At 34.7% G+C, this 57671-nt stretch carries 61 protein-coding genes, 1 pseudogene and 1 riboswitch (1 of these 63 only partly in view); of the genes and pseudogenes, 14 read left to right on the top strand and 48 right to left on the bottom strand.

The genetic code is table 11. From position 1 onward, the window contains the following. The 3 genes from FH036_RS02350 to FH036_RS02340 all read right to left on the bottom strand — a co-directional run. Window positions 1-269, bottom strand: the 5' portion of a protein-coding gene (locus tag FH036_RS02350; protein WP_044792940.1) for a MerR family transcriptional regulator. 553 nt of this gene lie to the left of the window's left edge; the window shows 269 of its 822 coding nt (coding positions 1-269); the start codon lies at window positions 267-269; its stop codon lies beyond the left edge, outside the window. Between the two features lie 112 nt (window positions 270-381). Next, window positions 382-2586 carry a helix-turn-helix domain-containing protein gene (locus tag FH036_RS02345; protein ID WP_138321772.1) on the bottom strand — a complete coding sequence of 735 codons (2205 nt, stop codon included), beginning with the start codon at window positions 2584-2586 and terminating at the stop codon, window positions 382-384. Between the two features lie 129 nt (window positions 2587-2715). Further along, window positions 2716-4074, bottom strand: a complete 1359-nt coding sequence (locus FH036_RS02340) for an MFS transporter (protein WP_138321770.1) — start codon at window positions 4072-4074, stop codon at window positions 2716-2718. A 321-nt stretch (window positions 4075-4395) separates the two neighbouring features. Here FH036_RS02340 and FH036_RS02335 point away from each other — a divergent pair, with 321 nt between their 5' ends. Continuing rightward, window positions 4396-6087, top strand: a complete 1692-nt coding sequence (locus FH036_RS02335; RefSeq protein ID WP_180358373.1) for an amidohydrolase — start codon at window positions 4396-4398, stop codon at window positions 6085-6087. 63 nt (window positions 6088-6150) lie between these two features. Here the strand turns inward: FH036_RS02335 and FH036_RS02330 are convergent, their stop codons facing one another. Both FH036_RS02330 and FH036_RS02325 read right to left on the bottom strand, forming a co-directional pair. Further along, window positions 6151-6822, bottom strand: a complete 672-nt coding sequence (locus FH036_RS02330) for an alpha/beta hydrolase (protein ID WP_139895270.1) — start codon at window positions 6820-6822, stop codon at window positions 6151-6153. After that, window positions 6823-7290, bottom strand: coding sequence for an NUDIX hydrolase (locus FH036_RS02325; RefSeq protein WP_044792947.1), 468 nt, complete (start codon window positions 7288-7290; stop codon window positions 6823-6825). It lies immediately after the preceding gene. A 157-nt stretch (window positions 7291-7447) separates the two neighbouring features. On the opposite strand from FH036_RS02325, the pseudogene FH036_RS02320 reads away from it, so the two are divergent. Next, window positions 7448-7694: pseudogene (locus FH036_RS02320) on the top strand (DUF4240 domain-containing protein); the annotation flags it as partial. 63 nt (window positions 7695-7757) lie between these two features. On the opposite strand, the gene FH036_RS02315 reads toward FH036_RS02320, so the two are convergent. From FH036_RS02315 to FH036_RS02270, 10 genes are all read right to left on the bottom strand, one after another. After that, on the bottom strand, window positions 7758-8189 hold the full coding sequence (locus FH036_RS02315) for an SMI1/KNR4 family protein (protein ID WP_044792948.1): 432 nt from the start codon (window positions 8187-8189) through the stop codon (window positions 7758-7760). 53 nt (window positions 8190-8242) lie between these two features. Continuing rightward, the gene (locus FH036_RS02310) at window positions 8243-9268 is read right to left on the bottom strand and encodes an SDR family oxidoreductase (RefSeq protein ID WP_139895269.1); all 1026 of its coding nucleotides are present in this window, start codon (window positions 9266-9268) and stop codon (window positions 8243-8245) included. A 187-nt stretch (window positions 9269-9455) separates the two neighbouring features. After that, a complete protein-coding gene (locus tag FH036_RS02305) occupies window positions 9456-10121 on the bottom strand; it encodes an ABC transporter ATP-binding protein (RefSeq protein WP_044792950.1) in 666 nt (221 codons plus the stop codon). Continuing rightward, window positions 10121-11386 (bottom strand): ABC transporter permease, encoded by a 1266-nt coding sequence (locus FH036_RS02300; RefSeq protein WP_180358368.1) that lies wholly within the window; start codon window positions 11384-11386, stop codon window positions 10121-10123. Before FH036_RS02300 ends, FH036_RS02305 begins: the two co-directional genes overlap by 1 nt. A 2-nt stretch (window positions 11387-11388) precedes the next feature. After that, window positions 11389-12474 (bottom strand): FtsX-like permease family protein, encoded by a 1086-nt coding sequence (locus FH036_RS02295; RefSeq protein ID WP_139895268.1) that lies wholly within the window; start codon window positions 12472-12474, stop codon window positions 11389-11391. Between the two features lie 65 nt (window positions 12475-12539). Next, window positions 12540-12908: a hypothetical protein gene (locus FH036_RS02290; protein ID WP_044792955.1), complete on the bottom strand. Its 369-nt coding sequence runs from the start codon at window positions 12906-12908 to the stop codon at window positions 12540-12542. Between the two features lie 208 nt (window positions 12909-13116). Continuing rightward, complete coding sequence (locus tag FH036_RS02285) at window positions 13117-14064, bottom strand: serine hydrolase domain-containing protein (protein WP_139895267.1); 948 nt, start codon at window positions 14062-14064, stop codon at window positions 13117-13119. 24 nt (window positions 14065-14088) lie between these two features. Then, a complete protein-coding gene (locus FH036_RS02280) occupies window positions 14089-14979 on the bottom strand; it encodes an AraC family transcriptional regulator (RefSeq protein WP_139895266.1) in 891 nt (296 codons plus the stop codon). A 48-nt stretch (window positions 14980-15027) separates the two neighbouring features. Further along, window positions 15028-15498: a GNAT family N-acetyltransferase gene (locus FH036_RS02275; protein ID WP_139895265.1), complete on the bottom strand. Its 471-nt coding sequence runs from the start codon at window positions 15496-15498 to the stop codon at window positions 15028-15030. Window positions 15499-15515: 17 nt separating this feature from the next. Continuing rightward, window positions 15516-15923 carry a DUF3980 domain-containing protein gene (locus FH036_RS02270; RefSeq protein WP_139895264.1) on the bottom strand — a complete coding sequence of 136 codons (408 nt, stop codon included), beginning with the start codon at window positions 15921-15923 and terminating at the stop codon, window positions 15516-15518. Window positions 15924-16019: 96 nt separating this feature from the next. On the opposite strand from FH036_RS02270, the gene FH036_RS02265 reads away from it, so the two are divergent. After that, entirely contained in the window at window positions 16020-16472 is a 453-nt protein-coding gene (locus FH036_RS02265; protein ID WP_139895263.1) for an NUDIX hydrolase, read from the top strand. Between the two features lie 33 nt (window positions 16473-16505). Here the strand turns inward: FH036_RS02265 and FH036_RS02260 are convergent, their stop codons facing one another. After that, window positions 16506-17417: a DMT family transporter gene (locus FH036_RS02260; protein ID WP_139895262.1), complete on the bottom strand. Its 912-nt coding sequence runs from the start codon at window positions 17415-17417 to the stop codon at window positions 16506-16508. A gap of 124 nt (window positions 17418-17541) precedes the next feature. Here FH036_RS02260 and pdxR point away from each other — a divergent pair, with 124 nt between their 5' ends. Then, complete coding sequence (gene pdxR, locus FH036_RS02255; protein WP_139895261.1) at window positions 17542-18984, top strand: MocR-like pyridoxine biosynthesis transcription factor PdxR; 1443 nt, start codon at window positions 17542-17544, stop codon at window positions 18982-18984. Window positions 18985-19076: 92 nt separating this feature from the next. Here the strand turns inward: pdxR and FH036_RS02250 are convergent, their stop codons facing one another. Beyond that, a complete protein-coding gene (locus FH036_RS02250) occupies window positions 19077-19850 on the bottom strand; it encodes a GNAT family N-acetyltransferase (protein ID WP_139895260.1) in 774 nt (257 codons plus the stop codon). Between the two features lie 163 nt (window positions 19851-20013). Between FH036_RS02250 and FH036_RS02245 the strand changes: the two genes are divergently transcribed. Next, window positions 20014-20454, top strand: a complete 441-nt coding sequence (locus FH036_RS02245) for a YaiI/YqxD family protein (RefSeq protein ID WP_138321752.1) — start codon at window positions 20014-20016, stop codon at window positions 20452-20454. 86 nt (window positions 20455-20540) lie between these two features. On the opposite strand, the gene FH036_RS02240 is transcribed toward FH036_RS02245, so the two are convergent. From FH036_RS02240 to FH036_RS02210, 7 genes are all read right to left on the bottom strand, one after another. Beyond that, a complete protein-coding gene (locus FH036_RS02240) occupies window positions 20541-20855 on the bottom strand; it encodes a DUF3892 domain-containing protein (protein ID WP_138321750.1) in 315 nt (104 codons plus the stop codon). A gap of 79 nt (window positions 20856-20934) precedes the next feature. Next, window positions 20935-21759 (bottom strand): DUF2785 domain-containing protein, encoded by an 825-nt coding sequence (locus FH036_RS02235; protein ID WP_139895259.1) that lies wholly within the window; start codon window positions 21757-21759, stop codon window positions 20935-20937. A gap of 89 nt (window positions 21760-21848) precedes the next feature. Continuing rightward, window positions 21849-22316 (bottom strand): hypothetical protein, encoded by a 468-nt coding sequence (locus FH036_RS02230; protein ID WP_000477567.1) that lies wholly within the window; start codon window positions 22314-22316, stop codon window positions 21849-21851. 27 nt (window positions 22317-22343) lie between these two features. Continuing rightward, window positions 22344-23012: a nucleoside/nucleotide kinase family protein gene (locus FH036_RS02225; RefSeq protein WP_139895258.1), complete on the bottom strand. Its 669-nt coding sequence runs from the start codon at window positions 23010-23012 to the stop codon at window positions 22344-22346. Between the two features lie 183 nt (window positions 23013-23195). After that, window positions 23196-23939, bottom strand: coding sequence for a metallophosphoesterase family protein (locus FH036_RS02220; protein WP_139895257.1), 744 nt, complete (start codon window positions 23937-23939; stop codon window positions 23196-23198). Window positions 23940-23952: 13 nt separating this feature from the next. Then, the gene (locus tag FH036_RS02215) at window positions 23953-24879 is read right to left on the bottom strand and encodes an aminoglycoside phosphotransferase family protein (RefSeq protein WP_139895256.1); all 927 of its coding nucleotides are present in this window, start codon (window positions 24877-24879) and stop codon (window positions 23953-23955) included. Window positions 24880-24893: 14 nt separating this feature from the next. Further along, window positions 24894-25691 carry a VOC family protein gene (locus tag FH036_RS02210; RefSeq protein WP_000943357.1) on the bottom strand — a complete coding sequence of 266 codons (798 nt, stop codon included), beginning with the start codon at window positions 25689-25691 and terminating at the stop codon, window positions 24894-24896. A gap of 206 nt (window positions 25692-25897) precedes the next feature. On the opposite strand from FH036_RS02210, the gene FH036_RS02205 reads away from it, so the two are divergent. Further along, complete coding sequence (locus FH036_RS02205) at window positions 25898-26800, top strand: sulfite exporter TauE/SafE family protein (RefSeq protein ID WP_139895255.1); 903 nt, start codon at window positions 25898-25900, stop codon at window positions 26798-26800. A gap of 39 nt (window positions 26801-26839) precedes the next feature. Here FH036_RS02205 and FH036_RS02200 read toward each other — a convergent pair whose 3' ends face one another. Then, the gene (locus FH036_RS02200) at window positions 26840-27289 is read right to left on the bottom strand and encodes a GNAT family N-acetyltransferase (RefSeq protein ID WP_000764629.1); all 450 of its coding nucleotides are present in this window, start codon (window positions 27287-27289) and stop codon (window positions 26840-26842) included. Between the two features lie 323 nt (window positions 27290-27612). After that, window positions 27613-27805: riboswitch (Lysine riboswitch) on the top strand. Window positions 27806-27917: 112 nt separating this feature from the next. On the opposite strand from FH036_RS02200, the gene FH036_RS02195 reads away from it, so the two are divergent. The 3 genes from FH036_RS02195 to FH036_RS02185 all read left to right on the top strand — a co-directional run bounded on the left by FH036_RS02195 (window position 27918) and on the right by FH036_RS02185 (window position 30759). Beyond that, entirely contained in the window at window positions 27918-29384 is a 1467-nt protein-coding gene (locus FH036_RS02195) for an amino acid permease (RefSeq protein WP_001083411.1), read from the top strand. Between the two features lie 265 nt (window positions 29385-29649). Then, window positions 29650-29955: an iron-sulfur cluster biosynthesis family protein gene (locus tag FH036_RS02190; RefSeq protein WP_044792978.1), complete on the top strand. Its 306-nt coding sequence runs from the start codon at window positions 29650-29652 to the stop codon at window positions 29953-29955. 33 nt (window positions 29956-29988) lie between these two features. Beyond that, complete coding sequence (locus FH036_RS02185) at window positions 29989-30759, top strand: DNA alkylation repair protein (protein ID WP_138321742.1); 771 nt, start codon at window positions 29989-29991, stop codon at window positions 30757-30759. 63 nt (window positions 30760-30822) lie between these two features. On the opposite strand, the gene FH036_RS02180 is transcribed toward FH036_RS02185, so the two are convergent. Further along, window positions 30823-31299 (bottom strand): DUF2716 domain-containing protein, encoded by a 477-nt coding sequence (locus tag FH036_RS02180; RefSeq protein WP_138321739.1) that lies wholly within the window; start codon window positions 31297-31299, stop codon window positions 30823-30825. 197 nt (window positions 31300-31496) lie between these two features. Between FH036_RS02180 and FH036_RS02175 the strand changes: the two genes are divergently transcribed. Then, a complete protein-coding gene (locus FH036_RS02175) occupies window positions 31497-32258 on the top strand; it encodes a class I SAM-dependent methyltransferase (RefSeq protein ID WP_139895254.1) in 762 nt (253 codons plus the stop codon). 84 nt (window positions 32259-32342) lie between these two features. Here the strand turns inward: FH036_RS02175 and FH036_RS02170 are convergent, their stop codons facing one another. The 3 genes from FH036_RS02170 to FH036_RS02160 are packed head-to-tail and all read right to left on the bottom strand — an operon-like array spanning window position 32343 to window position 34284. After that, complete coding sequence (locus FH036_RS02170) at window positions 32343-32528, bottom strand: antitoxin VbhA family protein (protein ID WP_000143190.1); 186 nt, start codon at window positions 32526-32528, stop codon at window positions 32343-32345. 30 nt (window positions 32529-32558) lie between these two features. Continuing rightward, complete coding sequence (locus tag FH036_RS02165) at window positions 32559-33686, bottom strand: hypothetical protein (protein WP_000487032.1); 1128 nt, start codon at window positions 33684-33686, stop codon at window positions 32559-32561. Window positions 33687-33690: 4 nt separating this feature from the next. After that, entirely contained in the window at window positions 33691-34284 is a 594-nt protein-coding gene (locus FH036_RS02160) for an NUDIX hydrolase (protein ID WP_257469501.1), read from the bottom strand. A 181-nt stretch (window positions 34285-34465) separates the two neighbouring features. Between FH036_RS02160 and FH036_RS02155 the strand changes: the two genes are divergently transcribed. Beyond that, window positions 34466-35098, top strand: a complete 633-nt coding sequence (locus FH036_RS02155; RefSeq protein WP_014481705.1) for a CmcI family methyltransferase — start codon at window positions 34466-34468, stop codon at window positions 35096-35098. A 33-nt stretch (window positions 35099-35131) separates the two neighbouring features. Here FH036_RS02155 and lepB (FH036_RS02150) read toward each other — a convergent pair whose 3' ends face one another. Together lepB (FH036_RS02150) and FH036_RS02145 are read right to left on the bottom strand one after the other, a co-directional pair. Beyond that, window positions 35132-35653, bottom strand: a complete 522-nt coding sequence (gene lepB, locus FH036_RS02150; RefSeq protein ID WP_000806877.1) for a signal peptidase I — start codon at window positions 35651-35653, stop codon at window positions 35132-35134. A gap of 81 nt (window positions 35654-35734) precedes the next feature. Continuing rightward, window positions 35735-37888, bottom strand: a complete 2154-nt coding sequence (locus FH036_RS02145) for a peptidoglycan D,D-transpeptidase FtsI family protein (protein ID WP_001249214.1) — start codon at window positions 37886-37888, stop codon at window positions 35735-35737. Between the two features lie 248 nt (window positions 37889-38136). Here FH036_RS02145 and FH036_RS02140 point away from each other — a divergent pair, with 248 nt between their 5' ends. Beyond that, on the top strand, window positions 38137-38715 hold the full coding sequence (locus FH036_RS02140; RefSeq protein WP_139895253.1) for a hypothetical protein: 579 nt from the start codon (window positions 38137-38139) through the stop codon (window positions 38713-38715). Window positions 38716-38761: 46 nt separating this feature from the next. Here FH036_RS02140 and FH036_RS02135 read toward each other — a convergent pair whose 3' ends face one another. From FH036_RS02135 to FH036_RS02075, 13 genes are all read right to left on the bottom strand, one after another. After that, a complete protein-coding gene (locus FH036_RS02135; protein WP_139895252.1) occupies window positions 38762-39490 on the bottom strand; it encodes an NAD-dependent protein deacylase in 729 nt (242 codons plus the stop codon). A 188-nt stretch (window positions 39491-39678) separates the two neighbouring features. Continuing rightward, window positions 39679-40377 (bottom strand): YaaW family protein, encoded by a 699-nt coding sequence (locus FH036_RS02130; RefSeq protein ID WP_139895251.1) that lies wholly within the window; start codon window positions 40375-40377, stop codon window positions 39679-39681. 245 nt (window positions 40378-40622) lie between these two features. Then, entirely contained in the window at window positions 40623-41270 is a 648-nt protein-coding gene (pcp, locus tag FH036_RS02125) for a pyroglutamyl-peptidase I (RefSeq protein ID WP_139895250.1), read from the bottom strand. A 15-nt stretch (window positions 41271-41285) separates the two neighbouring features. Beyond that, on the bottom strand, window positions 41286-42248 hold the full coding sequence (locus FH036_RS02120) for a DUF979 domain-containing protein (protein WP_139895249.1): 963 nt from the start codon (window positions 42246-42248) through the stop codon (window positions 41286-41288). A gap of 1 nt (window position 42249) precedes the next feature. Then, window positions 42250-42945: a DUF969 domain-containing protein gene (locus FH036_RS02115; RefSeq protein WP_000239802.1), complete on the bottom strand. Its 696-nt coding sequence runs from the start codon at window positions 42943-42945 to the stop codon at window positions 42250-42252. A gap of 23 nt (window positions 42946-42968) precedes the next feature. Then, window positions 42969-43730 (bottom strand): 5-oxoprolinase subunit PxpA, encoded by a 762-nt coding sequence (gene pxpA / locus FH036_RS02110; protein ID WP_138321725.1) that lies wholly within the window; start codon window positions 43728-43730, stop codon window positions 42969-42971. 18 nt (window positions 43731-43748) lie between these two features. After that, window positions 43749-44738, bottom strand: a complete 990-nt coding sequence (locus FH036_RS02105; RefSeq protein WP_139895248.1) for a 5-oxoprolinase subunit C family protein — start codon at window positions 44736-44738, stop codon at window positions 43749-43751. After that, window positions 44729-45442 (bottom strand): 5-oxoprolinase subunit PxpB, encoded by a 714-nt coding sequence (pxpB, locus tag FH036_RS02100; protein WP_000672258.1) that lies wholly within the window; start codon window positions 45440-45442, stop codon window positions 44729-44731. The genes FH036_RS02105 and pxpB overlap by 10 nt, the downstream gene beginning before the upstream one ends. A gap of 14 nt (window positions 45443-45456) precedes the next feature. Further along, window positions 45457-46209 carry an IclR family transcriptional regulator gene (locus tag FH036_RS02095; protein WP_044792990.1) on the bottom strand — a complete coding sequence of 251 codons (753 nt, stop codon included), beginning with the start codon at window positions 46207-46209 and terminating at the stop codon, window positions 45457-45459. 258 nt (window positions 46210-46467) lie between these two features. Then, window positions 46468-47019, bottom strand: a complete 552-nt coding sequence (gene lepB / locus FH036_RS02090) for a signal peptidase I (RefSeq protein WP_000662493.1) — start codon at window positions 47017-47019, stop codon at window positions 46468-46470. A 23-nt stretch (window positions 47020-47042) separates the two neighbouring features. Beyond that, window positions 47043-47720, bottom strand: coding sequence for a copper homeostasis protein CutC (locus tag FH036_RS02085; RefSeq protein WP_000895095.1), 678 nt, complete (start codon window positions 47718-47720; stop codon window positions 47043-47045). Between the two features lie 315 nt (window positions 47721-48035). After that, a complete protein-coding gene (gene spoIIP, locus FH036_RS02080; protein ID WP_061531413.1) occupies window positions 48036-49166 on the bottom strand; it encodes a stage II sporulation protein P in 1131 nt (376 codons plus the stop codon). A 202-nt stretch (window positions 49167-49368) separates the two neighbouring features. Further along, on the bottom strand, window positions 49369-50073 hold the full coding sequence (locus FH036_RS02075) for an ArsR/SmtB family transcription factor (RefSeq protein ID WP_139895247.1): 705 nt from the start codon (window positions 50071-50073) through the stop codon (window positions 49369-49371). 69 nt (window positions 50074-50142) lie between these two features. On the opposite strand from FH036_RS02075, the gene FH036_RS02070 reads away from it, so the two are divergent. Next, window positions 50143-50613: a DinB family protein gene (locus FH036_RS02070; protein ID WP_139895246.1), complete on the top strand. Its 471-nt coding sequence runs from the start codon at window positions 50143-50145 to the stop codon at window positions 50611-50613. Window positions 50614-50828: 215 nt separating this feature from the next. Here FH036_RS02070 and FH036_RS02065 read toward each other — a convergent pair whose 3' ends face one another. The 4 genes from FH036_RS02065 to FH036_RS02050 all read right to left on the bottom strand — a co-directional run bounded on the left by FH036_RS02065 (window position 50829) and on the right by FH036_RS02050 (window position 55611). Then, a complete protein-coding gene (locus FH036_RS02065) occupies window positions 50829-51977 on the bottom strand; it encodes an acyl-CoA dehydrogenase family protein (protein ID WP_139895457.1) in 1149 nt (382 codons plus the stop codon). Between the two features lie 152 nt (window positions 51978-52129). Then, window positions 52130-52762 carry a YdcF family protein gene (locus FH036_RS02060; protein WP_000662223.1) on the bottom strand — a complete coding sequence of 211 codons (633 nt, stop codon included), beginning with the start codon at window positions 52760-52762 and terminating at the stop codon, window positions 52130-52132. 330 nt (window positions 52763-53092) lie between these two features. After that, a complete protein-coding gene (locus tag FH036_RS02055) occupies window positions 53093-53680 on the bottom strand; it encodes a GNAT family N-acetyltransferase (RefSeq protein ID WP_000425201.1) in 588 nt (195 codons plus the stop codon). A gap of 602 nt (window positions 53681-54282) precedes the next feature. Continuing rightward, the gene (locus tag FH036_RS02050) at window positions 54283-55611 is read right to left on the bottom strand and encodes a YjiH family protein (protein ID WP_044792996.1); all 1329 of its coding nucleotides are present in this window, start codon (window positions 55609-55611) and stop codon (window positions 54283-54285) included. A gap of 243 nt (window positions 55612-55854) precedes the next feature. On the opposite strand from FH036_RS02050, the gene FH036_RS02045 reads away from it, so the two are divergent. Next, window positions 55855-57669 carry an S-layer homology domain-containing protein gene (locus FH036_RS02045; protein ID WP_000848938.1) on the top strand — a complete coding sequence of 605 codons (1815 nt, stop codon included), beginning with the start codon at window positions 55855-55857 and terminating at the stop codon, window positions 57667-57669. Window positions 57670-57671: the final 2 nt, after the last annotated feature.

Raw genomic sequence — 57671 nt, 5'->3', positions numbered from 1 at the left:
TTCTTTTCAGCTATTTTATCATTACATTTTTTTATGATGTCATCGTATTCTAAACCGTTAAAGACAGATCCTATCTCTTTAACATGAAACCCCATTTGTCTAAAGCTTCTAATTGCTAAAAATACGCCGAAATCCTCATATGTATAAAATCTAAAACCGTTATCTTTGTCTTTTTGAGGTTTTAGAAACCCTTTCTTTTCATAAAAGCGTAAAGCATCTATTGAGACACCAAATTCCTTCCCTACTTCTCCTATTTTATATTTCTTCATGCATATCTCCTTCAAATGTATAATTCCTTTACATACTTATATAGTGTAACAATTTTTGAAAAACAATTATATAAAAATAAAAAGAGAATATCACTGAAGAGATAAAATTCTATTACCGTACAACTTCACCATGCATATCATAAAGCTTTAACGCCATCATTAAATTAAATCTCACTTCAGCATGATTTAAATCAACTGAAATGAGCGATTCTATTTTTTCAAGTCTGTATAAAAGCGAACTTCGATGAATAAAAAGTTCTTCTGCAGCACTTTTTACATTTCCATTGTTTTGTAAAAACACATGTAATGTTTGATATAAATCAATATTCTTCCCCTCTGAATATTCGATTAGCGGTCCAATTTGTTTTTTAATAAATAAGTCTACAGCTGTTGAATGATTTAAGTGATGCAATATGGCATATGACCCTAAATCTTCAAATCGTGCAAACCCTTGCTTGCGAAAGCGGTTATCTAAAACATTTAAAGTTTGTATAGCTTGCTGATAACTAATATAATAGTCTTCCAATTGTTTTGTAACACCGCCAATACCTAATAAAACATGACAACCTATAGGTGATGAGCTTATCCATTTTTCAATATTAAAAAACAACGATTCCCAAAATGGATGAGTGGCCTTTTTCTCATTTTCAATTGGGACAATTAATAGTTGTTCATCATTATGAGTTACTGCCAAAATGCCTGTCCCTAGTTCTGGAAGACGTGTCTTAATTAAGTCCCATACTAGTGACTTTTTCGCCTGTTGTTCGAGTAAGTTCCCTTTTTTTAATTCTTTTTCATCGAGGGATATTGATAATACAGCGATTCTATGTTTTTTGAAAAGATTCCATTGATACAAGTTAGCATATTGCAAAATGTTATCTCGGTCCTCAATTTTTTCAGTTAATAATTTACTAACAAAACTATCTTTCATCTGTTCTTTCGTATCAAGAACAAGCTTTTGTTTTATAAACTGGATGGAACAAATATTTCGTGCTAAATCAACCGTTAATTGATCAAATTCATCCATTCCCCCACTCGATCTTCGCACTGCTAAATATCCTAAAAAATTGCCGCCTCCATTTATAATCCAAAACGAAAAACAATAATTACTATTATCCGGATCATAAATATGGAAAGTATCAGTAATTCGCTGGTCTTTCCGCTCTTCTCTTGCCAAATCAGCTAAATGTTCTGCTAAACGACTATCCTTTTCATCATGAAACGCTATTGGTTGCATAAATCTATCAAAAATAAATACTGTATCTTGAAAAAGACTGCCAAGCATCGTTGTAATACCTTCAAAGTTATTATCTGCAACCGTTTCTTTTAATAAAGCTTGCTGATAATCTAATAGAAAATGAAGACGTTGCTTATGCTCTTTCTCACCATTATATAATCTTGCATTATCTAATATAGTAGCCAAGTGATTCGCAAGCATTTCAAGTGATTTTGCATCTGGCATAGTAAATAAACTTCCACATTTCTTCTCCACATGTAAAACACCAATCGGTTTCATATCAATAACAATTGGAACAGTAATTTGTGCACCACCAGTCGTTTCAAAAAATGGAAAGTGCTCTTTTAATTCATATTTATCCTCCACCATAATTTTGGTTGGTCTTTCCATATCTCCATACGATGGTGGTTGAAAAACAAAACAGTTTTCTGTTTCGTTATACAAGTAAACACAAGCAAAATTTGAATTTGTTTCCATTCCCGCTTTAGATGTTACTTCATACATATGATTTTCTAACGGCACATCTAGCGATAAATTTTTGCTAATCCATCCAAACCCTTCAATCTTTTTCAACTGTAATTCTTTTTGTCTTGCTACTGCTATTGCTACCGCTATATCTTTTCCGAACTCTTCAAATGAGATTTCCATATCTAAAAGCGGCACATGACTTAAAAAGGCAACAATACAAAAACCAAAATGCTGAATATCATCTTTTAAGGGGACAGTAAACCAAGTCTTCACACCAGCACTAGTCAATGTTTCTGTTAGAAGACACACCTCTGGTAAATCCGCCGTTTGATCCGTTATACTTTGGTACTGTAGCTTAGAAGAACATTCATCAGAATGAAGCGGAAACGCTGAAGCTAACGAAACTAAATTACCACTCCACGCTTTTGGCAAAAACTGTCCTCCTTCATTAAAAATGACGGCCACGAAATCACAATGTAATTCTGAACAAAAGGAATGAGTTAAATACTGAAGCGCCTCTTCTTCCGTATCGATTTTAATAAGCTGACGTGATGTATTTCGCAAATGATATTCGATTCTTTTCATTAACCGCTCTCTCTTATTACTAGACATGTCCCATCCCCCATTTCATCTTTTCTATCTATTGTATAAGAAGGATCACATAAAACAAACTAAATATTTAAATTATTCAACAAGTACATAAAAATCCCGAAGAAATGTATCTACGGGATTGATTATTTACTATTTTGCTGTAGTTACGCTGTTATCTCCACTCGTAATCCCTTTTTTCTCTTTATAATACATTCCATGTTCCTCTTTCACAAATAACATTGCTATACCACCAATTACAGCAGCACTCGCAATTGCAGCAAAATTATATTGTGGTAAGAAATGCATAGAAAGTAGTACCCCTACAAATGTCGGAGCTACAACACCTCCAAGACGCCCAAAGGCCATTGTGCTTCCTACTGCTGTTGAGCGCATATTATTAGGATAATATTGAGAAACAAATGCATTGGACATATTTTGAAGTCCAACTGAAGAAGCACCGATTACTGAAATTAACAAAAATCCAACAAACATACTATTTGCAAATCCGATAAGTGATAATGCAATCGCTCCACAGAAAAATAACGGCACAAGTACCTTTTTAAATCCGACTTTATCCACTATTGGACCGAATATGAGTGTTCCAATAATAGCTCCAATTTGCATAACAGCTGTAAAGGAAAGACTTGATTTAAGATCGTATCCTGACTGCATCATCAGACGTGGCAGCCATGTGTTCATAGAGTAAATGAGTACGAAAGCACTAAAACATGAAATCCAAAACATAACTGTACTAACCGCACGCTTTTCCTCAAATAATTTAATAACAGGAGAACCAACTTCTTTAGTTGGCGGTTTAATAAATTCAAATGTCGCATCTCCACTTAATTTTGGATTTACTTTCGCTATTACTTTTTTAGCTTCTTCTATTTTCCCTCTAGCTATAAGAAAACCGACAGACTCAGGAATGCTTTTCATTAAAAACGGGATAAACAATAATGGAATTCCTGCTAACCAAAAAACAGGCTTCCATCCTGCTGTCATTAAAAGTGATCGACTTGTAAGAGCCGCTGCCATTGCCCCAACTGAATATCCGCAAAAAATAAAAGATACGATAGCAGTCCGAACTCGTTTCGGTGAAAATTCTGTTGCAATAGCAATTACATTCGGCATAACTCCGCCAAGCCCAACACCAGCGATAACACGGAAAATCGTAAACATGACAGGATCATTCGCAAAGCCAGATAGAAATGTAAATAGACTAAATAAGATTGTAGTTAATAGGATAATATTTTTACGACCTATTTTATCAGCTAATAAACCGAAGAAAATAGCACCAATTGCTGTTCCTATAACTGTATAACTACCAATTGCCCCTGCTGTAACATCCGATATCCCCCACTCTTTAATAAGCGATGGTACTGCTGCTCCATAAATAACAACATCATATCCATCAAATGCAATTACGATAAATAACCAAAATATTAACCAAATATGCATGGAATGAATACGACTCTCGTCTATTACATTCATTGGGTTAATCGATTTCATCTTAATAGCCTCCTTATATGGGTATTCTCCCTATCTTTTTCTTCAACATTAGTAAACACTTCCAATTATCCCCTTTCTAAGTTTCTAAATATTTTTCTGAATTTTCCGTATTTAAATTGTAATAACTGCTATTAAAAATAGTTATCCGCTTTTTATAGGAAAAAGAAAAGTAATATTCCTACAAATAGCGGACTTTCCTTCATAGGAATTAAAATTCCCACTAGCGAACCTCTATAGTTGAAGTAGAGAAACAAATACAAATCATACAAAATTGGAGTTGATACATTGAAAAAGTTCATTTCTAGTTTCATTTGTCTCACTATGCTGTTTATGTTAGTAGGATTTGATGACCAAGCAAAGAAAGATGCCTCAAAACTAGCCGACACTATTTTTATTAACGGGAATGTCTATACAGTAGAACCACAACAACCTTGGGCAGAAGCGGTAGCCATTAAAAACGGAAAGATTGTGTATGTAGGTAATTCAAAAGGTGCGAAAAAATATAAAAATAAGAATACAAAAGTCATTGATTTAAAGGGAAAGATGTTACTTCCAGGATTTGTTGATAGCCATCTACACGCTTCCGAAACTGTAAATTCTCTTTACTCTGTTGACTTAATAAACGTGAGAACTGTTGATGAATACATTCAGGCAGTAGAAAAATATAGGGAAGAACATACCGATTTAAAGGTTATTCACGGAGCTGGTTGGAGCAATACACTATTCTCATCAACAGGCCCCACAAAAGAATTATTAGATGCTGTTGTAAAAGATATTCCCGTTGCTTTACTTTCAGAGGATTATCATTCCATTTGGGTAAATTCTAAAGCACTTGAAATAGCAGGCATTACAAAAGATACTCCCAATCCAAACAGCGGCGTAATTGAACGTAATGAAAACGGTGAACCGTCCGGTACACTTCGTGATACCGCTACAAATCTTGTATTAGACAAATTACCGAAGTATAATACGGAACAATTTAAAGAAGGCTTAAAAACATTTCAACAGCTAGCGGCGAGTAATGGATATACACAAGTAAATGATGTCATTGTCCCGCAGCAGGATACTGTCATTGAAGCACTAACCACACTTGAAAAAGAACAAGCATTATCTATTAGACATAACATTGCGTTAACGATACAACCAAATGAAGGTCTGGAGCGTATTCCCTATGTAAAAGAGCAACGTGCAAAATTACAAGGTCCACTTGTCAAAATGAATACGATCAAGTTATTTATGGATGGTGTTCTTGAAGGCGGAACTGCCTATTTACATGAGCCTTATAACAACAAGCCAGACTATTATGGCGTTCCAGTTTGGGAGAAAACAGCATTTAAACAAATGGTTCAAACATTAGACAAAGAGAAATTCCAAGTTCATATCCACTCTATCGGTGATGCTGCAACAACGGAAACGTTAAATACATTAGCGTTTGCTCAAGAACAAAATGGAAAACGAGATAGTCGCCATAAAATTACACATCTACAATTAGTAAAAGAAAATGATATAAATCGTTTTAAAGATTTAGGTGTCATCGGTGTTCCGCAGCCATCTTGGTTTCTTAAAGACGGTGAATACTTTTCACAAGCCGTTGATTTACTAGGAGAAGAGCGTGCAAATGAGCAATACCCTATGAAAAGTTTTATGAATAAAGGCGTTGTAATGGCTTCTTCTAGTGACTATCCGATTACACAAGGCCCATACTTCTCCCCGCTAGCCGGTATTCAAATGGGAGTGACTCGTACAAATTTACAAGATACAACTTCACAACACGTTTTGAATCCAAAAGAAAAAGTGAGCGTAGCAGAGATGATCAAGAGCTATACCATAAATGGAGCCTATGCAAATTTCTTAGAGAAAGAAACTGGTTCTATTAAAGTTGGCAAAAAAGCTGATCTCGTTGTATTAGATAAAAACTTATTTAAAATCCCAAAACATGATATTCATAAAACAAAAATCTTACTAACTTTATTAGAAGGGAAAGAAACATTTCGCCAGACAGATTTCCGTTAATTCCAACAAAAAAGAGGTGCAATATGCACCTCTTTTTCATGTATTTGAACAATAGTAATTCCACTAGACTCTAATGCTTCCCACTGTTTCTTCTAGCTTTTTCATTATATTTGCTATCGCTTCAATTGAATTTTTGGTTTCAAATTCTCCAATATTTACAGAATGGTTAGCGTTTTTGACAACTTCAATCTGTAAATTCGTTTTATGTAACCGCTCAATTTGATCTGCATTATATTGGTGATCTTTATCTCCAATTACTAATAGCCCTTCATGATGACTATGTAGGATCGAATCAAATATGGAATCAAACGTTAGTAAAGGTGTAAGTAGTATCACCTTTGACTGTGCAAATTCTTCTCTCTTCATTAAATCATTTGCAATCGGAATTGTTCCAAGTGATTTCCCTAAAAACATCGTATCATTATATTGCTTATCTTTTAATACTTCCTTCATTATAGGATGAATATCATCCATCATTACTTTCGTTATTTCTTCCATTGGTTTATTCATTACTTGGTCGTCATAAGAATAATGAATATGTACTACATCTATTTTATTTTCGAGCATTAACATCGTCGCATAATAAAGTAATGGTTTATCGTAATTGTATCCTGAGCCTGAGAACATAAAGCATACTGTATTAGAACCTTTTTCAATATGTGTATATGGAATTACTTTGCTGTCTATATGAATCTCTTTTTTTGTCCCCTTCACCGTTTTCCCCTCCGCATACATTTATTTTTGTAAAACGATATGTTCTGTGTGAACGAATACATCCTTTACTTTCTCTTTAATAAACGCTGGCTGTAAGTTATATGTATCTAACTCTTCTACCGGTACCCACTTAAAGAAATACGTTCTATCTTCTTCTTCCAAAATATATTCTTCTGCCCCATTTGCAGGTAATTGTTTCAGCTCTACTTCATAGTAAAAACTAATTTCATGAAACTTTCGTTCAGAAAGTGTAAAGAAATTTTCTACTGACCATATTAATCGCCTTATCTCAATAGGAACGGCTAACTCTTCCGCAAGTTCTCTTTTTAACGCTTCTTCACTATTTTCTAGCATTTTCACTCTTCCGCCTGGTACGTACCAAAAATCTTCACCGTCACCTTGCAGAATGAGTATTTTATTATCCTGTTTACAAATTGCTCCGACGCGATAATTAAAACATGTTTCCTCTACTTTAAATGTTAGATCCACACCGATTGCCTCCTATATTTTATTTAAAAATCGCTATAAAACTATTGTGTATGTGCTGTACAAATAAGATTACTAAATTTTTCTATTTCATTCAATTGATTTTGAACATTCTGGTAATTATACTTATCTTTTCATTACAGGTATATATACATATGTTACAATCACAATGCACAGTGGTTGGTTACTGTATTAAGGAAAAGAAACGTATGAAGCATGTATTAATGATCCAGAACGATTAATTTCTGTATTAGAAAATTTGAGTGAGGATGATGTTCCTGAAATCGAAGAACTCACGCTATATTTCGGACAAGAAGTATATAGAGAAGACTAGTGACGAAGAAGGATTAAAAAAGATGTTTCCTAAGTTATGGAAAATGTATTGGGAAGAACCGATAGAGTGTTAGATTAGTTAATTGCCAAAAACGCCTTGTTTCTTTCGTAACAAGGCGTTTTTCATGACACTATGTTTAAATAGTTATCTTCCCGCTTTCCCACCACTTCATAAACGTTTCTAACGAAGGAGCAACCCAAGTTCTACTATCATTCTCATGATTCCATACATATATATCATCCCTTTGAACGATTCCGTTCAAAATGGAATAACCAAACAAATCACCATTTCCGCCATCAGCAATAAATAATAAACAGTCAAAAGGCATATATAAGTCCTTGAAATCAACTATATTTCTCATATTCATATTTTCAGTTTTAATTTTGGAAGCAGACCATATAAAGTCCCCATACTCACCTTCTACACCGTTTGTTTCCTGTAATAATTGATATAAATCATTTGGAAACTCCACCTGCAAATTTTTTTGAACTTCAGTGAGTTCATCCTCTGTAGCTGGATTTTTGAAACTTAAGTTTGGTGAAATACTGCGAATGGTGTTTTTCCACATAGCTTTTCTCCTCCTTATGTGCAATCAAGTATATTCAAAAAGCTCATCTAAATTTATTGATACCACTTTTCTAACAACCTCTTCTCTCTTCCCCCTGAAATACCTGCTTTTAATTCCCATTCATCCGCACTCTTCATCCACTCATACACATCTGTAACTGTATGTTCTAACCTTCTAAAAGTAAGCCCTTCTTTCACAGCACTTTCAATATTAATAGAAAAACCACCTTTCCACGGCTTCGTCTCACCTTCTAATGAAAAAGTTTCAGGAAGCCATAAAGGCATCTCTGTCCAAGGCTGCACTTTATGTTCATTCATAAACGATTCCTCTACCCAAACGAATGCAGCATCACTATTCGTAACCTTTTTACAAGTATTTAATAGCTCTTCCATCGTTAATTCATAATTTGGACCTGTTACATTGAATGTACCTGTTTTATTGTTTTCTGCCATGTTTAATCCCCAGTTTGCGACGTCTTTTATATCAACTATCTGCACTGGACGTTCCTTTCTTCCTGGAACTAAAACTTCTCCTCCCTTTGCTACACGCCCAATCCAGTATGGAAGCCGATCTGTATAATCAAATATCCCTGAAAGAAGTCCTGCTCTTACGTGTAAAACACGCCCCGGCCAATACTTCTCTGCTTCTTTTTCACACAATACTTTCAGCGCACCGTAATACTCATAAGGAGATACTTCACCATTTTCTACAGCCTTTATTTGCTCAGCCGTCGGTTCAGGTTGTAATATATAGTCTTCTTTTATATGATGCGGAATCCAATCTTTATATACGGAAAGGCTTGAGATGAATATATAGTGTTCAATATTATCTTTAATCACTTCTCCAACATTTCTAATGTGATGTGGAGAAAACCCACATGTATCTACGACAACATCCCATTTTCGATTTTCTAAACTTGATACATCACCATTTCTGTCACCGATAAGCTGCTCCACTTCAGGAAAAATTTCTTTATTCGTTCCGCGGTTAAATAATGTAACTTCATGCCCTCTGTTCAAAGCCTTTTCTACAAATGCTCTTCCTAAAAATCGTGTACCACCTAGTATTAGAATTTTCATGGTTCTCCCCCATTCATCATTAAAAACCCTTTCTTTTGTTAAACGATTTTTTGCTACGGAAAGTTACGGGTGGGATGCAGATTTTCACTATATTTTTAGTTCTGTAAAATAAAAAGAAACCATTTTGAAAAGTTAATCATCATGGTTTCTAAAATAATATATAATTATTACCGGTCATTCTTTACCTTTACACAATCTCTCCATCAACTAACTCAATAATTCTATTACACTTATTCGCTACTTCCATATCATGCGTTACAATAATAATTGTTCGTCCTTCTTCATTCAGTTGTAATAGTAAATTCATAATTTCTTCTCCTGTTTTTCTATCTAAATTTCCGGTCGGTTCGTCAGCCAATATTAATTCTGGTTCACCTACTAACGCTCTTGCAATTGCGACGCGCTGCTGTTGTCCACCTGATAGCTCGTCCGGTGTTTTATACATATGTTCTTTTAAACCTACTTTTTCTAAATACAACTTCGCCTTAATTTTTCTTTCCCGTTGCTTTAGCTTTCTATATGTGAGTGGTAGCACTACATTATCCAGTACAGTATGTTCTTTTAACAATGCAAAATATTGAAATATAAATCCAATCATTTCATTTCTTGTTTTATGAACTTTATTTGCTCTAATTTCAGTTAATGATTTTCCATTTAACGTATATTCACCCGCATTTGGTATATCAATTAACCCGATAACATTTAATAGAGTACTTTTCCCTGAACCTGACCGACCCATTACAGCGATGATTTCACCTTTGTTTATCGTTAAATTTATACCATTTAACGCAAACGTTTTATGATTCTTGTTACTATACACCTTTTTAATATCTTTTAGCACAATCAAACTCATTATTCCATCCCTCCTATTAATGTTTTCGGTTCAAGCTTTCTAATAAATAAAAAGACAATTACATTCGAGACAACAATGATCAATAATAAGAATAGGAATACTAAAAACAATATAGGCATATCCAATTTAAAGTCTAATACCGTTGCTTCCTTTAAATCCTTCGACATTTGTAATAGAACCCCATACCTCCATGAAAAGTAAGCTATTGACATTCCTAAGCCAGTTATTGCTACAATAATGTTCTCTAAAACAATTTGAATAAACATACCAAATTTACTTTCGCCAAAAGCTATTTTTATACCAAATTCCCGCTTTCTCATCAAGATAGAAACAATGGTCGTTACTACAATTCCGACGATCGAGAATACAATGAATAAGATTCCTACTATAAGTTGAGGTATTTCCGAATAGCCGTTAAGAGTAACATCTTCATTTATTTCATCACCTAAACTTTTTAAATGAAACGTACCGCCGTTTCCTTTAAGTTGAATTGATTCTTCTAGTTTCTTTACATCTGCACCTTTTTGTAAATATAAAGCTGTACTTTGATGTAGTCTTAAAAACATTGCTTCATATTTTTGAAATCTATCAAATGACATAGGTAGTATCATTGCGTAATCCAACTTCAAATATGTGTTCGTCGTATTATTATTTACGATAAATTTATTTTCTGGCAAAAAGCCTGTAATTGTATATTGATTATTAATTGTATCCCCAACTTGAAAATATTTCTTAAAGTAAGAACCCATTAAAACTTTTGTTTTTTCTTCACTATTTTTTTGAAAGTCATCATGCGAGAAACCTTCTTCAGGTTTTAAAGGTAAACGTAACATTTTATAGTAGTTTTCATCTACAAAAATTGTTTTAATAGTAGGTCTTTCATCGTGAAACGTTTTATGTTTCAAATCAGTAATCATACTGTTTTGAAATGGTCTATTACTTGACTCTATTTCAATAATTCGCTCCTCGTATGTACCATACGAAATCACATCTTTATTTTGATGAATTGTATTATAAACCGCTTGAATTTCCTCTTTATTGAATTGATTGCTTTGTAATCTATCTGTCGTCATTTCAAAAGTAACTAAATATGTTTTATCCACATTTAATACCGAGCTGGATTTATCGTTTAGATGGTGTAAATTATAAAATACATTAATTGAACTTGTTAGAGTTGCTAATCCAAATGTAATTTGTATTAGAAGAAGTACGGAAAATAGAAATCTCTTTTTTAATGCTATGAACGCACTTTTTATTCTCATCATTTTTACTCCTTTAATGCTTTAGCAGGTTCACTTTTAAGCACATATACAAATGGTATGACAGAGAGGATGAAAGGTATAGTAAGTGAAAGAAATACACACATTACAATATGAGTAGACTGTAAACTCATACTATAACTTGTAAACTCTATAATATTTCCACTCAAAATGCTAAAAATCCATTGTATGCATATTGCACAGGCTGATGCAGTGATTGCACATAAAAATAATTGACTAAATATAAAAATAAAAAGATTTATATTACTTGCTCCCAAAGCTTTCCTCAACGACAAACTTTTTTTCTTCGTATAAATCCAATAATAACTTACTATTATACTGGTAATGAAAGCTATACATAAAAGCCTATATGGAAAACTGAGTAACTCTTCTACGGCTTCACTTGAGTTTTTTTCCTTTTCATAGTTCTCTTTTTCACTAATCACTTTGGCATTTATATCTTTATTGTTCTGTTTCATATGCTGTATGAAAGTTTCTATTTCCTTGATAGGGTTTTCATTAGAACGAACAATCATTTGGAATGTATTATCTTTTTGTATCATCTGTTTCACCTCATCTGGCATGTCATTTAGAGAGACGAAAATTTTAATATTATACTCATATCCAGTATTTTCTCCAGCTACGCCTTTAACTGTATATTCCTTATTAAATAATTTTATTGTTGCCATATCCTTATAAATTTTCTTCCCCACTATTACACTATTTTTTTCATCTTGTCCCATCTGAGAACCTTTTAGTAAAGGTGGAGACCAATTTTTATTAAGGAGACCATTCATTATTACGTGGCCGATATCCGGAATAGTAATACGAATATCATTTGTAATAACACTAGCGTTTTTAAAATCAGATTCTATTAACGTCTGAAATTGTTCGAAATCGATTTCCCCCATATTAGTAAGTTGAACTGAATAGTAATAATTAAAATAACCATTTTTACTATCATAAAATTTCTCATCATAATAATCTCGCGTCGACATTGCGATCAGGATTGGCCATATTGTCAATACAAATCCAATAAATAGCATAATGAATATTGTTTTGTTCACCACTATTTCTTTTAATACTAGATTCATATATCCTCCTTATTTAAAAAAACGTGAAAAAGGTATTTATCCTTTTTCACGGTTTTTGTTGATTTTTATTTAATTACCATTTCCTTAGAAGTGTACGCACTATCCCCTACCATTATCCATTCATGACCCGAATAACCTCTGGTCACCGGTCCTTTGGATGCAACGCTAACGTTTATACGATCTGAAGTTTTAGCATCATATAATGCTAACTCTTTAGAAGTCCCATCATCAAAGCTAGCTCTTACAGTCATCTTGTAAAAATGAGGTTCGTTCTTTTTCGCAGTATAGGCAGTTGCCTTAGCTTTTGCTCCACTTCCTGTCCACGTTGCATTATTATCCCAACTAATCGAAGCAAATGAAACGGAAGAAACCATACCTAATAAAGAAGCAGTTAGTCCTGTAACAGCTAAAGTTTTTTGAAGTAAGCTTTTCATATATCCTTAATCTCCCTTTTTAAAATATTCACTTAAATATTTAAGTATTTTTAGGCCTTGTCCTCATTATACTTAAAAAAAAATAAACCTATACCGTTAAAACCTAATATTTACATTTTTTCACACAACTCTTACATTCCCCTGAACTTTTCGTCATAAAACAAAAAGATGGTATGAAACTCCAATTCACACCATCTTTTTACTAAAATTATTTATTTGACCGTATATAAGGAAGAATATATTTCACAATCAATTCCCATCTATCCCGTACATTCGGTATAATTTCAGACGCAATCACCACTACCAATTCCTTCTCTGGAATACAACAAATCATATTCCCACCATCACCCATTGCACAGTATGAAAAGATTCCATCTTCTTCTCGTAACCACCATAAGTAACCATATTGATTTTGGTTCATTTCTGTCGATTCTTTTATCCATGATTTTGATAGTATTTGTTTTCCATTATGATTACCTTCATTCAAATACAGCTGTCCAAACTTAACCATATCTTTAACTGTTAACGCTAGTCCCCAGCCGCCTGCCGAAATACCATTTGGATCATGAACCCATCCTTTTACATCTTTTCCGAATAAGTCATCAAATCCAAACGCTTTCATATTGTAGTTTGGAATTTCTCTCATGCCGAGTGGCTGAAATAGCTGTTCATTCGCAAATTCACGCGCACTTTTTCCTGTTACGCTTGTAATAATTGCTGATAATAAATGAGCTCCTGCAGATGAATATTTAAAAGCCCCAATTTCTCCGCCTTTTCCTATCCTATTTAACGTATACTGTATCCAATCTTGTTGCGTACATAGTTCTTCTAACTGTTCCTGCCAGTCTACGAAAGGATGTGGAGCTGTCATCGTTAGAAGATGGCTTACTGTTACTTCAGATGAATTAACGTTATATTCCGGGAAAAATTCTATTACTCTTTGATCAACGCTGTTTATATAGCCCTTATCTATACATATCCCAATTAGCGCAGAGATTATCGTTTTTGTGACTGACGCTATGTGAAATGCATCATCTGGACCGTGACCGTTATAATATTTTTCAAAAATAACATTACCTTTCTGCACTACTAACATACCATTCATATTTTCATATTCTTCTTTTATAATCTGATCTAACTTTTCAGCAGTTTTCATTATTCCTTCCCCTTTAACCTATAATTAAAAAGGTTCGATAGGTACATATATATCAACTATATGTTTATGTTCGGGATGCTGCTTCGAATCATTTCTATATACTTCAAAAGGATACGAGTCTCTCGGTTTATATCCGCTATTTGGCAGCCACTCACCATATATAAAGTCCCACGCTCCCTTATATTCATCTTGGAATATTTCAAAATGTCCTACTGCATACTTGCCTGAAGGTATTATCATTATTCCTATGTCGTTCGTTTCTATTACGGATTCATCTGGAATTGTTATACATAAACTTGTTCTTAAATGATAGTCCTCAGTAAATTCATGATGATCGTGGTAAATGGTTAATACTTTCGTATCCTCAAATACATGATAGTTTTGCTCAGATGCGTAATGAAATAGTTTCTCTATCATTTCTGGAAAAGCTATAGTTAACTCTTCGTATGTACCTGTATGTCTTATGTATGCGACGTTTATATTATCCGCTGTTACAATTTCAACATTACCTCGAACCTTCTTACATTCATTGTATTGAGTAATTCCCCTTACGTCTTTGCAATTCTTGCTATTATGGTTTCGATATTGAGACGGACTTACACCGTAATAACTTTTAAATGTCCGAGAGAAAACTGCTGAATCTGTGAAACCAAAATGGTAAGCGATATCCGTAATCGTCATATCCGGGCGATATGTAAGTAGATTTGTTGCCCTTTCTAACTTCAAGCGATTCACATACCGAGATAACGGCTCGTCTACTGTTCCTTTAAAAATCCGATGAAAATGAAACTTTGAAAATCCTGCTACATCGGCTAGCTCTTCAATTGAAAGTGAATCATTTATGTGTGATTCTATATAATTTTGTACTTTGTATATGCGCTGTAAATACTCATTTCTATTTTGTTTACTCTCCATACTTCTAGCTCCTCACAACAAAAAGGCTAACTTTGTGCTAGCCTACTTTTACACATGTTTCAAAAATAAAACTCTACTACCGCCATTCCCGTCATAATTTGTATGTACCGATACACCCTCTATCTCATCATCCCCAGCCTCAATTTGAAAGCCAATCTCCTTATGAAACTGTATCGATTTTTTATTAACTGGTGATGTGATTGCTTTCACAACTTTACGGTTATTTGCACGAGCGACATCAAAGAAATAAGAATACAATGTCGATGCGATTCCTCTTCTTCTATACTTCGGATTTACCCCGATAAAATGAACGTACGCTTCCTCTTTATGCGTTTGCGAAAAGAACCCGCATAAGAAACCTAACGTTTCGCCATCTTCTTCAATGATAAAACTCGTTTCTTGAAAGTGAACGAAAAACAATTTTGGCAACATGGCAGCCATGTCTCTCCCGCCCCACCAATCATTTAAAACAGAATGAATCTTTACATAATCTTCCCCTTGGATGTTTCTTACTCGCATACGTTTCTCCCTCTCACTCACTTCATTTTTTCATAAATTTTAATGACTGTTTCTACTAATAGGATGAATACCCATATTCCGCAAAATACAAGAACAGACTGGAATAAAGAACCTAACATAACGATACTTATTAAACCTAATTCTGATCCTGAAATGGACATTTCATCAAATCCTATATTATGTATAAATGGACCGGTTGAAAAAGCCATTAAAATTGATCCTATTAAATAAATTACGCTCATTATTTTTAATATTTTTATAGAAAGATACGAAGTTTGTTCTTGCTCCACTTGTGATAATTCGATTTCCCCGCTCGCAATTCCTTTTTGCAAACAGTCTTCACACAGAAATTCTTCCTTTATTTTTTTACCACCGTGCAACGTACCTGTTATTTCTTTACACCTTGAACATTTTCGATTTATCATGGTGTTACCACTCCAATCTATTAAGATTATACTTATATAATTCTACATTTACCTTAATATCCCTTTTATGTATTTTATAGAGAAAGGTCGTGTTTTATGATTTCAAAACTCACGTTTGGCTGGAAAAAACGTACCGTTCATTATGTATTAAGACCTAGTTGTTATGTGATTATTTTCCATTCGTCTTCTTCAATGATTGCTGTTATCCAAAAAGGAGACCGTTACTTTTTACCTGGTGGCGGTATCGAAGGTAATGAAACTAAAGAAGAATGTGTGCACCGTGAACTACTAGAGGAAATAGGATGGGCGATTGAAATTGATCAATATATCGGTAATGCAATGCGATATTTTTATGCTGAAAAGGAAGATACATATTATTTAAATGATGGGTTCTTTTATATTGCGAACATGGCTCAGAAACAAACTGAAAACTGTGAGGAGGATCATGTTTTACAGTGGATGTCTCCCTTATTTACTGTAGAGCTTCTCCTTCATGATTATCAAAAATGGGCCGTTGAACAAGCCCTTTTATTACGAAAACAAAAATGATCCCCTTCTATATGAAAGAGATCATTTTTACTATTAACTTACTTTTTTCAAATTGAGAGCTGGCTTTTTCATTCCGCCTTTTTTTACAACATATAAACCGATAAAGATGATAAGCCCGCCAACGAGTTGCATCATATTAATTTGCTCTCCAATTGTTACTGCCGCAAAGATAACTGCGAATAGTGGTACAAGATACATATAAACCATTACTTTCGTTGAGCCTATTCTACTAATACCGACATACCACATTGCAAGTCCGAAAATTGTCGCAAAGATGATTGAATATGCTAGTGATCCCCAGCTTGGCGTATCTACTGGCCATGTTAAAGAATTTACGTTGAATAAACAGTATATAACTAGCGGTACAATTCCAATTAAAGTAGACCATGATGTGACTCTCATTGCGGAATATTTTGTAATAAGAGGTTGTGCTAAAATTGGATACCATCCCCACGCAATTGCTGCGACTAATCCAATTATATTTCCGAGCCACGCATACTCGTAAGTAGCTCCTCCTGTATGTCCTGTTAATAAAACGAATGCTGCACCAATAAACGCTACTATTGAACCAATTTGTACTTTCATCGAAAAACGTTCTTGTTTGTGTAATACTGCTAATATCCCTGTAAAAATAGGTGACATCGCAATTAATAATGAGGCGTTCGTTGCTGAAGTATATTTCACAGATAGCATAAACATCGTTTGATACATTGTCGTACCAACGATACCGACTGCTACTAATCGTAACCAATCTTTTCTTTCAATGCGTAATGAGCGTTCCATTAAAAATGTAATAAGTAATAATACCGGTGATGCTACTAAAAATCGTAAACTATTAAATTGAATGGATGACATATATGCCACGCCATACTTTCCAATTGTATAATTCGCTCCCCATACTAATGCTACTGATACTAGGAGCCATTCCATTTGCCATCGTTTCATCCGAATCTCCCCTTCCATATTTAGCATAGTAAAATTGGCTGGATATAACACCGTCCAATTGGCTGTTTTTTTACCCAGCCAATTTGTTATACTGAATGTATATAAGAGTTACGGAGGCGTTTTTATGGAATGGAAGCTAGATAGCGACAGTAAAATCCCTATTTATCAGCAAGTTGTTGACTTTATTGAAAAACGTATTACATATGGAGAACTTCCTCCAGGTAGCTTCCTCCCTTCCGAACGGAAATTAGCTACACAGTTAAATGTAAACCGCAGTACAGTAACGACTGCTTATAATGAACTGCGTGCTATGGGAATTGTAGAAAGTACGACTGGTAAAGGAACACGCGTGAGTACACATATGTGGGGTGTTTCTCCAACATTAACGCCGAACTGGAGAAATTTCGTAGAAGGTGGTACGTTCTTACCAAACTTACCGTTACTTCGCCATATTCGGGCAGAAGTACAACAAAATGAAAATATTATTGATTTTGCAAACGGAGAGCTTGGTTGTAATCTTTATCCTCACGATCAACTACAAACGATTTTACGAGAACAACCGTTAACGCATGCATTAAGTTATGATCATCCGCAAGGGTACCTCCCGCTAAGACAAGCGGTAGTAAAATATATGAAAGAATATTTAAAAGTGGAAGCGACTGAACAATCGATTATGATTACATCTGGTGCACAGCAAGCCTTGCATCTTATCGTACAATGTTTATTAAATCCGGGTGATGCTGTCGCTTTCGAAAGTCCATCACACTGTTATTCCTTACCGTTATTCCAATCAGCAGGTATTCGTATTTTCCCATTACCTGTCGATGAACACGGTATTAATCCGGATGATGTGCAAGAGCTATATAGAAAGCATCGTATTAAAATGATTTTTTTAAATCCAAATTTCCAAAATCCTACAGGAACAATGCTTCATCCAAACCGTAGAAAAAAACTGTTATCACTTTGCGCAGACTTACGAATTGCAATTGTTGAAGATGATCCGTCCAGTTTACTTGCGCTAGAAAAAAAACAACCTTGCCCTACTTTGAAATCTATTGATGAAAACGGAACTGTCATTTATGTACATTCCTTATCTAAAATGATTGCACCAGGTTTACGAGTCGGCTGGCTTGTCGCCCCGCAGTCTGTAGTAGAAAGGTTATCCGACGCAAGACACCAAATGGAATTAGGTATGAGTATTTTCCCACAGTGGCTTATGCAACAATTTTTGGAAACAGTACCATTTCAATCTCATATCGTACCGTTACGAAAACAATTAGCAGAAAAAAGAGACGTTATCGTTCGCGCCTTAAATGAGCAACTTAACGATAAAATCTCTTTTTCAAACCCGACCGGCGGTATATACATATGGGGAAAATTAAAAGAACCGATAAACGAAAAACAACTTATTATGCAAAGTTTAAAACAAGAAATTGCATTTATGCCTGGTAGTATTTTCGGCGCGAAAGATGGTTATATTCGTTTATCTTATGGAAAAGTGGATATTGATCAAATTGAGGAAGGTATTTCTCGTTTGCGAGAAGCTATTTTAATTTGTGGAAAATAAGTAGCATCCTTACATATCGTCAATAGAATTTAATTAATGTTTAACTAAGTACATAAACTAAAAACCATTTTAGTTTATGTACTTGTATTAATTCATTTTTGAATTTCAATAAAATACGTATCATAAGACTCTTTAAAAGTGTAGCCTAGCTTTTTTGCTAGTTCAACAGATTCAGAATTTGCTCCATCCCAACTAGGGTATTTTCCTCTATCTAAACAATCTAATATAAGTGCAGATGCTACAATCTTAGCTAAACCTTTTCTTCTATGTTCAGGATGACTCGCAATTTCAATCTCGATCCCATCATCAAATATACTAAATGATGTTGCAGCAGAAACAACTTGTCCTTCATTTAAAATGGCGTACCCTACGCCCCTATCAATAAAATCATCAATTGAATCAAACTGACTAGTAAAATCTTCTGATAGTGCATGAAATGAAGAAGACTTTGCTATATCTTTATCGATTTTTTTCATTTCATAATCTTGAGGTAATGTAGACAAAATATCCTGTATGTATTCTTTATCTAAATCGCCGGGGTTCTTATTAAACCTAAACCTTTGAAACTTCTCAATTGATCCTTTGTGAACAGTCTCTATACGTTTTTTCCATTCTTCCGAATCAACAATGGCAAGAGTAAAATCAGGTAGATTATATAGTAACTCTTCCGCCTCTTTTGTGTTTGGATTCCCGGCATAAAACACAAAAATCCCTACAGTTATTTGAGCAACAGTTGGATTTTCAGGATTGTCTACCCACGCACTTCCCATATGCCCTTGGAGATAGGAAAGTACAATAGTACTATCGAAATTCCCAAACATCTCAACTAACTTTTTCCTTACATTGTTATCTGCTTTATAAATCATTCGATTCCTTCTTTCTGAAAATTATTATTATTACACCAATTATATATTAGCATATATTTTTAAATATATACAATTTTTGTAAGTTAACATGCGAAATCCTCGTTTGACAAAACCTAAATCTACCATTATTATCAACACGAACCTAGTTATAGGAGTGATAAAGATGAAAATTTACGTTGATGCAGATGCTTGTCCTGTAAAAGATGTAATTATTTTAGAGGCTACGAATGCAGAAATCCCTGTAACCCTCGTTACTAGCTTTTCTCATTATTCTAATGCTCAGCAGCCTAAAGGTGTGGAAACAATTTATGTTGATTCCGGAGCAGATGCTGCAGATTACCGCATTATGCAGTTAGCAAAAAAAGAAGATTTAATCGTAACACAAGATTACGGTCTTGCTTCGCTTGCATTAGCAAAAGGCTGTATCGTTCTACATCATAAAGGCTATAAGTATACGAATGATAACATTGAACAATTGTTACAAACACGATATTTAAGTGCAATGGTTCGAAAAAGTGGTAAGCGTACAAAAGGACCGAAACCATTTACAGCAGAAGATAAAGAGAAATTTAGAGTGCTCTTTAAAAGTATGATCGCACTTTAAAAATGAATTGTCTATTTGCTAGGAAAACTTCGCAACACAAAGAAGAGAATATCCAAATGAACATTCTCTTCTTGAGGTTTACCCGTTTAAAATGAAGGTAAATTATCTAAGTTATTTTCTTTTATTCCATCCGGTTCACTTCGTATAATATCTCTACCATACTTATGAAATACGTCCACATGAGCTAACTTCCCTGATTTCGCTTCACTAAGAGCAGTCATATAATCTAACTCTCTCCCGCTACTTGTTTTAAAAGCTATTAAATCGCCATCATCATTTTTACGAACAGCAACAATTTGTTCTGCTCCTGAATTGACTTCATGGTCTACTTCAAATTGAGCTTGCTCTTCTCCATGATGTAAGTATTCATTATACACTTTTTCAAAGTCTTTATTGTCCATAACCTTCACCTCCAACACTTTTTTTAGTATGGTTGGGAGGTGTTGGTTTTATGTAATTTCCTTTTAGAAAAATGTATTTTTAATACCTACGCAAACCCTTCAAAGTTTCCAATATATCATCTGTAAAGGCTGTACTACCTTCTGTCTCTAAAACTCTGAAATAAAAACTTCTTAAGAAATTTCTAATATTTTGTACTAAAATATCATGCTGCGGATGTCGGATGTCTTCAACCGTTGCTATACTATGTAACCAATTGCTCCACTCTTCTTCTGTTAAAAGATTTTGATTACGTAACGACATAATTGGCGTTACTAATCTCTCATCCTCAAAGTGTATGTATACGTAGTCATGTAAGCGGACCTTCTGACGAACAGCAGCTAATATTGCATATGAAAACTCACGATTTTGTATTGTACGTGCTAAAGCATCGAGCGCATCTGCTGCATGTGCAGTAGAGTGTGCCCAGCCTTTTCCTTCCACGTAACCCCTTACATCTTCTTCTAAATATACATATTCCAGCACTTGTTCTGCCACACTGTACAGTTGCTCTTCCGATAACAGTGGTTCTCTTTCATGAACAGATAAAATAAGTGGCGGAATTAATACGGAGAATGCACGTTTAAATACAGAGTCTGTTCCCTTTTCACCAATTTTATAAAATAAATAATCAGGACTAATCGCTTGTAGCATTAATCCTCGTAATTCCTTTTGTCTAAATACATCATTTGTAATCCATGTGTGAAGCGTACTATAAATTAAATCATCACGTAATTCAGCATCAGGTGATCCGATATAATCTAGCATCCACTGCGCATATGGATATGCATCTACGTCTTTTGGTACAGCATAATTGTTATTTTTAATTTGTAGTAATTCTTCTTTTAGTTCTAGTACTTCTGTCATTTTTTTATCCCCTTTAAATTTCTCTTCCTGAATCATTCCCTATTAGTATCATAAAATTAAATCCATTCTTAATGCAATATAAAATAGAATCAGTAATTATCTTTACTATGTAACAGTTCTTCCAATATTGTTTTCACTTCTTCTTCTAATTCATTAATCGTTCCGCTATAAAGTGTTCCTATATTACTACTTTTTCGATATCCTTTGTAATAGTACCAAAGCAGGATAGTGCAGACTTCCTCTGTTTTTAAAGCATCACATTCAAAATTAATTTCTGAACGATATTCATATTCTAAGCAATTATTAGATGTTAGTTCTTCTAACTCATCGCCATCTATATCCCTTATAATGGACAGCTTCAAATTTAATTTACCCTTCTGCACAAAACGTTCTTCATATATCTTTTGATACTTACTACAAATATCCTCACTTAAATTTTCTAGTTCCATTATTTTTTGTTTTAATTGTTCATTTATCTGTTCGTTTTTTATCTCTAAATATTGTCCGTCCTCTCCCTCATTCCCTTTATTATTTTCTTTTTGAAACCATTTAAACAAATGTTCATCCCTCCTATATACACTGTATTAATCTCTTTTATATACAACTACCGTATCATCAAAATCACTATTCCGAAATACAACATCCGCACACTCTTTCGGATTATGCTCATCTATATATATCTTACAAGCCGCATGATACCTGTTTAAAAACATTTTTTCAGCTTCTTCATAACTTCCAAAAGCCTCAGTCTCGCGCTTTGCACCACGTTTTCTCGCAATCTCAAAATCTGTATCTACAAAGATTTTGTAATCAAATAAATGCTCAACGTCTTTTTTTAATAGAAATGTTCCATCTACTATGAGTACCATATTGGGTTGAGCCATTAACGGCTCATTATGTACAGGAATATCCGTTTTTAAATTATGAGAAATCGTTTCATACTGTAAATTCCCATTAGGTCCTAAAGGTTTTAATAGTCTTTCTTTAAAAGCTGTATAATCGTGTGCATCTTCATAATACCCTCTTGCAGATTCTTTACCTTGTGTATAACGAATCACTTTTGGGTTATGAAAATCGTCAATGCTAGCGCGCGTTACTGGTAACCCTCGTTTTTTTATTTCTTCCGCTACTTCGTTTGCAAATGTTGTTTTTCCTGATGCTGTAATACCGCCTACTCCAACTCTTGTTGGATGCGTTACATTTAACATTAAAATATGATTAGCAATTTCTTTTATACATTGTTTTCGGTTCATGATATTTCTCCCTTCATTTAGTTTACATAACAAAATTATAATTAACTTTTTATGTCACTATTTGTCACTATTTGTCGGTAAGTCGATATCCTTTGTCGAATCGTTGATATATTGAAAAAATCGTTGATATATTTTAAGTTATGATAGATATATTTGAAAAATCGTTGATATATTATGATTGGCTTACTTTCCCTTAAAACCTCGATACAATGCAGTTCGTAATTCTTGTTTGTATTCTTCAATTTCTGGCATATCGAGTTCTTTTGCTAGTCTGATAGCTAATTCAATATCATACGGTACACGTACGAGTTGTATGGAAAAGCTCGCTGCTTCTTTTTCATTGTAAATCCCTTCGAATATTAAATAAGAAGCTTGTGTAATTTCAAGCGGATTTCCTACACTACCAGCATTACATAACGTTTTCCCTCTGAAATTTTGAACGAATGCTTGGTGAACGTCACCGTAGCAAACGACATCTGGTTTTCTTTCTCCTTCTATATTCTCCGTGAACTCACTGTTTTCGAACATACTAATACGCTCTTCTCTTGAAGCGTGTGGTTGTATTCTTTCATATAAACTTCTCGGTGAAGCGTGAAACATTCGAATGAGTTTTCCACTCATATAAAACTCGATTGAAAATGGTAACCTTCTTAAATAGTCATTTTGTTCTTCCGATAGTTGTTTTTGATGCCATTTTAACGCTTCAAATTCCGTCGGTTTTGTGATGAAATCATCCCAGTTCCCCATTACAACTACTTCACATTCTTTACGAATGATTTCAATTACTTCGCTAGAATGAGGACCTTTTCCGACTAAATCTCCAAGGCAAATTATGCGTTTGATTCCTCTCAATTTAATATCTTGCAGTACAGATTCTAAAGCTGGAATATTACCATGTATATCTGAAATTACCGCAATTTTGTCCATATGTATTCCTCCTTTATTTATTAAATTCACTTAATTGGTACCATTTTGGAATATAGGATGAAAATTGATTATGATCTTCTAAAATTCCGTTTAATCTTTCCTTCATATCATTTACTAAATGGGGTGTGCTTCGGTTAGTCCAAACGATATCCGCTGGGAATGTCATTGCTGCATATAATGAGTACAGTTTCCAAAAATGAAGTGACGGTTCTCCTCCGCAATAACCGTGAACTTGTCCAACCGCAAATGGTTTACTTATTCTTATAGTAAAAATCGCTACGTTATAAAAATCGTGTATGGGATCGCCAAAATCATATCCACCAAAATCAATAACGATAAATTCCTTATTATGAATCATACTATTTGCTGGATGGAAGTCATCGTGTAAAAATGTAATTGGACGATTTTTTAATAAGTCTTTATGATTTTCTACAAAAGTTAATACTGGCTTCAAATCTAGAAAATCCACTTCATAATTTGCTAATGCCTCTATGTATCTTTTGTATTTATTCCATCTAGATGTTTCCCATTTATTACTTGCACTTTCTTTTTCTATCGAGTGTATCCTCTTTAATACTTCTCCTGCTTTTCTTCCTGCATGATACTGTTCTTCCGCCAATAGCTTCCTTAAACCTTCTTCACCATTTACACCTTGGACCCATTCAAATACTTGAACACATTTATTTAATTCCTCAAGTTTTATGAAGTGAATTAACTTCGGCGTTGGAATATGTAATAACTCTAATTGTTTCATATACGTATATTCTTCTTGTTTACGTTCAAAATGAACAGCATCACATACTTTTACAAAATATGTTACTCTATTTTCTAATTCTATTTTATATTTCTCTTCATGTGAAAAACCTTTTGAAATCGCTGTACACTTTACAATACGAGGCCATTCTAGTTGTCTCTCTATCTCTCTATACATTTCTTCCAAAGCGTTCACCTCTATCAATATATGTACAAACTACCTAACACTTCATACTCCCGTTTATTTTCCCCTTTAAATTCTACTGCAAATGGATATTCGCCATGATTCTTCAAATATTGTAGTACTAGCCCTTCTCCGATTGGTTCACAAAACTGTACTTGAATGTCACCAAACGATACACTTTGACACTCCGCATTCCATTCTTCATTTTTCACGACCGGACTTGCATATAGCTCCATTACTTCTTTCCATTTCTGTACTGTTTCTCGAACATTTTTCACTGCGTAATGAATCGTTTCAATTTGTTGTACGTTGTTTTTATGTTCAGTAATCGTTCCTATGTTACGTAAATCATTTCTTCTTTCTTCGTCCGTTTCATTCCATTGTATAAAGAAAGGTAATTTCGGTCCGTTCTCTTCTTGCTTTATAAATAACATTTTCCACTCTAAAAGGCGGCCATCTTTTCTCATGCGTTTCCCTTCAAATGGTCCTATCGTATGTATACCGTGCTTACTAAATTTAACTGCTAGTTCTTCAATGGCATCTGTTCGAATTGCGATTTGTAGCATTCCTTCTCCATCTTGTAATTTCACTACTGTTTCTTGTACTAATGGATTGTCTGCTTTCTTCGCTTTTTCTTCATGTTGAACTGCTAAAAATTCTATATAAGATAAATCAAAATAACATAAACTATTCCAAGTACCCCAAGTAGCATGCTCTCCGCCTAGTACAGTATGAAATCCACGCTCCTGCATTTGTTTTGCCGCTTCTTCCGGTGTGCCATGAACTGCGTGAACGAGATGATCAAATCGTAACATGTCTTTCTCCCCTTTCTCTCCATCCTTTTATTGTATATTTTATTTTTCTTTCATTCAATTCAAAAAACTTTAAAACCTAGTTGATTTATACGATTAATGTGTATTATAATGAAACAAATTTCAATATTGCTGATTGGAAAAACCAAAGGCACTTTTCTCACACGGGAAAAGTGCCTTTTTCATTTACTATTACAGGGGGATTTTTTATGCAGAAATTAATTGTCTTTGCTATTATTGGATTTTTCGCTCAATTAATCGATGGAGCGCTTGGAATGGCGTACGGGGTAACGTCTACCTCACTTTTACTAATGTTTGGTATCGCACCGGCTGTAGCTTCCGCATCTGTTCATTTAGCTGAAGTTGTTACAACCGCCGCTTCTGGTGCATCTCACCTCAAATTTGGGAACGTTGATAAATACACCGTTTCCAGGCTTACATTACCAGGAGCAATTGGTGCATTTGTTGGGGCATGTTTTTTAAGTAATTTACCTGGCGATGTCATTAAACCGTACATTTCCGTATTTTTATTTACTTTAGGGGTTTATATTTTATTACGATTCATCATTCAAAAACAGATTGTTACTTCAAATAAACGTATGTCTGCTAAACAGCTTGTTCCGCTTGGCTTATTCGCTGGATTCGTTGATTCAACTGGTGGTGGTGGCTGGGGTCCGATTACGACACCTGTACTTTTGGCAAGAGGAAATGAAGCTAGAAAAGTTATCGGATCTGTAGATACGAGCGAGTTTCCTGTTTCACTTGCCGCAACAATTGGTTTCTTCATCTCACTCGGTTGGGAACAAGTAAGTTGGGTTTGGGTATTTTCTCTCATGCTCGGTGGTATCGTTGCGGCACCAATCGCTGCATGGTTAGTACGCATCGTTCCTTCTCATTTACTTGGCGTATTAGTTGGTGGCCTTATAATCTTTACAAACATTCGTACACTACTTACTACATTTAAAGTGGATCCAACTATTATTTCACTTTCTTACGTGGCAATTGGTCTTGTCGTTATTATTTCTATTTTCATTGCTGTTCGCAATCATTCCAATCGTTCTAACACACCGACAACTGGATATCCGAATGAACAAAAACAAATGCTTCCATAACAATAAAAATACCGCCCGATACACTTCGAGCGGTATTTTTTATTTTTCTATTTTCCAATTAATCATCGTTTCTGTAGTACCCATTCTCTTCATATGTAATTTCTCTAATACACGAATCGAGCTTTCGTTTTCAAGAAGTGTCTCCGCAATAATTGTTTCTACCTCTCCAGTTTGAAAAGTCCAATTTATTAGTTCTCTTACAGCTTCTGTCGCATACCCTTTATTCCAATATTTCTCAATAAAACCGTAACCAATTTCTACTGTATGCTCCTCATTTGGTTTCCCTTTAAACCCTATATCACCTAGAACGATGTCATCTTCTTTTCGAATGACATACCACGCGCCCCAAGGTAATAGATCCTTATCCTGTTTTACATTTTCTACATGCCCTACAACATGAGGACCACTATTATATCCTTGCTCGTTAGCAACGTGAATACTCTCTTCTGTACACGGCACTATATAGAGCCTTTCTGTTTCTAATTTCATATTGATTTCCCCTTTTTTGCTTAAATGCTACTCTAATTATACCAAAAAATATGACCTTATTATGAATGTCGAATTATATTTTCTGAATTTTCTTTTTATTTTTAAAGGATTTTTCAATATTTTTTGCGAAACATTTGTATAACAATTTTTTCTTTGCTTATTGTTACATAATAGTAGGTTCGGGTGGAGTTTTGCAAGCGTTTCCTATACAATAACCGCTCTTTTTTGATTTTTTCCTACAAAATATCTTGCAATATATTCAGAAACTCATTACAATTGCCATATATTAAAAATCTTAGCAATATATCAAATCCTCATCAATCCGATGAGGTAGAGGTTGCGACTTTTAAGAGTAAAACGGACGAGACACAGAGAAAGTCACCGACTCCGTTTGAAAGGAAAAGTTGCCGAAGTTTATATTTCTTCTCTGGAAATATGAGCTGGGGCTGTCTCCGAAAGGAACAGAACTGTCACGTTTACAAAATTACCGTGTAAACGTGGGGTGCTATCTTAACGGAAGGGTATGATGGGGTGGTTATTTGTGAAACGTTCCGCCAAATTCCTTTGGCGGTTTTTTGTATTTTTCTCCCCCGCTCCTTCCTATCTTACAAGAAAAGGAGTGTTGAACATGAATAGCGCAACGAATCAAACTACCTCTCAAACAGAAACTACAAAAGGAAAAGGTGAATTAAGACGCGGTCTAAAATCAAGGCACCTTACGATGATTTCTCTCGGCGGTACAATTGGTACCGGACTATTTCTTGCCAGCGGTGGTGTCATCCATTCAGCTGGACCTGGCGGTGCATTAATTGCATACGCCGCAATTGGAATTATGGTTTACTTCTTAATGACAAGCTTAGCTGAACTCGCAGCTTACATGCCTGTTACTGGATCTTTTAGCACGTACGCAACAAAATTTGTTGATCCATCACTTGGCTTTGCACTTGGTTGGAACTATTGGTATAACTGGGCCATTACAATTGCTGCTGAACTAGCGGCTGTAACATTAATTATGAAATTTTGGTTCCCTGATACCCCTTCTCTTATTTGGAGCGGATTATGTTTAGCTATTATTTTCCTTTTAAACTACTTATCTGTTAAAGGGTTTGGTGAATCTGAATATTGGTTCGCACTTATTAAAGTAGTTACCATTATTATCTTTTTAATTGTCGGTTTCATGATGATTTTCGGAATTATGGGCGGCGAAACTGTTGGCTTCAAAAACTTCACTGTTGCAGATGCACCATTTAACGGTGGTATCATGGCAATTATCGGAGTATTTATGGCAGCTGGTTTCTCCTTCCAAGGAACTGAATTACTTGGGGTAGCTGCTGGTGAAACTTCTGATCCAGAGCGTAATATTCCGAAAGCAATTCGTTCGATCTTTTGGCGTATTCTTTTATTCTATATCCTTGCCATTCTCGTTATCGGTTTATTAATTCCTTATACAACTGAAAGCCTTGCTGCAAGTGATGTAACAGTAAGTCCATTTACACTTATTTTTGAAAAAGCGGGCGTTGCCTTTGCTGCTTCTGTTATGAACGCTGTTATTTTAACGGCAGTACTATCTGCTGGTAACTCTGGTATGTATGCTTCAACTCGTATGCTTTGGGATTTAGCTCGCCAAGGGAAAGCACCAAAGTTTCTGGGTAAATTAGATAGCCGCGGTGTACCTGTTAACGCATTAATCGTAACATCGATTGTCGGTAGTATCGCTTTCATTGCTTCTTTATTCGGTGACGGTGTTGTATACATTTGGTTATTAAATGCATCAGGAATGTCTGGTTTTATCGCTTGGGTCGGCATTGCAATTAGTCATTACCGTTTCCGTAAAGCATATATCGCACAAGGAAAAGATTTAAATGACTTACCATATAGAGCAAAATGGTTCCCATTCGGTCCAATCTTCGCATTTACACTTTGTATCATCGTAATTTTAGGACAAAACTACGGCGCATTTATGGGTGAATCAATCGATTGGAATGGCGTACTCGTTTCTTACATCGGTTTACCCCTCTTCTTAGCACTATGGTTAGGATATAAATTTACGAAAAAAACAAAAGTGATTCCACTTGATAAATGTGAACTAAAATAAAGTGAAACTTTAATCCGTGGGGGTTTTCTTCATCCCCCACGGATTATTAGTTGAACCAATCGGACTTTTATGGACAGTTGATCCCCCACCTAACTTCTTTTCTTTCGCTGCATTTTGAGGTGGGGGTCTTACTGCCCATTAAAGTCGGATAAAGTGAAACGAGCAAACTAATTTGTTTGCTCGTTTTTTATTGCAAACCTCTTTGCTTCCCTATTGCTCCTGTTTTTGCAATAATAAAGGAAATATAAATAAAGGTTGGGATACAATGAACATTCGTATTACTGATGAAGCAATAGCAGCTATACATAGATTAGAACGTGAAGACAAAAAGATCATTCGCGTTAGAGGGACAATGACAAACTCTTGTAGTATTTTCGTTGATGTAGATTTAATTTGGGATACATATAATGCAGATGACGTTATATATGAAGATGCTGATTTTATCGTACAAATGGATTCATTTACGAAAGACTACACTGGTGATACAGTGAAACTTGATTATAAGACGACAGGTTTTAGTATTACGACTCCGAGTGAGACTTTAGTTTATGGATTGTCGATTAAAAAATAAAACTTGTTTTCAACTGACCACTGAGGTGAAAAAATGGGTAAATATGTTCCGCTAAAATTTTTGTTTAACGAAGAATTAGCAGAAAAAATGGCTGATTCTATTTGTAAACACGATCCTACTTTCTCTAAAAGAAACTTTGTGTCTTCCGTAACATGTAAAATTGAAAATTTAGAGTTAAAGCAGCGTATTGAAGTAATGGCAGATGAATTACATAATGCTTTACAAAAAGATTTTAATGAAGCAATACATATATTACTAAAAACGTTAGGCCCAGAAAATACAACAGAAGTAGGCACATTTACAAACGGATATATGTACATGCCTATCGCAAAATACGTTGAAAAATATGGGCTTAACGATTTTGAAACCTCATTCAACGCCATGTATGAAATAACGAAAAGGAATACTGCTGAATATGCCATTCGGCCTTTTCTTCAAACATACCATGAAGACACACTAAACATATTACAAAAGTGGATTCATGATGAAAACAGTCACATTAGAAGATTAGTTTCTGAAGGTACGAGACCTAGACTTCCTTGGGCTAAAAAAATAGGAGCTCTGAAAGGTGACTTTCAGTACAATTTACAGCTTCTTGAGCCTTTAATGAATGACCCTTCTAAATACGTTCAAAAATCTGTAGCCAATCATATTAACGATATTACGAAAGAAGATAAAGAACTTGTTTTTCAATGGTTGCAGCAATTACGTGATAAACAGCATCCAGTTAATCCTTGGATTATAAAACATGGGTTAAGAACGGTAATAAAAAATGATACTTTACCAAAAGATTTTTATTTTTGAGTATTTTAAACAAAAACGCGTATGCTTCAAAAATGAAGTATACGCGGTTTTCTCTTTCAAACATTATCCTTGCCTTAAAATATTTTGAAACATTTCCGGCTTATTTCGTTCAAAGCTTTCTATAAGTTCTTTTCCAAATATCGTTATACTCTTCTCCCAAGGGTGGCCTAAATAGCCCCACTTAAAGTCTTTCTGAATAAAGAAGTAGTAATCTCCATTCGGAAATACGGGAATTATCCACTCATCAAATTCAGTTCTTTCAAACTCTACATGTGGATTCGTCCAATAACACTCATGTTGCCAATCCAGTGCCATGATATATTCATTCGATGCTGTAATTTCTTGAAAGGCTTGTAACGCTTTACTTTCCAGATCGTTTATCGACTCTCCAAAGCAATGAGAAATATCATATGTAACAAAAGGACTTGGCACCTTAAATGATGGGAATATAGAAAGACTTGGTGAAAACTTAAGTTCACTATATATCTTGTCCCAAATTTGTTCATCCTCTTTGTCCGTAAACTCTATCCAGTTTTTCATTACGCAACTACCTTCCCTAATAACTTCAAAGGAATTCCACTCAACTATCCCGAATATATAAATAACCATTCTCACAAGGAGCGAATGTATATGAATCTATTCGAACATGAAACGTAAAACCGCTTCTCTTTCATAAGAGGTCCTCCCTTTTTCCTTTCTCATCATATCATTCATTTATGAAATAGGAGGACAAATTTATGAAACGTGATCCATTATTTTTAACTTTATTAGAGAGTACAAATACAAACTTTAGTGGCTGGGATTTTTCTTTCATTTCAGAAACGGGCCGAATGAAGAGCGAGCCTTTATCATGGTCGTATGGTAGCACTGCTTATCAGCTTATGCAGCGTGCTAAATCAATGCTCGATATGGGGACTGGCGGCGGAGAGTTTTTATCTATGTTACAACCGTTCCCGTTAACTATTTATGCTACTGAGGGCTACGCTCCAAACGTGCCAATTGCTCGAAAAAAGTTAGAGCCTCTAGGGGTTACAGTCGTCGAAGTAATTCATGATACTGCTTTACCATTTCAAGATGGTCAGTTTGATTTAATCATAAATCAACATGAATCATATGCTGCCTCTGAGATAAACAGAATCCTTGCTCCTAATGGAATATTTCTTACACAACAAGTTGGCGGCCTTGATTGCGCGGAACTTAATGAGCAGTTTAACGCACCTCTAAATAACGAATTTGCAAGTTGGTCGCTCGAAGCTGCATGCATTGAGTTAAAGGAAAATGGATTTACTATTTTAGAAGAAAAAGAAGAGTTCCCTTTTCAACGCTTTTATGACATTGGCGCTATCGTCTATTATTTAAAAGCGATTCCGTGGCAAATCCCTAATTTTACTGTTGAAAGGTATTGTGAGGAATTATATCATATACATGAAATCATCTTACAAAAAGGTTATTTTGATGTGAAGCAACATCGTTTTCTGATTAAGGCGATTCGCAGTTAATCATGGAGCATATGAAAAAGAGATGGATCTACCATCTCTTTTTCCCCGTTTATTTTTAAAAATTTTGTGATGGTTTCTAGATTGTTAAGTACGTCCACGTCTTGCAATCACATCAGCTAATGTAATAAGTTGCTCGTGCGTTATCTTTCCGGATACCTTTTCTTTTATAATTTTTTCCATTTCCTTTGTAACAGTCATGCCTTCTATTTCTAGACTCGCTTTGGCCGCCTCGAAAGCTTTATTTAGTTCTTCCTCGTTTTTGAATGTCATAATTTGAGTTACCCCCTTCAAATCATTTTTTTACTCTTTTAATACAAGAAAGGTAATATCATCCCATTTCCTCTCTAATTGTAAAGTAGTCTTTTCAATACTTCCTCCTGTTAACAAATCATATCCTTCAATCTCAGCTACCAATTGTTTCGTTTCACTCTTTGGATTCATATCTTTGTATAAGATGTATAACTTATTACCATGTACTTGTATATCCGAAATCCCTTTGTCCTCTCTAGCGATTTTTGTATTTTTGTCACTTTGTAATGAATATGTACGTATGATATTCAAATTCTCATCTAACTCTTTTATTTTTTCATCATGATTTAAAACGTACACCTTATTATCATACACCTGCACTAAAACAGGTATGAATTGCTTGTCATCTAATACCGTTTCTTTTTCCACTACTTTAGTTTTCGGGTTTATCATCATTAATTTAGAAGACAACTTTTGATTTACATTATCACTTAATGCGAGTATTAGTTTATCTTTATACTTTTGAAAAATTACTTTTTGAGGAGTTGGTGCAAAATACACATTTTCATTAGGAATTTCAAATTCGTTTGTTTTTTTATTTGTGACCAAATCTATTTCTGAAATATATACTTTATCTAGCGTTTGTGAAAATGCGTATATATGATTCTCAATAATATGCGCACCTTGAATCGTTCCCTTTAGTTCTACACTTTCTTGCCTTTTATCATTCTCTTTCCAATATACGAGTTCACTTGTATATCCTTTCTTTTCGTCTACCAGCCCAATGTTCACATCATAAAATTTATAACCTTGCTCTGCATGTATAAAATATGCCCCTGCGTTTACATCTTGTAATTCTTTAGGAATATTGATCCCTTGTACCTTACCAATCTTATTAATTACATAATGATTGTTATTTCTATTTGATGAGAAGTAGTACCCCTCCCCATCTTTTGCATTACTCATTATACTTTGGCCATCCACTTCTATTTTACTAATCTCATTTCCTTTCTTATCATATGCATATATGTAACCACCGGCTTTCATTGCATTTGAATAGGATACGAGGTAATCTACTTTTTGAATGTCTTTAAGTTCTGTATCACTTTTAGAACAGGCTACAAAAAGGAACATCGTACATATAACGATTATGGCCAATGAATTGTATTTCTGAAACATATCATCACCTCGCATATATAATGAGAGCAATCAACATACAAATGCTAATTGCTCTTTGAAATATTTTATTAACTTGAGTATGAAAGATTTTTTTTACATATCGTTTGTTCGCATTATCATCTGTCAAAAATGAAGTTGTGTAATGAATAATATTCCCATTATCGTACGTGAATATATGCTCTAACTTATTTTCTTCTGTTAATACTATCGGTAAGTATTTTGGTAAATTGCTAACTACACCTCTATTATCCTTATTTAATATCCAATCAATTTCTTTCCATTCGAATAATCCTTCCGCCGTACTTACTGGTGTGTCCATATGTACTCCATCTGGCAGGTCAGCAAGGAATACGTACATTCCTTCACGCCCCTGAGGCTCGTCCTTGCTTTTAAAAACTACATTCCCTTTATACGTTACACTTGGAAAATCTATGCCTGTTTCCTCAAGCGTTTCTCTAATTATTCCTTCATATGGTGTTTCATTGTCTTCAATTTTTCCACCAACACCATTCCACATTCCCATATTCGGCTTTTTGTTTCTATTCAATAAGAGTATTTTCTTTCCTTTTCTAATGAAACAAATTGTGTACTTATACATACGTTCATCTCCTTTCCTTTTCCCTTCATTTACAGATTTAAACTGTAACTTCCTGCAAAAAGTTTTTTATTATACAAATAATTGGCTTTTAATGAGGTATTTTGCTCAATTTTATTAAAAAACATTCTCCTTACAATTATATTTCACATAATATATTGTACAACTTTCGTTTCAGAAAGGAGTGTTCAAAATCGATAACATAAGCAGCGAATTTTTAAAACAATTTTACGATAGTCGAGTCTGGTTATATGATACACATTGGCTTGGAGTCCCCATTCTCAAACTTCCTTCTGATCTATTTTTGTATCAAGAAATGATTTACGAATTAAAACCCGACTTAATTATTGAATGTGGCACTTGTTATGGTGGTAGTGCACTATATTTAGCTTCTATATTAGATTTAATTGGCAAAGGTCACGTTCTGACTATCGATATATTTCCACAACCAAATCGTCCATCCCATGATCGTATTACGTATTTAACAGCTTCTTCTGTTTCAGTAACCGCTGTGCAAACAATATTAAGTATGCGTAAACCTAATGATGTGATTTTAGTTATTTTAGATTCAGATCATAGTAAAGAGCATGTAGCAAAAGAATTGTTGCTTTATAAATCTATCGTTACTACAGGCAGTTATATTATCGTAGAAGATACATCTATTAATGGAAATCCTGTTTCTCCCGATTGGGGGCCTGGTCCAATGGAAGCAGTTGAAGAGTTTTTAGCTACAAATAACAATTTCATAATCGATGAATCTAAGCATAAGTTTTTCATATCATTTAACCCAAAAGGTTTTTTAAAGAAGGTAAAGTGAAACGTTAATAAGTGGGGTTTTGTAAATCCCCACTTATTCTATGATCTTCATTTTTGAAAAAGGATAATATACAAATTCCACTTTTCCTATTATATTATCTTCTTCAATATATCCTAAACCGTTTCGACTATCTCTACTAAGTTCACGATTATCTCCCATTACAAATAACTTATTTGGCGGGATTTTTGTCTTTTGAAAGTTATAAAACACTTGCGTATTATTGAACAAATCTTTATTTGTATACGGTTCTTCTTGTTTTTTATCATTCACATATACAGATCCATTCGTTATGTTAATTACGTCACCAGGAAGTCCTATTACTCGTTTCACATAATATTTTGATTCATCCTCTTCCTTTATAATGACAATTTCTCCATGCTCTAAATCGGAAAAGTGTACGGCTGCTTTATTTACAAATACGTAGTCTTCTTCATATAAAGTCGGTTGCATCGATTTCCCTTCCACTTTACATAAAGTAAAAGAATGATAAGCTATTACCAAAACAAACACGAAGAGTATGTATTTCCCCCAACCTCTCTTAATCTCCTGTTTCATATCCATTCCCACCTTATTCAAACGCTTTTTAAATCAAAAATATATCACTGCACCATATGTCTCAATGCAGTGATATTATTTTTACTGGGCCTTGTTCGGCTGCTCTACTGGGACTGGATTTCCACCCGATCTTTTCGTTTTCAATTCAAAATACGCATCCAAAATCTCTTTACCAATCGCGGAATTAATTCCTGATTTGTCATCATTTACCCATGGTACAACAACTGAAAAAGCTACTTCTGGATCAGCATCATATGGTGCATAACCGGCAAGAGTTAAATTATAACATTTTTTTCTATTATTGTTTTCATCTCTTCCAATTTCACTTTCTCCACCATACACGGTTTCAGCTGTTCCTGTTTTTCCAGCTGGTTTATATGGTAATCCTTTAAACGTTGCAGTACCAGTTCCATCATTCTCTTGAAAAACTCTTCTAAATCCTTCTTTTACATGATTAATGTATGAGGTGTTCATATCCACTCGATTTAAAATAACTGGCTCAATAGACCGAATAACTTTTCCAACATCCTCTGGTCTATGTGGTTGCTCTCTCACTTCTTGCACAATTTGCGGTTTCATTCGGTAACCACCGTTTGCAATTGTTGAAATATATTGAGCAAGTTGAAGCGGCGTATATGTATCGTATTGTCCAATCGCATAATCGAGTAAAAAACCAGGTATGTTATCTGTTCTCCCCATTTGACCAATCGATTCATTCGGCAAATCAATACCAGTCGGTACACCTAAGCCAAACTGTCTAAAATAGTAACGCATTTTATTAAATGTCTCTTGTTTAATGTCTAATGGATTGTTTGGCACATAATTTATACCTGCCATTTTTAAAGCCGTGTTAAACATATAAACGTTTGATGAAACTTGTAAAGCTCTTAAATCATCAATATCACCAAATTCTTTCCACGATTTCTTCGGCTTGGAGCTTCCTTTAAAATACATTGGTGCATCAAAGAAATGCGTATACGGCTTAATTGTGTCAGTTTGATAACCGGCTAATAATGTAGCCCCTTTCACAGTTGACCCTAACTCATAAGAACTTGTCATCGTTCCTAAAGCGTAGTCTTCTATTTGCATCCCGCCATCTTTATTTACAATTTTCTTTCCTGCCATCGATAAAATTTGACCGTTTTTCGGGTTCATCATTACAACGAATGCACGATCCATCATCGGCTCTGCAGAATGAAATGCTCGTAAATTCTTTTCAAGACTTTGCTCTACTTTTTTCTGTAATTCCATATCCACTGTTAACATTAAATTATTTCCACTTTTTCCTTCGGTTACTTTTTCATTTCGAATCACATTTCCTGTTTTATCTGTAATACTTCTAGTCTGTTCTTTCGTTCCATGGAGTGCATCTTCATATTGTTTTTCAATGTAACTCTTACCAATACGATCATTTCTGTTATAATCACGTACTAAGTAATAATCTAATTGTTCTCTTGGCAATCCTTCATTTTCAGTAGAAACGCTACCAAGGATAGAACGAAGTATTTTATCATTTGGATATTCACGTTCCCAGTCTACTGTCGTATCTACTCCAGGCAAGCTTGCCAATCTTTCACTTACGACTGCATATTCATTTTGACTTACATCTTTTTTAACGATTTGCGGCGTCATTTTATATCCCGCATTCATTTTGCTTTTAATTGCTAATACTTCTAAATCCTCTTTTGAAAGTTCGCTTAATTCTTCTTGTGTAATTCTTTCCCTACGTAACTCTTCAACTTTTTTATCTAATTCTTTCCCTTCTATCTCCTGCTTCCTAAATTTACTCTCATCTTCTTTCGTTACTTTTTCTGCTGCCCGCTTTTCATTTAACTGCATCCAAAAATCCTTTTTGTCTGTTTCTGTTAACTTGTCTATATCCTCTGGCGACATTTCAATTAACTGTGCTAATTGTCTTGCTACTTGTAAAACTTCTTTCGAATCTACTCCTTTCATTTTCGTATATGTAACAGTTCGTAGTGGTTTGTTATTTACAATCACCTGACCTTGTCGATCAAACATTTTCCCTCTAGGAACAGGTGTACTTACCGTTACGTCTTCCTTTTTGTTCACTTCATTTCTATACGTTTCTCCATCAATGATTTGCACTTTACCTAATTGAATTATAATAGCTGAAAATAAAAGAAAGACGATAAAAAATAGTACATTTAACCGAAAAGGAATATGAGTCTTTTTCTTTTTCGATTGTTTCTTCTGCTCCTTTTTCTGTCTCATTTCGCTCCCTCGCTTCATTCTATTAACATTTCTACGTAGAACCATTATGTATCAAATTTATTTATATGATATATATAGAATTTTATATTAATTATAAAAGAAATAAAAGATTTAATTTTCAGTTTTTTAATTTCACATCCTATTTATTACCATTCCCTTATTAAGGAATAACATGAATGTTATTCTAAAAGAAAGGTTGTATACTTAAGAAATAAATCAATAAAAGACATTACTAAGGAGAAAATGAAATGACAGATTCATTTACAATACATACTAATACATCATTTTGTTTAAACTTTATGATTTACATTCAAAATATGTATCTTAACCAAAAAGAGAAAAAGGAAAATTTGAGATTTCCTTACATAGCAAAACAAGTAAATTTCTCTACTGACTTTGAAGATCATTTCAAGGAATTATGGCATATACTTCGTAAACAAATTGCTAACGACCGATATGATTTACAAATTTTTTATGAGGAAAATAATATCTTCTATGAGAAGCTTTTTGAAACTCAATTATGTAATGAGGAATCCTTTAAAGAATTACTGTGTAGTTTTAAAGTATGGTGGACTAGCATAGCAGGTCAGCATTCATTAGAATGTTCTGTAAGTGGGTATAGTACGCAACTTTATAATGATTTAGTTTTATACTTAAAGCAAAACGAAATAGAACCTTTACAACAGCTACATATTAGTTTACTTTATGACGACTGTGTATTCGTTAAAGAAAACATTTCTTCCTATTCTGCTATTTTGCCAACTAAAACCTTTTTTATAGGTTATAGAGATGTGGTTGCTACATTATCGAAATGCTTTAAACTTTGATTCCCCAAATAAAAAACTGAGGTGAATACCTCAGTTTTTTGATAACTTATTTCATTAAAGATAATCCGTCAACAAATTCACCAATCTTATTTTGAAAAACAAAATCAAAATTATATTCTTGCCCTGTTAACTCTTCATTTACTAAGATAGTTGTTGCTCCTACTTCCCTCTTTGCAATTTGCGGGAATGAAGCGACGGGCTGTACTTTTAGTGACGTTCCCATAACGATAAGCACATCTGTTTCATATAAACGTTTTATCGCATTTTGATATTGCGGCAATGTATCTCCGTATAAAACAACGTCTGGATTTAAAATGAAATTACACTTCTCGCAGCGCGGCACTTCATGATCAATCATGTACTGCAAATCATATCCCGTTTTACACTTCGGACAATGTGCTGTTTGAAGTGTTCCATGTAAATCAATGACATGCTTACTACCGCCTAATTGATGTAAACCGTCAATATTTTGCGTTAAAATCGTAATATCTTTCCCTTGCTCTTCTAGCTCTGCTAAAAAACGATGACCACGATTTGGTTTATATTGATGGAACGTATTAATTTGAAAGATTTCTTTATAATGCTTCCAAAATTCTTTCGGACTTCTATTATAATATCCTCTTGATAAATACATCTCCACATTCGCATCAGCATACAAACCATTTGCTGAACGAAAATCTGGTATACCACTTTCCGTACTTGCACCAGCACCTGTTAACACTGTAATTTTCTTCGCTTTTTCTAAAATTGAACGTACTTCTTCAAATTGTTGCACAAAAATCACCTCTATGTATATTGCTATACTTATTATACCAGTTGTTTACAGGAGGTGTCGTATGATTCGATTCGTTGAATACATTACATCCTTTACTAAAATCCCTTCTCCCCCTATTTTTTTACGCTTATTTTGGAGGATAACAGATCAATATAATATAATTTATAGTGGCTGAATAATTGATTCACTTAATTTTCATTTTTTTGTTTTTGGCGTAAATACGCTATATGTATTACAGACGGAATAGTTTTACGATAAGCTGGACCAGCTATATCAATACCTAACCATCCTAGGTTAAGAATAATTCCTATTGGTCCTAAAAATATTGATAATCCTTTCGTCAGTACTCGATTCATAACAAGAGTTAGTCCCCTGTTTAAAATAACTTGTGCTATTGCATTGGCAACAATGACAGCAATTTGATATGTCATAAATCCTCCTACCCTAGCACCCAAAATCAGAAATAAATTTGCTATCGGAAATCCCGCTGCCCAATCTATATTTTTTATACCCATTTCATCAAACATTGCCTTTATCTTTTCCTTTTCTATCTCATCAGCTTTTTCCCAATGCTTCTGCAAAATTGTTATTAGTATCTTTACTTCTAATTCTTCTTCCCCCTCAAAATCGTTCCATTTTACATTTAATTTATCACATACATCACGTACAATTTCTAAATAATGTACTCCAGGAGTATCACTTGAAAATATATTTCTAAACAAGTAGGCCACATCATTACTTCCACTATATTGTAATTCTGCAATGATTTCCTCCCTTGATTTTAAAGCTTCTCCCTTTCCGTATATATATTCATTTAATTCTAATAAATCCGTATCATCACATGTTTCCAGTAATTCTTTTAATCTTGTTGTAGATTGCTCTAACATATCGTTCAACTCCAATATCTATATTTAATTCCCTAATACACCAAATATTATATAATAACGTTTCAATAATATACAATTATTACGGTATAGATATTCTCATATTTATACCCGTTAACTTCATCTTTTCTCCCTATATGTTAGACTGCTCCCAGACATTTTCCTCTCTATACTCTATACTGCACCTTCAATTATAAAATACAAACACAAAAAGAGGGCCACATCAGCCCTCTTTAATCTACTGTTATTTAATGCGTCGTGCCTCCAACTTCCACAATATCGACCTCAACTGTCGCCGTTACCTCTACTGCCAATTCTATCCCTTTACGAATAGTGGAAAGTGACATACTCGGTTGACCTGGATAATTACTCGCTTGCTCTGGTAAGAACGGAATATGAATAAATCCGCCTTTTATTTTCTTATCCTGTTTCTCTAGTTCATGCATAAGACCATAAAATAAATGATTACAAACGAATGTACCTGCTGTTTGTGAAACGGAAGCTGGTATGCCTTCTTCTTGTAGTCTTTTTACAATTGCTTTCATCGGAAGTGTAGACCAAAAGGCAGCCGGTCCTTCTTCTACAACCGGTACGTCTACCGGCTGATTCCCTTCATTGTCAGCAATTCTTGCATCATCAACGTTAATTGCGACACGCTCTATTGTAATATCTGGTCTGCCCCCAGCTTGTCCGATACATATAATCATTTCTGGGTTTAGCTCTTCTATATACTCTTTTAAAACTTGTATTGATTTATGAAATACAGTTGGTACTTGTTTACTAATAATCTTATATTCTCCGATTGTTTTTTCATGCAAACTTTTTGCGACTTCCCAAGCTGGGTTGATACTTTCTCTGCCGAACGGATCAAATCCTGTTAGTAATACTGTTTTCATAGTTTTCCCTCCAAATTAGAAACGATATACAAGGCCGTACATTATAAACATATTAATGATAAAGATTGAAAGAGCAATTGGTACTTGCGCTTTAATAACTGCATTTTTATCCTTTAGCTCTAAAAGCATTGCCGGAACGATATTAAAGTTTGCTGCCATTGGAGTAAGCAATGTTCCACAATATCCAGCAAACATACCGAGCGCTGCCATAATTGCCGGGTTTCCTCCGTGCATCTGTACAATTAAAGGTAAACCAATTCCGCCAGTAATAACAGCAAACGCTGCGAATGCATTTCCCATTACGACTGTAAAGAGCATCATGCCTAAACAATACGCCATAACAGCAACGAACGGATACTCTGTCGGTAACACTTGTCCGACTAAATCAGAAACGACTTGTCCAACTCCGGATTTCGCGAAAATACCGCCAAGTGCCGCTAACATTTGTGGTAAAATGACAGCCCAGCCGACAGCTTGTAATAGTCTACTTCCTTCTTGTACAGGAGTTGTTATCTTCGATTTTGTAATACGCATCGCCGCAACGAATGCAAGTAATGCTCCTAGTGCTAATGCTACTAGCGTTACTTTGTCTGGATCAACAAGGGAGACATTTCCCCATTTCATTTTCCCTAACATTAACGTACCGATAATTGTAAAAATAGGAATTAATAGTGCAGGCATAAAGATTTTATTTTTTAATTTCTCCGCATGTTTCACACGCTCTTGTACTGGAACTTCTTTCTCCTCTGATTTTGTTACTTTATTTAGTGAAGCTAACACAACCATAGCGAGTACAATACAGCCAACGTAAAACGAAGGGATTACATTTCCGAATAAAAATGTAACTGCAAATAACGCCCAAAATAGGCTAGAACCAAATCGATTTGGATGTTCACGATCGAATGCGATACGAACAGCGATAAAGGCAACGATTATACCTAATACGTAATAGATTGTATCCATTGTAATAATATTCATCTTATATTGCCTCCTTCTCTTCTTTTTCTTTTGCTGTCATCGTTTTCGCTATATATTTATCAAATCTTCTAAATCTGATCCAGCTGACGATAAGTGCAGATATTGCAGTTGGAATACCCCAAAGTGCCATATCCCATACACCGACATGCATACCTACTGAATCGAAGAATCCTTTCATTAATAAAATGGCACCAGTTGCGATAAAAATGTCTTCTCCGAAAAACCAAGCAGTATTTTCCGCAGCGGCTGCATTCGCTTTAATCTTTTCTCTTAACTTCTCAGGAAGCTTACCGTATTTACCTTGCGCAGCCCCTTCTGCCATAGGTGCAACGAGCGGTCTTACTGTTTGTGCATGACCACCAATATTAAGACCTAGTGCTGCTGATGATTCTCTTATCGTGAAATATGACATTAATACTCTTCCAGTTGTTGCGCCTTTTGATTTCGTTATAAGTGCTTCTGCTCTTTCTTTTAAACCGTAACGCTCTAAAATTCCGATTACCGGCAAAGTTAGTATAATAGGCATAGACATATATCTATTTTCTATGAAAAATTTACCGAACATGCTGATTACATCATAAAAGCTTAATCCCGAAACCATCCCCGTAACAATACCTGCAACCATAACGACTAAAAGTGTATTCAATCTAAATAAAAAGCCCACCGCAACAAGTAATATCCCGATTAATTTCACCAATTCCAACACTTCCCCTCATTATTTTATTTCGGTGCGCATATAGAAATCTCATTATTTTCGAATGTTCTGTATATTTTGTTCGCAAATTGTACAGCTTTCTCTCCATCACCATGTAAACAGATCGTCTGCGCCTGAACTGCTACTTTCTCACCATTCACCGAATTTACATAGCCTTCTTTCACCATTTGTAGCACTTGCTCTATCGCTTCATCTTCATTTTTTATAAGCGCATTTTCTTCTGTCCGGCTCGTTAATGTTCCATCTTGCTTATACGTACGATCTGCAAAAGCTTCTTGTACGAGAGTTACGTTGTATTTTTCCGCAGCCTGTATAAACGCCTCACTATTTGCTAATCCGTAAAGTAATAAACTTGGATTCATATGATGTATTGCCTTTGCGATTGCATCTGCAATTTCCGGATTAGTTGCCGCCATATTATAAAGAGCACCGTGTGGTTTCACATGAAGCATCTTCCCGCCAGCTGCTTTTACAAAAGCGTCTAATGCACCAATTTGATATAAAACATAATCGTATATTTCACTTGCTGAAACGTTCATGTTCCTTCTACCAAATCCAATTAAATCAGGAAATCCTGGGTGTGCTCCTATCGCTACGTTATGCTGCATTGCCTTTTCAACCGTTTGCCGCATAACGGACGGATCACCCGCATGAAAACCACATGCAACGTTTATAGAGGAAACGAACGGAAGAATTTCATCATCACTCCCCATTTTATAAGCGCCAAAACTTTCTCCTAAATCACAGTTTAAATCAATTGTAGTCACAGTGTTTTCCTCCTAATTTCAACTTCGTAAAGCGATGAATTTTTTTAATAGATTCATATTTACTTCTTGTTCTATGTACAATTGTTCCGCTTCTTCCAGCGTAATATTCTCAAACCATACATAGTCCCCTGGTTTTAACTGAGCAAGAAGAGGTAAATCTACTGAAATAATATTTCCCATTCTCGGATATCCGCCCGTCGTTTGCCTATCTGCCATTAATATAATCGGCTGTCCGCCATTTGGCACTTGAATGGTCCCAAATGTAACGGGACTCGATAAAATCTCTTTTTCTTCCATCCTATTTAATACTTCTCCCTCAACCCTATAGCCCATACGGTCAGTATAATTAGATACTTTATACTCTTTCGTAAAAAATGCCTTTCTACTTTCTTCTGTAAATTGATCATATTCAAAGTCAGCTATGACACGAAGCTTAGGATGTTTCTTATACTTTGGTAGTACGCTGTTGCTAATTGCCCATTTCGTTTTTATTCTCTCATCTTTTTGTAAGTCTTGAATGAAACGATTCGCCATTTCTGGTTGTACACCAATTTGGAAGTAGTCACCCTTTTTCAACATTCTTCCTTCTATACCTCCAATCGCAGCACGTATGTAAGTACTTTTGCTTCCCATCGTACGATCAATATGGATACCACCTGCAAAAGTCACATACGTTCTGCAACCACTTTTCACTTTTCCAAAGCAAAGCATGCTACCTTCTTCTGCTAAAATGGGACGCCACAATGGAATACGTTCCCCATTCAATAACGGTTCCATATCCGCTCCACCAATCGCAAGTAAAGTCGTTTTCTTTATTAACAATTTCGGTCCCATAATCGTCATTTCGAGTCCCGCTTCATTTTCTTCATTACCAACTAACATATTGATCATCCGAAGTGCACTTTGATCCATAGCCCCGCCAACAGGTACGCCGTATTGTTGGTAATGAGACCGCCCTAAATCTTGGACTGTTGTAAACATACCTGCATGCAAAACTTCTACATCCATTCTTTAGCCCCCTCAAGTGATACGTACTCTTCCTTCGTTATTGGGATAAATCGTAAATACATACCGCTTTGAATAAAGGTCGGTGTTTCTTCTTCCGGATTAAATAAGGAGATTGGTGTTCGGCCAATAATATTCCATCCACCCGGTGTTTCAAGCGGATAAATACCTGTTTGATTTCCGCCAATCCCTACCGAACCAGGAGAGATTTGTAACCGCGGTATTCCTTTTCTAGGTGTTTCTAGTTCTTTTGATAGTCCTCCTAAATACGGGAACCCTGGTGTAAAGCCTAACATATACACAAAATACGTTGTTTCACTATGTATGCGAATGACATCTTCTACTTGTAAACCGTGATAATGTGCCACCTCTTCTAAATCAGGTCCATATTCTCCCCCGTAGCAAACGGGTATAGAAATATGTTTCACATCTCGTTTCAGCTCTTCCTTATACGTATCTAACATTCTAGCTATGTATTGGCATACGTAATCATACGGTCTTATCTTTCTATCATTTCCCTTCCATACTTCATACAAATTATAGTAAACGGCCAATGAAGTAAATGACGGAACGCATTCAATCATTCCTGTAAACGGATGTTGCTGCAACACTTGAAATAGTCGTTGTACTTTTTCGTATACATCCATCCCGATTTCTTCACCAAATGTAACAATAATTGCTTGATCCCCTAACGCAGAAAATTTCATCCTACTCCCTCTTTCTATGCCAAAAAGCCGAGTTCTTTCGAAATGCGATTCGCTGTCTCTTTCACCTTAGCGATAAAATATGAAATGTTACTTTCGCTGTACTCAATTGCTAATCCTGAAATACTAATGCCTGCTACAACCGTTCCGTCGCTTGCGAAAATAGGCGCTGCTATAGCTGCTGTATGATTTTCTAACTCCGAATAACTAATCGTATGTCCTTCCTTTTTCGCCATTTGTAACACTTCTAACAATTGTTCCTTATCTACGATTGTTCCATCTGCAAACTGTTTTAAATCCGTTTCCTCTATGTATTTCCGTTTCTTTTCCTCTGAGAAATACGATAGTAAAATTCTCGGACATGCACCAGCATAAAGTGGTGCTCTTCTTCCAACCGCTGTATATACACGTACAGGCTGAACGCCTTCCATCTTTTCCACATAAATCGCGTCATTACCATCTTGAATAATTAAATTAACTGCCTGCCCTAAACTACCTCTAAGCTCTTTCATATATGGAATCGCAATATTTCTTACTGATAATCTTTGTGATACAAGTTGACCAAACCGTAAAAAAACGACTCCTAAATGATATTTCCCCTTTTCGTTTTTTTGTAAAAACTCCATTTCTTCTAACGAGCCAATTAAACGATAAACAGATGTTTTCGGCATACTTGTAAGCTGAACCATCTCTGTTAAACTGAGTTCTTCATGCTCATAAAACAACTTTAAAATATCCATTGTCTTAACTGCCGTTTTATTTATACTCATTCTATCTCCTTCTTGTTCCGAATTACGGAACTTAAATTCCATTTTTCGAAACAAACATATAATTTTAAATTATAAAATATTCTTTCAATTCTATCAATATATTTTTCAACTACTTAACCTTTATGTAAAGTGAATACAAAATAAATTTTAGAAATAATGATGGTTCTCTTTCAAAAGCTCAAGTTATAGCAAAACCAAACGTTTAAATAAATAGGCATAAAAAAAGTATGGAAGAATATTTCTCCCATACTTCTTTCTTTATAACGCTCTTACTTGTTTCAACGGCCAGAAAACAGCTTGTCCTTTTCCGACAATTTCATCTTCTGAAATAAATCCAAACATACGACCGTCTTTAGAAACTTCACGATTATCACCTAATACAAACACTTGGCCTTCTGGCACTTTCGTTTTTCCTGTAATTTGTTCTAACGTAAAGTCTGGAGTTAATACACGGCCTGCTGCTTTTTCTTTAAACTCTTTTAAATATGGTTCTTCCATCGCTTTGCCGTTTACATATAAAACATCATTTTTATACTCAACTGTATCGCCTGGTAAACCAATTACTCGTTTTACTAAATCATATCCTTCTTTTCCATGGAAAACGATAATATCAAAGCGTTCTAATCCACTTATACTATAACCAATCTTATTGACGAGAACTCGTTCGTTATTTTCTAAAGTCGGCATCATCGATTCGCCTTGTACTAATGACGGTGTAAATAAAACACCGCGAATAATTGCGATTAATACAAGGGTAAATCCTATCGTTTTCGCCCATGAGAATAATTCTTTCTTCGTATTTTCCTTCATCGTTTCTCCTCTTTCTTAATTGTTTATTGTATGATTTGAACTAATTCTTGTACTAAATTAGGATCAATTTCAGCAAAACATGATTTCCCTTCTCTTACCGCTGTACCGACATGAGCTTGCGAAATTCCAGTTTCATTTAGCAATTGCTTTATATTTTCTTTCGTTACACCAGCTCCAACAACAAGTTGAATTTGACCCCCGCTTACCTTTTGCATATCTGTAAGCACCGGAATATTATCAACTATATTCCCTTGTCCACCTGAAGTTAAGACGTGAGTCACTTTATGAAACTTCTTTAACGTTCTCATCGCTTCTACTGGATTTTCTATGTCATCTATTGCACGGTGATATGTGACATTTATCCCATCTACCACAGATAATAAATCCACTAGTTTCTCTTCATCCACTTCATTTCTTTCATTTAATACACCTAATACAACACCAGCTACTCCTAATTTCTGAGCAACTACAATATCCTCTTTCATCATTTCAATTTCTTCTTCCGTATATGTAAAAGACTTCGCATGCGGCCGAATCATAACGTGAATCGGTATTTGTACTGCTTCTACCGCTTTTTTTATAAATGCATAACTCGGCGTTAAACCGCCTTCTGTATAAGATGAAATTAATTCAATTCGCTTCCCGCCAGCTCGTTCAATTCGTTTCACATCTTCTAAACATGTTGCAATAACCTCTAGCATGAGATGACCTCTTTTCGTGCTTTTTTCTTAATTATACAGTAGGTGAAATAAGAAGCATAGTATTCTCCTATAAAACGATAAAAAGAAGAATGAAAAGAAAGATTTTTTCATTTGATAACATTTACTTTACGCTCATTCGTTTCCTCTCCAGAACCGGGGCCGTATTATTTATCCGCTTATAATGCAGATGGATTTGAAAGTAGTATGAGACTTCTGGTACAGCCTGAATAATAGGAAAAAGGAGTAACCTCTAGAACTTCATACTAGATGTCACTCCTTTTTATTTTATAAAAATACTAGGTTTCTCCTATATATTTAGTTATTTTTCTTAACTACTTCATTATAATAGTGGCTAAAGGCCTCTACTAATGCATCAACGGAAGCATACAGTTCTTCTGGTGTATTATCTACCCCTCCCATTTCAATAAGTAATGCATTTGGAGAAAGGTCTTGATTATATACTCCGTTCCCGCTTTTACGATCTTTAATAAAAATTCCTCGGCTTAAACCGTAATACTTCTCGTCTAAATATGAATTTATTGCCGTTACTATTTTTTTATTTTTTTCAAAGCTAGGATTCTCTCGTCCTAAAATAAAATAGAGCCTCGCATAATTCTTTCCGTTAATATTTTTTGTTGTAATATTTTTTCGTGCATCATCTCTATGAAGGTCCATTGGAAACATAATATTTTTATCTTGCGCTAATTTATCTTGTAATATTTGACGAGATCCTTTGTAAGATTGGGCCCAGTTTAAATTTTTATTTCGCAGAAAGTCCCTCATATTTGTCGTATCATGTGAAACCCCTATTCCTTTCTCTTCTAACTTTTGTTTTAAATAGTTTCCAACAAACGTAATATTCACTTCATTATTTGTACTAGAGGCATCATTAGGTTTAGTGGCACCTGGAATGAGAGGAATAAACGACTCCCAACTATGTGTATGATAAATAAAAACTTTATTTTCACCGTTATTTTGTGTATTTGAATTGTTTTCTTTCTCACTCTTTGGGTGTTTAACAGCAGTACCTTTATCTTGAATATTCTCTAAAGGAATACTAGATTCTTCAGGAATGTTCGTATAATCTGTTCCTTCCCCAGCAATTAATATTTCCGAATAAAATTGATTCATATTAGGAAGTTCCCTCGTTAATAAACTACGGAGATCATTTACATTAATGTTTGTAGAAAGTGATAGTAAAAAAGATTCTAAAGACGCTCGTCCTTTTTCTTTATGAAATTCTTCTGCAAAATAACGATTTTCACTGCCTATCATATACATAAGGCCTTTCGTAGAATTCGTTCCTAATAATTGATTAACATAATAAGATTTAAATACGTTTGAATTACTAGAAATGAAGAATGAAGTGAGAATACATATAATTGTGAATAAAATACATATCATTACATACTTTATATTAAATACTTTCAGTTTCACTTTATTCATTTTATATCTCCCTTCATTTACTATATTCTTACGCATAATTTTCAATGAATATGATTACTAATTTAATAGAATCGTCTCAACTACTATTTTTTCAGCTAATCTCTTTCCGTAAAGCAAGTGAGGTTAATTTGCCGTGCGCAAATTTCACCAAAGATTTTAAAAGAAATGAAATAACCTGAGTCTACATTTGTATGGACTCAGGTTATTTCATTTCTTTATTTTCCATGTTAATGCCTAATTGGTCTTTCAAGAACTTCATACCTTTTCTTGTAAGATGAACAGCCCGATTCTTATCCGTTTTTGTAATCCATTCCTGTTCAAAAAATAGTTTTGCTATTGCAGAGCCTAACCAACCAGAAATATGGTAGCGTCTTTCACTCCAATCAAGACAAGGTTTTGCAAATACTCTCCTTTTTATATTTGCCTTTTCAATATTTATTCCAAAATTCAGAAACCATTGCTTACCTTGTTCCGTTACAATATATTCTCCTTCCTCTAAAATGATAAATTTTCTATGTAGTAATTTTTCAGCTATCTCTACACCAAGTTTGCCTGCAAGATGATCATAACAAGTTCGAGCATAGCGAATTTGTTTTAGTTGATCTGATTGTTTTAAAGACCGAACTTGAACTGTTGGTGCGATTGTTCCTAACTTTTCAAGAACCTCTGCTACCTCTTGATTAGCAAGTCGATAGTAACGATGTCTACCATGTTGTTCAACTGTAAGTAGATTCCCCTCTACTAATTTAGAAAGATGAGAACTAATTGTTGGATGTGACACTCTTGCCATATAAGCTAATTCGCTAGCAGGTAGTGCCTGATTATTCATTAAACAATCTAAGATAATTGCTCTTGTAGGTTCAGCAATTAGTTTAGCTATATATGAGATATTCGGATATACATTCATATTTCGATGATACCCTAACTATTAAATTGATACAATTATTTTAAATTTAACAGTAAAGGAGAATGTATTATGAATGCAATTGATCTTAGTATATTAAATTTAAAAGAAACGAGAAGGCGCTCAGAAAAATTATGGATTTCTCTTCCCGATAATTTTCTTAATTGGAAGCCTGATGATGAGGCTATGTCCTTTGGTGAAATGATTCGTCACGTATGGAGTTCAACTTTTTACTATCATATGATTTTAAAAAACAACGGCTCAATAAACGACATACATTTCTCGTATGATGACGAGCCAATTACTTGTGTTAAAAAAGAGATTGAATTAGCACAATCATGTTTTGTCGATTTCATAGAATATGTTCAATCAATAAGCATAGCAGAGCTAGATGCAAGACTTATTGATCGAAGCGATGTTGGCTATCAACGATATTTAGGCGATATGCTATTACGAATTGCCTATCATGATGCGGTCCATGCAGGTCAATTTTTACAATATTTGCGAATGGTAAATTTAGAAAGACCATTGATTTGGGATTAAATTTAGTAATTATTTATAAAGGTTCCAAATTGGCATTACGATAAGAATTTTTCAACAATAAACAATCACAAAACCATAATAACCATTTATATTAAAAACCTACATCTCAACTTGGTACGTTCCTGCACATAAAAAGCACGCGTTCGATTACTAATCAAACACGTGCTTTCAAAACAACTATATTGTACATAAACAATAAAATTCAAGCTAAAAAACTACGACCGAAACACCGCATCCGCCAACATAGATAGTGTTGCATCATCCATCGGCGGATTGTGTAGTCCTGCTCTAACGTTTAAATAGTAACGGTGAAGCGGATTTTTTTCTGATAAACTTTTTGCTCCTACGATGCGCATTGATTTATCCACTATGGATATCGCCGCATTTGTTACGGCGTATTTCACTGCCGCTAATTCTGCTTGCAGTGACAGTTTATCTTCTGCCTCATCGTATTTTTTCGCAATTTGATATAAAAAGACGCGAGCTTGCATAAGCTCGAGTTCTAATTCTCCAACTAATCTTCTAACATTCGGTAATAAACTAATAGAATGGTTTAAACTATTTGGTTTGTATGATCCCGCAAACTGAACTGCATAATTTCTTGCTGATTGTGCAATTCCTAAATAACATGCTGGTATATGTAACAACCAGCCAATACCCTTTTGTTTCACTTTCCCGCCTTTTACATCCGTAAAAAAACGGCTTTCTATCTCTACATTTTGTAAGACAAGGTCGTGGCTAGCAGTCCCTCGCATTGCAACGCTATCCCACGTTTCTTCAATGGATACACCGATTGTATTTCTTGGAATGACAAACTCACCAACTTCTTCACGGCCTTCCATACTCGCTGAAATAATAAAATAATCAAGTACTGGCGCCATCGTTGTAAAAGTTTTCCTTCCATTTATAACCCACTTCTCGCCTTGTTGAACCGCTATTGTTTCTGGTTTACCGCCACGCGTCGGGCTCCCTGTTTTCGGTTCTGTTGCTGCCCTATTAAAGAGCGCCCCATTTCGCACTTCTTCGCAAAACCATTTAAACATCTCATCATTCCAAGAGCGATTTTCCGCTAGTTCTTTCACAATGCCAAGATGCCAGCCAATCGATAAGGCAGTAGCCCCGCAGCCTTCCGCAATTTTCTCTTGAAATAGAACGAAGTCATATAAAGAAATCGCACTACCACCAAATTTCTTCGGTAACGTTAATTTCGTATATCCGATATTTTTCAAATCATTTATATTTTCATACGGAAATGATCCTAATTCACTTAGTTGATGCTCCCTTTCCATGAACTTCGGAATCACTTTATTTATTTGTTCAATAATGAAAGATTGTTTTTCTGTTTCAACAAATGAGAGTGCCATACTATAATCTCCTTTATGCTCGATTCTTAAACCGTTCATTTTGTCATTATGATTATATGAAGCTACCTCTCTATTGTTTCACTATTCCGATAAAAATACAATGTTTTTGACTAATAAGAAAAGTTCCTATTGAAAAATAGATTCTTTCCTTATTAGTCTCCCTTCAATGCCTTTAATGGCAACGAGGTTACATATCCAATATATGAGAATAATTCTTTAAAGAAGAATGGGATTTCTGTATCTAACGTTTTATATGCTGATGTCGGCGTTGGTGAAGCATACGCTTCAATATTAATATGTTTTGCGATTCTCATTGCGCGTTTCATATGAAGTGGATCACTTACAATCGTGTATGTGCGTATTCCGTTCTCTATTCCAACTTCCTTCGCATTCTTTAAATTTTCTTCAGTGAAAAGGGATTTTGTTTCAATCAAAATATCTTCCTCTTTTACACCTTGTTTCATTGCATATACTCTTGCAGTACGCGCTTCCTCAAGCTCTGCCTCGAACTTTGTACCACCTGTAAAAATAATCTTTTTAATATTTCCGTTCTTATATAAAGAAATCGCATGATTAATTCTTTCTTTAAATACAGGAGATGGTTTTCCATTCCAAGAAGCTGCTCCTAGTACGATACCAGCATCCGTTTTCACGCTATCATCTGTTTTAAAACGATAACTCCAAATATCGTAAGCTGCATAACTTACATATAAAATAGCAGAACAAATCATTAGTAAAAATACTTGAAAGATTCGTCTTTTCTTACTCTTCTTATTTTCTTTCATTTGTAATTGCCTCCGTACATCATCCATACTTCTATAAAAAAACATTTATATCAAATCGTTTTGTTTGAGTTTATTTAAAAGAAGGAACTTTACTTGTTATTTATGTATAAAAGGGTTTTCATTTAAAATTGAGGATTATCAATTCATTTTCATTTGCGGTTTTCATTACATGTTTTAAATTCATAAGTTTATTACCATACAACTACATTGTAACGAATTTTTTCTCAGAAGGGAACGATGAAACAAAAGGAATTAAAATAAAGTAGCATTTTGTAAGAAAAAAGGTATATTTTTCATGTATCACAAACAATATACCTTTCAAAACACGAATTATAGCTTTTCTTTATACAACTCTAATTTTTCTAACAATTGTTTTTTCACATCTGGCCATTCACTCGAGATAATACTGTACACAACTGCATCTCTCACATAACCATTTGGTAATTTTCTTTCATTTCTAAGCACACCCTCTTTTACTGCGCCTAACCTTTCAATTGCTCGTTGTGCTTTTTCATTTCTTGCATCCGTCTTAATTTGTACCCTGAGCATATGCAGTTTTTCAAAAGCATACTGGAGAAGCATATACTTACACTCTGTATTGATACTCGTACGCTGGACACTTGGATGATACCACGTTTGTCCTAACTCGACTGTTTTATCTTCCACTGAAATATTATATAGACGTGTACTTCCTACAATCGTATTCGTCTGTTGATCCACTACAACGAAAGGGATTTGCGTACCCTTTCCATAACCTTGTATCGCTTTTTGCACATATTGCTGCATATCTTGCACACTATCCATTTTAGAGATTAAATACGCCCAAATATCTCGATTTCCTTCTACAATCGAAAACAAAGTTTCGACATCATTACCATCCATTAACCGTAGCTTTGCTCTTTCGTGAATCATTTCCATTTGTAAGCCCCCTTTTTCTTACTATATCATAGAAATGTACATTTTATTATACAGATATTTAAATTAAAGTTTTAATACCTTCTTACATAATAATCGGCAAAAACCTCTAACAAATACCGTGTACATCCCATTATAGCAAGCCGAATTTATATTGGTTTCATTTCATGTAAGGTTTTTCTTTTTCTAAAGGTCTATATACGTTCTTTAAAAATTTGCATACCAAAAACGCTATTCTTTCTACAAAAAGATTCTTTTTTTTCATTTATGAATCAATTTTTCAGCTTAATAGTATGGATAATTCTGGATTAAACTCAAAAAATACTATATAATAATAAAGTGAAAATTTTACAGTTAATTCATATAGGGTAAATGGGAGGATATAAACATGCTAGATCAAATTACTTGGGGAACGCCAGGAAGCTTATTATGCTTAGGATTCTTTTTTGCAGGGTTAGGAATTTTCTTAAGAAGTATTACGTCATATTCGAAAAACAAATAAAACATCAAAAAAGTATACATTTTAAAGTATTTAATTGATAAAAACACTAAACAAAAGAATCCTTCCTTTTATAGAAGGATTCTTTTTTATACCTTTCCCCTTTTTAAAGCAACAAATAAGCAATCGGTGTAATGATAAGCAACGTTAATATCGTTCTTTGTACATAGAGAATAATAAGTTCCGATACTTTTAACGGAATATCTGTAGATAAAATACAAGGAATGGAAGCTGAGAAGAACAATATAGATGATACCGAAACAACCGCAATGACAAACTTTGTCACAAGTGGTGCACTTACAACTAAAAGAGAAGGTAAAAACATTTCTGCGATACCAACGGATGCCGCTTTTGCAGCTAGTTCTGCTTCTGGTAATTGTAAAGCCCACGTAAATGGATAGAAAATATAACTGATCCAATCAAATATTGGCGTGAATTTCGCTAAGACGATACCAATTAATCCTACTGACATAATAGATGGCAAAATTCCCATCGTCATAATAAAACCATCTTTTAAATTCAATGCGATATTTTTCATAATACCCGGTGCAGATTTCGATACTTCTAGCGCATCTTCCCAAGCACGCTCTAGCATTTTCTCCTTATAAACGGGCTCTGGGAACCCTTCTTCTGTTACATATGTATCTGGTTTTCTACTAAGGGGTGGAAGTCTTACGGTGATAGCAGTTACGATGAATGTTACAACGAGAGTCGTCCAAAAATAAACATTCCATAAATGCATGATGTCTAATGTTTTTGCGATGATGATCATAAATGTTGCGGATACTGTAGAAAATCCTGTAGCGATAATGGCTGCTTCTTTTGTCGTATATTTCCCCTCTTTATAAACTCGATTAGTAATGAGAAGCGCAAGCGAATAACTTCCAACGAAAGAAGCAACCGCATCAATTGCTGATCGTCCTGGTGTTTTCCATAACGGCCTCATAATCGGACGGCAAAACGTACCGATAAATTCAAGTAATCCATACCCGACTAATAATGCTAAAAAAGCCGAACCAATCGGAACGAGTAAACTTACCGATATTACTAGTTTCTCATACAAAAACGGCCCAACATCTGGCGCAAAGAACCAAGCTGGCCCTACTTTCAAACAATATAATACACCGAAAACGACGCCAACCACTTTTAAAATCGAAAAGCAAATATCTACGATAGATGTATTCCATTTTTTCGTATAAAACGGATAAATTGCACCCATTACCATAACGAGTAGTGCGTAATAAGGTACGACGCTCGGAACCGAAGCTCTAATCCACGACACGATATGATCAATCATTATGGAAGAAGCGCCATTTATCGTAACTGGTACGAAAAACATAAACACCCCAACGAGACTAGCGAGTACAAACCGAAGAATGATGCTCTTCTCACTCCCTGTCTTAATTACATTCCTTTTTAATTCAATTTCACTCAAAATTCGACACCCCCCTATTTATCTAAATATTCTGTATAATTATATTAAATCCCTTCTTTTCATTTGAAAATGACACAAGCAATAATCTTACATTTTTATTGTCAGTCTCCAAAAATTATCATATAATATCTTTCGTATATGTTACATATACTCATTTCAAACATATATTTTGTAACTAAATTATTTCTTTTTTCAATTTACTCTTTAAATTAACCTACATAAAAATAGAAGGAGAATGGAAATTTGAAAACAATAAAAATAACTATGGCAAGTGCGTTGCTATTTGGTGCTATCATCGCTCCATCTAGTTCTTTCGCTGTGAGTGAAACTGTAACACAAAAAAATAATGCGCAATTGGAGAATTACGAAGACGAAGACGATTACTACTATCAATTTCCTGATGTTATTGGCTGGGCAAAGCCGTCCGTTGATTATTTAGTAAAGAAAAAAGTCTTATCTGGCTTACCAGACGGTACATTTGGACCTAATCTTGAAATTGATAGAGCTTCTGCCGCAATTATCATGGCAAAAATATTAAACTTACAAATAGACGCTTCAGCAAAGCCATCATTTAAAGATTCCCAAAAACATTGGGCTACTCCTTATATTGCTGCAGTTGAAAAAGCTGGGATTATTAAAGGCGTCGGGAATGGAAATTTCGAACCTTCTGGAAAGCTAACGAGAGCTGCTATGGCCTCTATGCTTGTTCATGCATATAACTTAGACAAAAAAGCCACTGAAAAACTACCTACTGTATTCCGAGATTTAAAAGGACATTGGAGTGAAAAATCGGCTAATCTTCTTGTTGCTCTTGGTATTTCACTGGGCTATGGTGGTAGTCATTGGTATCCAGATAACACGATTACCCGTGCAGAAGCTGCAAGTTTAGTTGCTCGCACAGACCAATCGAAAGATAAAGAAATTAAATTAAAGCAAGTTACTATGAAACAACATTATTTTATTTATCCTGAAACCTCTCTTCATTCAGGTATACTTGCTGAATATGCACCACAAACCGTTACTGTATTCGATGAATCTGAAAATGGATGGATTAAAATTGCTACGGATCATGGGTTAAAGTGGACACCATTAAAAGAGAAACAAGTATACATTGATAAAAACTTTGTTACCTTTGATAGACCGTCAAGAACAGGATACGTGGTTGGTAAATATCCCCCTCAAACTGTAACAGTTGTTGAAGAAAATAGCATCTGGTTAAAAATTCGCACCAGCGAAGGGCTTCAATGGATGAATCCATATTTAAAAGAGGGTGAAGGAAAAGAACTAACATACATACCACGAACATTTTTCGCTTACGATAGCCCTAATTTTTCTTCTAAAATATCTGGAAAGTATGCTCCACAAGGCGGCATCGAAGAATTAGCTATGGGAGATGACGGATGGGTACAAATTCGTACAGATAAAGGACCAAAATGGATAAACATGTCTTATCTCTTACGTCCAAAGCTCCTCTTAAATGTTCCTGCCATTAATCAATTGCCCGAACTACAAAAAGGAAGTGCAGTTGTTTCACTACAAATGCTTTTAGAATACTATACAGGACGTTCATTAAATAAAGTAGACTTTGCTAATCAAATGCCATTTGATACAACGAGATATCAGATGGAAGAAGGCGGAAAAATTACAGTTTGGGGTGATCCAGACATCGGATTCGTTGGTGACGTAACAGGAAAAAGATTGGGTTACTCTATTAACCCGGCACCATTGAAACAATTACTTGATAAACATGCAAGAGGTACAGATTTAACAGGACAGGATTTCTCTGTATTAGAAAGCTATGTACGTAATGGTAAACCAGTTGTAGCGTGGGTAGGAAACAAAATAACTGCTCCACAACTAGAACAAACTTGGAAAACACCTCAAGGAAAAACCGTAAATGGATACAGAAATGCACATACTATTATCATAACTGGTGTAGATGATCGTAACATTTATTATAATGACCCACTAGACGGTAAAAAAGACCAGCCAATGGTAAAATCCCGATTTGAGCACAGTTATAATCAAATGGGTAAAAAAGCTTTAAGTATCGATTAATC

Origin of the sequence: Bacillus sp. CD3-5 (assembly GCF_006349665.1) — a bacterium.
GTDB lineage: Bacteria > Bacillota > Bacilli > Bacillales > Bacillaceae_G > Bacillus_A > Bacillus_A paranthracis.
The sequence above is the reverse complement of the archived record's forward strand: the minus strand, read 5'-3'. Positions and strand labels throughout refer to the sequence as shown.

Coding starts and splice junctions, on each gene's coding strand:
- FH036_RS02120 (WP_139895249.1), bottom strand. CDS start 42,248: ATGAATATTATTACAATGGATACAATCTATTACGTATTAGGTATAATC.
- FH036_RS02245 (WP_138321752.1), top strand. CDS start 20,014: ATGAAAATTTACGTTGATGCAGATGCTTGTCCTGTAAAAGATGTAATT.
- FH036_RS02275 (WP_139895265.1), bottom strand. CDS start 15,498: ATGCGAGTAAGAAACATCCAAGGGGAAGATTATGTAAAGATTCATTCT.
- FH036_RS02145 (WP_001249214.1), bottom strand. CDS start 37,888: ATGAGACAGAAAAAGGAGCAGAAGAAACAATCGAAAAAGAAAAAGACT.
- FH036_RS02165 (WP_000487032.1), bottom strand. CDS start 33,686: ATGTTTCAGAAATACAATTCATTGGCCATAATCGTTATATGTACGATG.
- FH036_RS02085 (WP_000895095.1), bottom strand. CDS start 47,720: ATGCTAGAGGTTATTGCAACATGTTTAGAAGATGTGAAACGAATTGAA.
- pxpB (WP_000672258.1), bottom strand. CDS start 45,442: ATGAAATTTTCTGCGTTAGGGGATCAAGCAATTATTGTTACATTTGGT.
- FH036_RS02285 (WP_139895267.1), bottom strand. CDS start 14,064: ATGAAAACTGCTGAAAAGTTAGATCAGATTATAAAAGAAGAATATGAA.
- FH036_RS02225 (WP_139895258.1), bottom strand. CDS start 23,012: ATGAACCGAAAACAATGTATAAAAGAAATTGCTAATCATATTTTAATG.
- FH036_RS02345 (WP_138321772.1), bottom strand. CDS start 2,586: ATGTCTAGTAATAAGAGAGAGCGGTTAATGAAAAGAATCGAATATCAT.
- FH036_RS02060 (WP_000662223.1), bottom strand. CDS start 52,762: ATGAAAGAAAATAAGAAGAGTAAGAAAAGACGAATCTTTCAAGTATTT.
- FH036_RS02300 (WP_180358368.1), bottom strand. CDS start 11,386: ATGATGAGAATAAAAAGTGCGTTCATAGCATTAAAAAAGAGATTTCTA.
- FH036_RS02065 (WP_139895457.1), bottom strand. CDS start 51,977: ATGGCACTCTCATTTGTTGAAACAGAAAAACAATCTTTCATTATTGAA.
- pcp (WP_139895250.1), bottom strand. CDS start 41,270: ATGAAAACAGTATTACTAACAGGATTTGATCCGTTCGGCAGAGAAAGT.
- FH036_RS02340 (WP_138321770.1), bottom strand. CDS start 4,074: ATGAAATCGATTAACCCAATGAATGTAATAGACGAGAGTCGTATTCAT.
- FH036_RS02095 (WP_044792990.1), bottom strand. CDS start 46,209: ATGAGTATAAATAAAACGGCAGTTAAGACAATGGATATTTTAAAGTTG.
- FH036_RS02260 (WP_139895262.1), bottom strand. CDS start 17,417: ATGAAACGATGGCAAATGGAATGGCTCCTAGTATCAGTAGCATTAGTA.
- FH036_RS02200 (WP_000764629.1), bottom strand. CDS start 27,289: ATGAAATTAGAAACAGAAAGGCTCTATATAGTGCCGTGTACAGAAGAG.
- FH036_RS02290 (WP_044792955.1), bottom strand. CDS start 12,908: ATGAAAAGCTTACTTCAAAAAACTTTAGCTGTTACAGGACTAACTGCT.
- lepB (WP_000662493.1), bottom strand. CDS start 47,019: ATGAAGGAAAATACGAAGAAAGAATTATTCTCATGGGCGAAAACGATA.
- FH036_RS02185 (WP_138321742.1), top strand. CDS start 29,989: ATGGGTAAATATGTTCCGCTAAAATTTTTGTTTAACGAAGAATTAGCA.
- FH036_RS02170 (WP_000143190.1), bottom strand. CDS start 32,528: ATGACATTCAAAAACGAGGAAGAACTAAATAAAGCTTTCGAGGCGGCC.
- FH036_RS02070 (WP_139895246.1), top strand. CDS start 50,143: ATGAATGCAATTGATCTTAGTATATTAAATTTAAAAGAAACGAGAAGG.
- FH036_RS02105 (WP_139895248.1), bottom strand. CDS start 44,738: ATGGATGTAGAAGTTTTGCATGCAGGTATGTTTACAACAGTCCAAGAT.
- FH036_RS02210 (WP_000943357.1), bottom strand. CDS start 25,691: ATGTTACGATTTGATCATCTCGTTCACGCAGTTCATGGCACACCGGAA.
- FH036_RS02175 (WP_139895254.1), top strand. CDS start 31,497: ATGAAACGTGATCCATTATTTTTAACTTTATTAGAGAGTACAAATACA.
- spoIIP (WP_061531413.1), bottom strand. CDS start 49,166: ATGAATAAAGTGAAACTGAAAGTATTTAATATAAAGTATGTAATGATA.
- FH036_RS02130 (WP_139895251.1), bottom strand. CDS start 40,377: ATGTTAGAGCAATCTACAACAAGATTAAAAGAATTACTGGAAACATGT.
- FH036_RS02140 (WP_139895253.1), top strand. CDS start 38,137: ATGACAGATTCATTTACAATACATACTAATACATCATTTTGTTTAAAC.
- FH036_RS02335 (WP_180358373.1), top strand. CDS start 4,396: ATGCTGTTTATGTTAGTAGGATTTGATGACCAAGCAAAGAAAGATGCC.
- FH036_RS02195 (WP_001083411.1), top strand. CDS start 27,918: ATGAATAGCGCAACGAATCAAACTACCTCTCAAACAGAAACTACAAAA.
- FH036_RS02265 (WP_139895263.1), top strand. CDS start 16,020: ATGATTTCAAAACTCACGTTTGGCTGGAAAAAACGTACCGTTCATTAT.
- FH036_RS02235 (WP_139895259.1), bottom strand. CDS start 21,759: ATGACAGAAGTACTAGAACTAAAAGAAGAATTACTACAAATTAAAAAT.
- FH036_RS02055 (WP_000425201.1), bottom strand. CDS start 53,680: ATGGAAATGATTCACGAAAGAGCAAAGCTACGGTTAATGGATGGTAAT.
- FH036_RS02305 (WP_044792950.1), bottom strand. CDS start 10,121: ATGAGTTTGATTGTGCTAAAAGATATTAAAAAGGTGTATAGTAACAAG.
- FH036_RS02205 (WP_139895255.1), top strand. CDS start 25,898: ATGCAGAAATTAATTGTCTTTGCTATTATTGGATTTTTCGCTCAATTA.
- FH036_RS02160 (WP_257469501.1), bottom strand. CDS start 34,284: ATGTATAAGTACACAATTTGTTTCATTAGAAAAGGAAAGAAAATACTC.
- FH036_RS02250 (WP_139895260.1), bottom strand. CDS start 19,850: ATGATTTATAAAGCAGATAACAATGTAAGGAAAAAGTTAGTTGAGATG.
- FH036_RS02295 (WP_139895268.1), bottom strand. CDS start 12,474: ATGAATCTAGTATTAAAAGAAATAGTGGTGAACAAAACAATATTCATT.
- FH036_RS02270 (WP_139895264.1), bottom strand. CDS start 15,923: ATGATAAATCGAAAATGTTCAAGGTGTAAAGAAATAACAGGTACGTTG.
- FH036_RS02240 (WP_138321750.1), bottom strand. CDS start 20,855: ATGGACAATAAAGACTTTGAAAAAGTGTATAATGAATACTTACATCAT.
- lepB (WP_000806877.1), bottom strand. CDS start 35,653: ATGAAACAGGAGATTAAGAGAGGTTGGGGGAAATACATACTCTTCGTG.
- pdxR (WP_139895261.1), top strand. CDS start 17,542: ATGGAATGGAAGCTAGATAGCGACAGTAAAATCCCTATTTATCAGCAA.
- FH036_RS02330 (WP_139895270.1), bottom strand. CDS start 6,822: ATGTATGCGGAGGGGAAAACGGTGAAGGGGACAAAAAAAGAGATTCAT.
- FH036_RS02180 (WP_138321739.1), bottom strand. CDS start 31,299: ATGAAAAACTGGATAGAGTTTACGGACAAAGAGGATGAACAAATTTGG.
- FH036_RS02315 (WP_044792948.1), bottom strand. CDS start 8,189: ATGTGGAAAAACACCATTCGCAGTATTTCACCAAACTTAAGTTTCAAA.
- FH036_RS02310 (WP_139895269.1), bottom strand. CDS start 9,268: ATGAAAATTCTAATACTAGGTGGTACACGATTTTTAGGAAGAGCATTT.
- FH036_RS02220 (WP_139895257.1), bottom strand. CDS start 23,939: ATGGACAAAATTGCGGTAATTTCAGATATACATGGTAATATTCCAGCT.
- FH036_RS02190 (WP_044792978.1), top strand. CDS start 29,650: ATGAACATTCGTATTACTGATGAAGCAATAGCAGCTATACATAGATTA.
- FH036_RS02280 (WP_139895266.1), bottom strand. CDS start 14,979: ATGGAGAGTAAACAAAATAGAAATGAGTATTTACAGCGCATATACAAA.
- FH036_RS02075 (WP_139895247.1), bottom strand. CDS start 50,073: ATGAATGTATATCCGAATATCTCATATATAGCTAAACTAATTGCTGAA.